This window comes from Hwanghaeella sp. 1Z406, from assembly GCF_048892425.1.
Taxonomy (GTDB): Bacteria; Pseudomonadota; Alphaproteobacteria; order UBA8366; family Aestuariispiraceae; genus Pacificispira.
Genome location: NZ_JBLZHU010000001.1, coordinates 518,046 through 572,643, shown reverse-complemented (window position 1 = coordinate 572,643; position 54,598 = coordinate 518,046). Strand labels below are relative to the sequence as shown.

The window sequence follows — 54,598 nt, the reverse complement described above, 5'->3', positions numbered from 1 at the left end:
CCGTAAAAGCCGTAATCTGCCACAACAGCGGTCGCACTGTAGGGCTGAGCAGGAACAGGCCTACGACAAAAAGGATATGGTCCAGTCCCTTAGGCAGGATATGGGTATACCCAACCGCGAAAAAATCCCAGGCGGCCTGCCAGAATGTGCGCACCGGCGGGCCTTCTACCGGAATGACCGCGCTTTCCTGACCATTCTGCAGCCAGGCCGCATAGATATCTTTGGAGTCGGATGGCGCGCGAATAACACTGGACCCGAAGTCAGCGCTCCACTGCCAGGTCATGCCTGTGGCCCCGGCTGGAATTTTACCAGACAGGACGATGATGCTTTCGCGAGGAAGGTCCAGATCCCCAACAGGGGGAATATTCAGGAACACTGTTTCGGGCCGTGTCACAACACCGTCAAACCGTAACACCGCGTTGCCAAGGAAGCGTTCCTTGAAGGGTTGAAAGGCCGCTTCCAAAGCTTCAGGCGCCAGGGTTCTTAAATGATCGTACTGATCTGCCTGGGGCGCATCATTTGTATTGCTGTGGGCGCTACTGACACCGGCGATCAATACTTCCAGATTGGTGATGACAACGACGCGATATGTACCATCCTGATCCAGCGTCACCGTCGCCAGGCTGGGCTTTATCTCATGGGCATGCACGGACAGAGGGCAGAGCAGACATAACAGAACGAACAGCACCGCATTGCCTTTCCCCCAGGCACCTATCAAGGTGCCTGTTAAGCGAAACAATGTGCGTTGTGAGGACATAATAGTGCCTATCCGTTGGAACCCCAGAATTCTGCTGTCGATCCTAAGCGCAGTGTTGCTTCTGGCAAGCCCCGCCCATAGCCATGAATTCTGGATCGAAGCCGACGCCTATCGCGTCGACCCAGATCAGGCGATCATCGGGCACACCAAAACCGGCATGAATTTCAAGGGCATTCGGGATTACTACCTGCCCCATCTGTTCGACAGGTTTGAAATGATTGATGCGGATGGCATGCGCCCTGTACAGGGCCTGCCGGGTGACATTCCACCGCTGAACATGACGCCCCGTCGGGCCGGTCTGCATCGCGTGATCTATCAATCCAAAACCAAGACGGTTCATTTCGAAGAATGGCAGAAATTTGCCGACTATCTGATCGATATGGGTCTGAATCCTCCCTTGTCCCGTCATCAGGAAATGGGATTCGCGCCGAATGATGTGACCGAATCCTATATTCGGTGCGCAAAGGCCCTGATCGCTGTGGGGGACGGGGTGGGCCAGGATGCACCCAGCGGCATGCCCTTCGAACTGGTCGCCCTGACAAACCCCTATACGACCCCCGAAGAACAAGGCATCAGGGTGCGATTGCTGTGGAACGGGGACCCTGCGCCCAACACGCAGATCACAATGTTCTATGGTCAGAATGAGACACTGCAAATCGTTAAGGTTCACACGGATTCAACGGGACAGGTCCAACTGCCCTATCTGGGGACGGGTCGCTATCTGGCGAATGCCGTACATTTCATGGAAGCGCCAGCGACTTATGAAACACCCTGGCTGAGCCATTGGGCATCCTTGACCTATGCCCATCCTTGACCAGACCAGCCTCAACAAACATACGTCTTAAGAAATTTGCGGCCCCCCGATTACCACCTTGGCCTTGCCGGATTTCGGCAGGGGCGTGGTTGCCTTCAAATCATTCATCACCCGGAAATATGCCTGACTGTAGGTTCCCTCTGGATAGCCACTGGCAAGCGATGCGATCGTATCCTGGGGGGTGATGGGTACAACAATCATGCGATAGGGATCAATCCGCGCGGCCTCCTGCGCTGACAAGAAGCGGAAGGAATAGGTCGTCTCCCGAAAGACTGTATTCAGGGACGCCGTGACAGATGGGTCCGATATAAACCGGAACCGGTAAATCTGGTTGCCGTCGCCCTGAATGGCGATGATGCGATAATCCTGTCCCTGCAGGCGCAGGGCCCCCGTGGCGGCTGGATTTCCGTTAATGTCGATGCGGGCCAAGTCCCCGATATTGGCCCCCTTGCCCCATTCCTGGGTCAGGTAGCTGTAGACATCCCCAGTCTTGCGTTTGGCCCCATCGAATACAATTGCGGCCTTCACATTCGGTTTTTCTGCGATAACGGCGTCGGATGTGTTGGTAATGTTAAACCCATCGGGCACCCGGAACCGAACTCTGAGCGTCGGGTGCAGGAATTCAGTCCCACGCACCAATCCCTGTTCCGGGTCGTCGCCATACAATATGCCATTGACCTGATCCAAATAAGCATCGCGGTTGGCGACCTGTCCGGGTTGGGCATATTGGCCGGCCAGTGCTTCCGCTTTCTGCACGCGCTCAATCGTTCGGGGATGGGTCGCATTGATATTTGATTCATCGACCGTGCTGGCTGGAAGGCCCTTCTGTTCCGCCTGAACAATTGAATGGTCGCGCAAGGTATCCAGGAACCCGACCATTGCCTCAGGATCATAGCCGCTTGCTGACATATAGCGGATGCCCAAGGAATCCGCTTCCAGCTCTTGTTCTCGCGAGAAGCTCTTCAGGACTGAATTTGCGACCTGCCCACCGACATCGCCGATGGCGCTTTGGCCCGTCAGCAAGACAGCGCCCAGCAACAGACCCTGTGCAAGTTGCGATTGCGCGATGCGTTGGGCGGTATGGCGCGCATTCACATGGCCGATTTCATGCGCCATGACGCCTGCCAGTTCCGCCTCGCTGGACGCCAGGGCCACCAGACCTCTTGAGACATAGCAATACCCGCCGGGAAGAGCGAAGGCATTGATAATCCATGAATTTACGATGGTAAACCGATAGGTGAATTCCTGATATTCAGCATGCTGAGCCAGGCGTTCCCCGAGATTCTGGACATAGGCATTCAAGGGCGGGTCGATATATTCACCGCCAAAGGATTTCACCAGCTCTGGATGCTGTTGCGCGCCAATCTTCTCATCATCTTCCAGCGAACTGAACCCGGTCAATGTGCTCTGCCCGGTCGCGCGATTGGTCGAACACCCCGCCAATCCAGCCGCTGCCGCGCCTGACAATCCCAGCCGTAAAACCCCGCGGCGCGTGGCCGCCAACCCGGACTCCGCCTTGGCTGAAGAATGATGTGCGCATCCAAAGCCACACATCCCCCCTGCGGCGGCACCATGCGATCTGAATCGATGCCCATCAATCCGACTTGTTTGATTGAATGTTTTCACCAGCGCGCTCCCTAATCAGCCATCCATCACCCAGGTCACCCTAGAGCATCATATAGGGATTGAGATGAAAATCCCCCAATGAAGAAAATGGGCCGGGTAAGATTTTGCAATTTCAAAAATAATTCGCAATTTGCAACGCATTTCGAGAACAACAAAAGCGACCGCTTCTCATTACCAGTCAGAACACATTTTCGTGATCAGAAAACATCTTTTTTATAGTTATTTATCAATTGTTTAGGCCGTTCTTCAAAAACCCTGATCACGGTAGCGAGAGTGGCACGCATCTTGGAATAACTTTGGTAACTTAACGTGGGTCAGTCACCTGATCGCAAATCAAGCCCCGTTAGGTTCTTTGCTTGGTTTCGACCAATCAAATGGAATTACCAGGTCCCCTGCCGACCCTCCCCACCCTCAGGCAGGGGACTTGGTTTTTCATCGCCAGTCACCGCAAATCCCGAACACGCAGACCCCGAACACGCAAACCCTGGGGCAGTCGCATTAGCGTTTTGCGGCAAAGAATGTCCGCAATAAAGTGGCCGCACGGGATTCCTGCACGCCCCCGACAATCTCACACTGATGATGACAGGTTTCCCGCTGAAATATGCGCGCACCATGTTCGATGCCACCGCCCTTGGGATCATAGGCCCCAAAGATAATGCGCCGCAGCCGCGCATGGGCAGCCGCCGTCGCACACATCGCACAAGGTTCCAGCGTCACATACAAATCACAATCCGGCAGCCGGGCGTCCCCCCGGACCTGACAGGCCGCCCGTATCGCCAGAATTTCCGCATGACCTGACGGGTCCTTATCCATCTCAACCCGATTGCCCGCGCGGGCCAGAATGCGGCCGGACTGCGCCTCGACCACAACGGCCCCGACTGGCACCTCGCCCCGGGCGGCGGCGGCCTCTGCCTCTTCAAAGGCAAGGGACATTGGATCGTCTTGGACTTCCGGGGTCATTTTGTGCATCCTATCTGAAGGCCAGCAAACGGCGCGGCTTGCCGCAACCCGCTGTGGGGGGTATGGCTGGGCCACAATCCTGATTAGTCTGTAACACGGGCAGCAAGCGCAACGCTATGAGCGATCCACACAATCCCCTTGAAAATGAAATGCCCGATCTCGCCGCAGATCAGGTGGGTGGCGAAACCCAGCGTCTGGCCAAACGAATTGCCCGGGCCGGCCTGTGTTCCAGGCGAGACGCAGAGCGCTGGATCGAAGACGGGCGCGTCTCCGTCAATGGCACGCAAATAGACAGCCCTGCGCTGAATGTCGGGCCTGACGACATCGTAGTCGTCGATGGAAAACCCCTGCCCGAGGCTCAGGCTGCGCGCCTGTGGCGCTATAACAAGCCGCCCGGCCTGGTCGTCACCGCCAAGGATGAGAAAGGCCGCGCCAATATCTTTGAACGGCTGCCCCCGGAAATGCCGCGCGTTGTCAGCATCGGACGGTTGGATTTGAATTCAGAAGGCCTGCTGCTGCTGACCAATGATGGCGACCTCGCACGTCGGCTGGAATTGCCCGCGACAGGGTGGATCCGTCGCTATCGTGTGCGGGTCCATGGCTATGTCAGTCAGGAAAAGCTGGACACTGTGGCCAATGGCGTCACGGTTGAAGGCATCCGCTATGGCGAAATCCGGGCGGAACTGGAAAGCCAGAAAGGTGCGAATGCCTGGGTTTCCGTATCCCTGACCGAAGGCAAGAACCGCGAAATCCGCAAGGTCATGGAATATCTGGATTACCCGGTCAATCGTCTGATCCGCGTCGCCTATGGTCCCTTCCAGTTAAGCACCCTGGCGCGCGGCGGCGTGGAAGAAGTCTCTGCCAAGATGCTGCGCGATACCGTCGGTGGCGAAAGCCGCAAGGGCCAGGCCAAATGGGCAAAGGCCAAAGCCAAACCAAAGCCGCATAAGAAACCGCTGCACAAATCCCGAAATCGTCGCGCGGAGATTCCAGCGGATACTGATGCGAAAGCCGTGGCTGATACGCCAAAGCCATCAAACAAGGCCGTCAGACCGGCCAAACCGACAGGCACCCGCATTACCCGATACGCCAAACCAGAAGGGAATGCGAAACAAGGCCCAAATCGCGGCGCCAGCCCAAAACCGTCTGGCATCAAACCAGCAGCCACAAAATCAATAGATCAAAGACATTCTGCAGATACTGTCGGTGAGGGAAAGAAACCTGGTGCCCGCATAGGCCCGAAACGAGGGAAGCCGAATGCGGATCGTCGCCGGTAGCCGCCGTGGATTGAACCTGAATGCACCAGAAGGCACAACAACCCGTCCCACATCGGAACGGGCGCGGGAATCCTTGTTCAACATCCTTGCCACACCCAAACACGCCAAAAAGTGGCACGATCGTCCCGTGGCTGATTTCTTTGCGGGGACCGGGGCTTTGGGCCTGGAAGCGTTAAGCCGCGGGGCGCGCCACTGCAGTTTTCTGGAAAACGATCCGGCAGCGTCAAAAGTTCTAAGCGCCAACATCAATAAGGCCCGCTTCCGCGACGTCACCACCATCCTGAATAAGGACGCCACCAAGCCCCCCACGGCCAAGGTGCCTTGTGGCCTGATCTTCTTCGACCCGCCCTATCGAGATCTGGTGGCAGAAAACAGTCTGGTCGCCGCCCAACGGCACGGTTGGCTGGCCAAGGACGGATTGGCCGTGTTGCAACTGCATCCCAAGGCCCCATTTGAGTGTCCGCCCGGGTTTGATGTCATTGATGACCGTCGCTATGGCGCGACGCGGTTTCTCTTTCTGGAACCTGCACAGGGATGACCATGCCGAGTTTCGACGCCGAGTTTCGCACAAAATTGCAGGAACTTTTCACCTGGCGGCGGGATGTGCGGCATTTCAAAACCGACCCGCTGCCTCCCGATGCGCTGGATAGATTACTGGCGATTGCCGACCAGGCGCCCTCTGTCGGACTCAGCCAGCCCTGGCGGTTCGTGTTGGTTGAAAAAGACGCGCCCCGTGCGGCGATCCGGTCTTCATTTGAGGTCCATAACAAGGCGGCGCTGGACGGGCTGGATGGGGACCGCGCGGAACTTTATGCGACATTAAAGCTGGCCGGGCTGGATCAGGCGCCAGTCCATCTGGCAGTTTTCTGCGATCCCGATCCAGATCAGGGCGGCGGCCTGGGCCGACAGACCATGCCAGAAACACTGGATTTTTCCGCCGTCGGTGCGATCCAAACTCTATGGCTGGCAGCACGGGCGGAAGGGATCGGATTGGGGTGGCTGTCGATCCTGAATCCCGATGACGTTTCAGACGCCCTGGATGTCCCAAAAGACTGGCGCTTTATCGCCTATCTGTGCATCGGTTATCCGCAGCAGGAAACCGACACGCCGGAATTGGAACGTGCGGGCTGGGAGCACCGCTCGCCCCTGTCACAGCGCATTTTTCGTCGCTGACCGCGCATGTCGGACCTTGTCGCCTATTCCGGTCTGTTCCTGTCCGCCCTGATCGCCGCAACAATCCTTCCCCTGCAATCCGAAGCCGTGCTGACCGCCTTGCTGGTGGCAGGCAATCAATCGGCATTCCTGCTGTTGGCCGTCGCCAGTGTCGGAAATGTGCTGGGGGCCGTGATCAATTGGGCGATCGGGCGCAGCCTGGACAAATTGCGCGGGCGATTCTGGACCAAACAGGACCCAAAAGCCCTGATCCGCGCCACGGAATGGTACCATCGCTGGGGCAAGTGGTCGCTGCTGCTCAGCTGGGCCCCCTTTATCGGCGACCCGTTGACCGTCGTCGCAGGCGTCCTGCGCGAACCCATTCTGCCCTTTCTGATCATCGTAACGATCGCAAAGACGGGACGCTATATTGCGCTGTATCTGTTGCTTCTGGGCCTGATCTGACACTCTGTACAGTTATGTCTAGACTCTGAAAAGGAAGCTGCTAAGGTTTTTTGAAACAATCTTTGGCACAAAGGGAGTCGTCAGATGAAATCGCAGTATCGGGTCGTGGTCATTGGCGGGGGCGTCGTTGGGGCGTCGGTTCTGTATCATCTGGCGAAATTCGGCTGGACCGATGTGGCGCTGGTCGAACGCTCAATCCTGACGGCAGGATCCTCCTGGCACGCAGCGGGGGGCATTCACGCGCTGAACGCCGATCCGAACATGGCGGCCTTGCAGGCCTATACCATCGACCTGCTGGCAGAGATTGAAAAGGAAAGCGGTCAGGATATCGGGCTGCATATGACAGGCGGTATCACCGTCGCCTCCGCCCCCGCGCGCTGGGAATGGCTGCAATCGGCCTATCGCATTTTCCAGACCATTGGCATCGAAGATTGCCACCTGATGACCCCTGAAGAGATCAAGGCCCGTTGCCCCATCATGGATGTGACAGGGGTCATCGGGGGCCTATGGGCGGACCGGGAAGGTTACATCGACACGACCGGCACAGTGCATGCCTATGCCAAGGCGGCAAAGATGCGCGGGGCGGAAGTGATCGAAAACAATAAGGTCGAGGAATTGATCCAGCGCCCCGATGGCAGTTGGGATGTTGTGACCCAGAAGGGCACAATCCATGCCGAGCATGTTGTGAATGCCGGTGGCCTGTGGGCCAAACAGGTGGGCCGGATGGTTGGCCTGGACCTGCCCCTGTCCCCGTTGGAACATCACTATCTGGTCACCGATTCCGTCCCGGAAATTGAAGCCCTGGATTTCGAAGTTCCCATGACCGTTGACCTGGAAGGCTTCACCTATCTGCGCCAGGATCAGAAGGGGGTGCTGTTGGGAATCTACGAAGTTGAACACAAACATTGGAACATGGACGGCGCACCCTGGGACTATGGGTTCGAGCTGATCCAGGAAGACTTCGACCGGATTGAAAACGAACTGACGCTGGGATTCAAACGTTATCCATGCCTTCAAGAAGTCGGTGTAAAACGTTGGGTTAATGGTGCTTTTACATTTTCTCCAGACGGAAACCCACTCGTAGGCCCCGTCCCCGGCAAGCGGAATTACTGGCTGGCCTGTGGTGTCATGGCAGGCTTCCTGCAGGGCGGCGGTGTTGGCAAATCACTGGCCGAATGGATGATCCATGGAGAGCCTGAGGCCGATGCCTGGCCGATGGATATTGCACGCTATGGGGCCTTTGCGTCGAACCGCGAATACATCAAACAGACAACCGGACAGTTCTATTCCCGGCGCTTCGTCATGACCTATCCAAATGAGCAACTGCCCGCCGGTCGTCCGCTGAAGAAGGCCCCTGCCTATGACGCCATGACTGCCGCCGGGGCGAAATGGGGATGCAGCTGGGGGTTGGAAGTCCCCTTGATGTTTGGCCCACCAGGATTTGAAGAAACACCGACCCTGAAACGCTCAAACGCCTTCGATGTGGTTGCCGAAGAATGCAAGGCTGTGCGGGAAACAGTGGGGCTGTTGGATATATCCGGCTTCTCCCGTTTTGAGGTGTCCGGCCCTGAGGCTGAGACCTGGTTGAACACCATCATGGCAAGCCGCCTGCCCAAACCGGGCCGCGCCAAGCTGGCCCCGATGCTGTCCCCGGAAGGCCGCCTGAAAGGCGACCTGACCGTCTTTAATTGGGGAGATGGGACCTGGTGGATCATGGGGTCCTATTATCTGCGGGCCTGGCATATGCGGTGGTTCCAGGACCATCGGTCCGGCGACGTTACCGTGCGGGATATTTCCGATGCCATGGTTGGCTTCTCTCTGGCTGGTCCGAACTCCCGCAAAGTACTGGAAGGTCTGACCCATCAGGATATCAGCCATGCTGCCCTGCCCTTTATGGGCTGTATGGAACTGGATATCGGTCTGATCCGGGCCAAGGTTGCACGCCTGTCCGTTTGCGGCGAATTAGGGTACGAGATCAATGTCCCCGCCGTTGAACATATTGCGCTCCGCGAGATGCTGCTGAAGGCTGGTGCTGATCATGGCATGCGGGAATATGGCTTCTATGCGATGAATTCATTGCGCCTGGAAAAGAGTTTTGGCATCTGGTCGCGCGAATTCACCCAGGGCTATACGCCAGGCCAGACCGGCATGGATCGTTGGATCGACTGGCAGAAGCCGGACTTCATCGGACGCAAGGCCGCACTGGCGGAGCGGGATGCAGGCGGGGCGGCGACCTGTCTGGTAACGCTTGCCATCGACAGCCCGGATGCAGAGGTCAGCGGATATGAACCAGTCTGGCAGGATGGTGTTCGGGTTGGCTTTATTACATCGGGCGGCTATGGGCATACCATCGGGACCAGCCTTGCAATGGCCCTGGTTGAGCGCCCCTTCACACAGCCGGGCACAGAATTAACCGTCCATGTCGTCGGGGTAGAGCGTAAGGCAAAGGTGATTGCGCCGTCCCCTTATGATCCAGACGGCGCGCGGATGCGGCTGTGAGCCCGGAAGGACAAGCGCCCGCCGCCCATACAAAGGCAACGCGGCAGGATTGGATCGACCTGGCCCTGAAGACGCTGATTTCCGATGGCGTTGAACAGGTCAAAATCCTGCCGTTGAGCCAATCCCTGAAGGTGTCCCGCTCCAGCTTCTATTGGTATTTTCAAAGCCGGGAAGATCTTCTGGCGGCACTGCTGGAGATTTGGGCGGGCACCAACACCCCCGCCATTGTATCGCGCGCACAACGGCCCTGCCCCAACATAACAGACGCTGTTCTGGCAGTTTTTGAGTGCTTTTTGGATTCCACTTTGTTTGATCCAAAACTGGATTTTGCGGTCCGGGAATGGTCCAGGCGAGATCCTGAAATCCGCCGCATTGTCGATCAATCCGACGATACCCGCATGCAGGCCCTGACGAAGATGTTTGCGCGCCATGGCTTTGCGCCCAATGAATCCTTCATTCGCGCCCGCATCCTGTACTATATGCAGATCGGCTATTACGCGCTGGATATTGCCGAAACGCTGGACGAACGATTAGCCCACAGCCGCGACTACCTTATCGGCTTTACCGGCGAAATTCCCAGTCAGGAAACCCTGGACAGATTTATTTCCTTTGCAAAATCTAATACCCACCCCACCTCGTAAAGACTTTCGAGGAGGAGATAATTGATGATCACGTTATTTTATGCCTGCCTGCTTGCCCTGCTTATGGCCGCTCTGGGCTTGCGCATTCCAGGACAGCGCGGTCGCACGCGGGTCAGCCTGGGCGATGGCGGAGATCCTGAATTAACCGCGCGTATCCGCACCTTCGGCAATTTTGTCGAATGGGTGCCGATGATCCTGATTTTGATGCTGATGATCGAAACCCTTTCCGGATCAATCTATTTTCTGCATCTTGCGGGCATCGTTTTGGTCCTGGCGCGAATACTCCATTCCCAATCGCTGCGCGTTACGGGCACGACCAAGCTACAAATGCGGATGCGGGTTGTCTCAACAGTCATGACCGTCGCCACCCTGATCCTCAGCGCCGTGTATGGCCTGATCCTGACAATACCAGCGTTGCTGATTTAAGGGTGCCAGCGCCGCAACAGCAGGGAACTGGTGACAACGCTGACAGAACTCATGGCCATGGCGGCACCTGCAATCTCGGGACTCAGATAGCCCAAAGCCGCCAAGGGCAGGCCCACGACATTGTAGAAAAACGCCCAGAACAGATTGTGATGGATTTTTCTGACAGTACGGCGACAGATATCCAGGGCCGCCGGAACCAGATTTAAATCTGCCCGCATCAAGGTTACAGGGGCCGCATCCAGGGCGATATCCGTCCCCGTCCCCATTGCCAGCCCAAGATCGGCCTGAACCAGGGCTGGCGCATCATTGATACCATCGCCCACCATGGCAACCTGTTGTCCCGACACCTGCAAGGCCTTCACAGCCTTCACCTTGCGATCAGGCTTCACCCCGGCGGTAACATCGGAAATGCCAACCATGGCCGCGATGCGCTGGGCTACCGCCTGGCTGTCGCCTGACAACAGGCCAACGCGGATGCCCTGGGCCGTCAATTTTGCGATGGCATCCTTCGCCTCCGGCCGCGGGGCATCGATCAGGCCAAACCACGCGATCAACTTGCCATCCTTCGCCAGGAAGGCAACGGTCTCCCCCTCTTCCTCCATTGCGGCGGCACTGATTTCTATCGCTTGTGTGATTGCAATATCGGAGCGTGCCATTGCCGCCCGGTTACCCAGAACCAGGGCATGACCGTCCAGTCTTCCAGAAACCCCCTCACCCGGATGATTGCGGAACTTTTCTGGGGACTTCAGGCGGGACGCCTGCCCGTCATAGGCTGCCCGGAAGGCGTCTGCCAGGGGATGGTCACTGCCACGTTGCAAGGCAACGGCAAGCGCCAGAACTGCGCTCTCTTCGCCTTCATCCCCGTCTTCCGCCAATTGTGTTTGGATCAGACGCGGCTGCCCCACGGTCACGGTACCGGTCTTATCAAACAGGACGGTATCGATATGGGCGGCACGCTCCATCGCCTCGACATCTTTGATCAGGATACCGGCTTTTGCCGCAGCCCCAGTCCCGGCCACAATTGCCGTTGGCGTTGCAAGCCCCAGGGCACACGGGCACGCGATGACCAGAACCGAAACCGCCGCAATCAGGGCGGTTTCAAACCTGCCGCCAGCGACCATCCAACCGATAAAGGTGACAGCAGCAATCCCCAGAACGATCGGCACAAAGATCGCGCTGACACGATCGACCAGCCGTTGCATTGGGGCCTTGCCGCTTTGCGCGCGCTCTACCAGCCGCACAATTTTCGACAGGGTCGTGTCCTTGCCAACCGCCGTCGCCTCTATCCTCAGCAGGCCATCGCCATTGATCGCGCCGCCGACAACAGGGTCGCCTTGCGATTTCGCAACGGCAACACTTTCCCCGGTGATCAGCGATTCATCGATGCTGGTTGTACCGTCCAGAATGCGGCCATCCACGGGAATGCGCTCCCCTGGGCGCACCCGCAGGACATCACCAACCGCAATATCGCTCAGCGCCACGATTTCTTCATCGCCAGACTGTGTGATGCGACAGACTTCATCAGGGGTCAGCGCCATCAGGCCCCGGATCGCCTCGCTGGTGCTCTGCTTTGCGCGGGATTCCAGGCGCTTGCCAAACAGAACGAGCGTCACGATCACGGCGGCAGCCTCAAAATAAAGGTGACCCTGTGCCGCGATCCCCTGGCTGAAAACCAGCCACAGGCTGAAAAAGAACGCAGCCCCCGTCCCCATGGCGACCAGCAGATCCATCGTGCCCGTGCGGGTCAGAATCGCATGCCACGCCCCCTTATAGAATGTCCAACCTGCCCCGAACACTACCGGCGCGGCCAGGACGGGTTCCAGCCAATAGGGCAGCATCCAATGCTGGCCTGCGGCCATACCGATCATTTGAATCAGAAAAGGGAGGGTCAGAACGACCGCAACGACCAGCCACAGCCAGGCCTGACGCTCTGTTGCGCGCTGCGAGGCTTCCCTGACGTCTGGATCGACATCGTTCAGGTACCAGGCGGTATAGCCCGCCCGTTCCACCGCCTTAATCAGCGCCGTCGGAGTGGCGCTTCCTTCAACCGAGGCCTTTTCCAGCGCCAGATTAACCTGTGCAGTCGAAACACCGTCCACAGATTTCAGCGCCTTTTCTACCCGTCCGGCACAGCCAGCACAGGTCATCCCATCAATATCCAGACTGATCGCAGTCATCATTCATCTCCTTTGGCCTGCACCAAATGTGGGGGTTCCAGTAACAGGAAGGTCAAGGGGTCATTTATGATCTTGAATGCTTGACCTTCCAGTCAGGGGAACCTTTATAGGAGTGATTGGAACAGGAGCCACACAGATGAATATCTCAGACGCCGCCCAACAAACCGGCCTGCCCGCCAAGACGCTGCGCTATTATGAAGAGATTGCTCTGCTGGTGCCGGATCGGGCTGATAATGGCTATCGTGATTTTAGCAATGATCACATCGCGACCTTACAATTCCTGAAGCGGGCGAGGGATTTGGGCTTTTCAATTGAGGAATGCCGAACCCTGCTGAGCCTGTATTCCGATGCCAATCGCACCAGTGCAGAGGTAAAGGCTATCGCCAGCAAACATCTCGATGAAATCGATGAAAAAATTAATGTTCTGAAAGACATGCGCGAAACTCTTGCGCATTTGATTCACTGTTGTGATGGCGATCATCGCCCGTCCTGTCCTATTCTCAATTCTCTCGCTGGAGATTCTCTATGAAATCAGCCCTGCCCTTGATTGTCTTAATAATGACTGCCGCCAACTTCGCCCGCGCTGAGACAATCCTTCTGCCCGACGATCCAACCTTTGTGAAGCTGGGGAAGGTGATCTATGATTCGGAATGTGCAGCCTGTCACGGTCCAAACTTGGAAGGACAACCGAATTGGAATGTGCGCAAAGCTGATGGAAAATTGCCCGCCCCGCCCCAAGATGAGACAGGGCATACCTGGCATCATTCCGAAACACAGATTTTTGAGATGACCAAATACGGGATTCAAAAATTCGCCGGGCCCGATTACAAAACAGATATGCCTGCCTTTGAGAAAAAACTTACAGACGCTGAAATCATTGCCGTGCTGTCCTATATAAAAAGCAGATGGCCGTCTGACGTTCGCGCCCGTAATACAAAAATGTCTGGCGGCTAACCTCCCTCGCCTTTAAGGAACTTATATGAAAGCCGCTGAACTGTTTGTAAAATGCCTGGAAGAAGAAGGCGTCGAACGTATTTATGGTGTGCCTGGCGAAGAAAACGCCGATCTGATGATCGCCCTGATGGATTCGAAGATCGATTTTATTCTGTGCCGACATGAACAGGCGGCGGCCTTTATGGCCGACAGTTATGGGCGCCTGACGGGCAAGGCCGGGGTCTGCCTGTCCACGCTGGGTCCGGGTGCGACCAATCTGGTGACCGGTCTGGCGGATGCCAATATGGATCGCGCCCCCGTCGTCGCGATCATTGGTCAGGGATCCACCAAGCGTCTGCACAAGGAAAGCCATCAGAATATGGATTCCGTGGCGATGATGCGTCCCATTTCCAAATGGGCGCAATCCATCACGTCTGCTGGCAATATTACGGAAGTGGTGCGCAAGGCCTTCAAAGTGGCGGAAACCGAAAAGCCGGGCGTCTGCGTCATCGAATTACCGGAAGATATTGCAAAGCAGGAGGTTGACGATTCCCCCATGCCCGCCCGCAAGGTCCGTCGCCCCGGCGCAGACTATAAGGCAATTGCAGAGGCCGCGCGCCTGATCGGCGAAGCGAAGAACCCGATCATTCTGGCGGGCAATGGCGCGATCCGAAAGCGGGCCGCGAAGCAACTTTTCCGGCTTGCAACGAAAACCGGGATTGGCGTTGTGAACACCTTCATGGGCAAGGGCGCGGTCCCCATGGATGATCCCCATTGCCTGTTCACCATGGGCCTGGGATCGGGGGATTATAACAATCTGGCCTTCGATGATGCGGATCTGGTGATTTCCTGTGGCTATGACCTGGTTGAATATGCGCCCTCCGCCTGGAATCGCAGCAACAAGGATACCAAGAAAATAATTCATATCGACTTCAGCCCTGCCGAGGTCGACCGCGACTATCAGGCAACGGTGGAGGTTGTGGGCGATCTGGCCGATGCCCTGTGGCAGTTGAACGAGGCTGTGAACGATATGTATGCGGACCGCATGCCCTTGTTCAACATCGCCGACCGTCAGGCCTTGCGCAACATCATGTCCGAAGAATTCGCCGCCCAGAAGGACGACACGGCCGTTCCGGTCAAACCACAGAAGATCCTGTGGGATGTGCGCGACTTCATGGGGCCGGAGGATATCCTGCTGTCTGATGTCGGTGCTCATAAAATGTGGATTGCGCGCCATTATCAATGCATGGAACCCAATACCTGCTTGATTTCCAACGGGTTCTGCACGATGGGCTTTGCCATGCCAGGCTCCATCGGGGCGAAAATGGCCTTTCCGGATAAAAAGGTCCTTTCGATTTCTGGTGATGCTGGCTTTATGATGAATGTGCAGGAACTGGAGACCGCCGTTCGCCTGAAGCTGAATGTTGTCGCCATGATCTGGTGCGACGGGGAATATGGCCTGATCAAATGGAAGCAACAGACGGGCTTCCAGGGACGGCATTCTCCATTGGCCTTTAACAATCCAGATTTCGTACAACTGGCCTACAGCTTTGGCATGTGGGGTAAGGAGATCACGGCGACCGATCAGATCATCCCGACGCTGAAGGAAGCCTTTGCCCAGGAAGGCCCGGCATTGATTGCCATTCCCGTCGACTATTCCGAAAATATGAAATTGTCCGAACGCTTGGGCAATGTCAGCGTCGCACTGTAACGAAGGAAGGACGTATTTTACGTATGTTTGGAGTCCGAATGGACCGCACCGTACCGTTTTTGCTGGCGATCAGCATGGCTTTTCTGTGCCTGCCCCGTACAGACGTCAGGGCACAGGAGACGACACCGTTTTTTACCGAAAGCTGCGAAGCCCTGTTCCAACAGGAAGAACCGGCCTTTCGGCGCCCCATGACCGAAATGCCAATGGTGGTTACCTTTATGCTGGGGTTCTATACCGCTAAGGGTGAGGACAACGGTCTAAAATTGCTGGAAATCGCCAATCGTTCCGACATTATCCCAGGATTGATTGAGCATTGTCGCAATACTCCAACAGACAGCTATTTGACCGCCCTGGGCAAGACGGTTCCAACCCCGTTGGAAACGCCACTGGAAAACCCGACACCAATGCTGTTTGACGCTGCCTGTTCAGTGGTATTCGGCCCGCCTCCTAAGACCTTCCTGCGCTCGCCCCTGGAATTCTCCCTAATTCAGCATTTTGCAATGGGCTACTACACCGCCGCAGATGAAGAGTTAGACCCCACAGTCATGGCAAAACGCAGGGATCTGATGGTCGTTCTGTATGATCAGTGCATGGAAGATCTGGACCAACCGCTGATCAAAGCCATTGCAGAAACCGTCCCGGAATCCTGAAACGGCCGATAAAAACTCCTGAACTGGCCTGACTCTTGCTTGTCTGACCTTGATGAAATTCGAATGGTTCGGGGCAGTCAATGACATCAATTTCAACAGGTCAGTACATCCACAGAAACGATACGGGCTTGTTTGCGCCCGCTATGGACTCGTCCACGTCGCCCTCAGACAAGACGGGCACTGCCACACCATTTGGTGCCAGCAATCAGGGCTTATCTGCGGAAAATGTGGCCACACCCGTCTCCGCAAACCCCAGTGGCTTGCTGTCATCGGACACACAATCCACCTTGCTGGCCGCTCAGGAAAGCAGCACCAGCCAACCGAAACAGCAACCCACAGACCCCAATGCGTATCAACCCACCGATACGGAAAAAGCATTTCTGGAATATATGGAAAAGACACCCGCGGAGCGCATTCGCGATGCCATCCTAAAGGAAATGGGAATAACGGAAGAGGACCTGGCCCAGATGACACCTGAACGGCGCCAGGGAATAGAAGAAGAAATTGCCCAGCGCATGCAAGATAAGGCGATCAAGACTGCAGAGGATCGCGAAAACCGCAACGCTTAGGCTTTATGCCTTAACTACCTTTGGGTCATCATCCATGGAAATCGCGCGCTCTGTTGGTGCACGCGCCATTGTTGCCAGCCCCGTCCCCTTGCGGAAATCATCCAGCAACGCATCAAAATCATCCGCAGCAATACGCCCCCCAATGCGGCTACCCGAAAAGTAACGCCAATAGCTGACGCAATGCTTCGTTGACCCGATAACCGTTCCCAGGACGTCAAAAATCTCGCTGGCATTTGTTAATGTCTGCTTCAGGGCCTGCGGATTTTGTTTGCCAACGAATTCTTCAATGTAGTTTTTTTCGTAACTGGCCAGATGCTTGTGGCACAGCTTCCAATCTTCGGTAAAGGATGCGCGGATCGCGCGGATGGTTTTTTGCGTCTCCCCCTTCTGTTCGATAGAGGAATAGCCGTAAATGCGAGCGGATTCTATCTCTTTGAGCATCTTAACCAGATCAGCATGGGAATCCTGTGCCTGATACTTGTAATACAACAACCCCTTCCAGGAGAAGATGATCTCACTGGCTTTTTCCTGCGGGATATCCAGCGTCTTCAAAATCGGTTTCAGCAATTGGGTTTGCTTGGGGTCCCAGATTTTATCAGCAAGAGAGCGCGCCGCATCATTCTTTCCCTTCTCGCCAAAGGCCATCTGAGCCAAGGGCACGAAGTCAGAAATAATACGCTCTTTAATCCGGCTCCATTCCATCTCATCGATCTGAAAATAGGACTTATCGACCGTAACCCCCAATTCCGACATTTTCTCGCGCAACAGAAACGGATCCAGTGACGGGATGCGATCCAGCTCTTTCAGGATCGCCATGTCCCGATCGTTATTCTCATTATCCTCTGGCTGAAACCCAAAATACTCCTGCAGGGCCTTCATGAGGTTTGGCTGTCCAATGAACGCAAACAAGCCTCCTTGGGCAAGATCATTGCGGTCAAAGGGCTTAAACAATTTGGTCGCATTATCCTGGGTGATGCTGAAAGCGATTTTGTCTGGAGGCTGAACAATTGATTTTAAGATCAATGTGTTATTCAGTGATTTATTTCTAAAGAAAGTCTCGTGCTCACCTTCTGTTTTCAACAACCTTTGAGTCAAAAGATTCAAATTCAAAACACGGGACGTCGATGTGATATTCGACAAATTTCCCATATTGCGAAACTCTTTACTCGTCTTTTTCATAGGACGCCTACTTTTCACTCTAAAGTTTTTGACTGCGACACCATCTAGCTCTTTAAGGCACTTACAGAAAACTGTATTCGAAACCTTAGATTCACTCAATCCTTATGATGTGCATTAACCATACTTTCGATGTCTAGCGCCATCCATCCGCAACAATACGACAATTATCGGCCCATAAGTTTTATTTATTCCCGCCGTGTGAACATTCAACGGTACAGACCTGTATCTAATATTACTAGCAATTCCATTCAAATTAATGTCACCGCCTCCCGGAAAGAAACAAATCCCCACGCCTATGCGCAGGGACTTGTTCCATACTCAAATCAACGCTGTCAGTCCGACCCAATGGCGCTGCTGGGGCCTGATTACGCCTTTTCGCCAGTCTTGCCCTTTTTCTTGGACTTTGGCTTCTTCGCCTTACCCGCATCGGGAAACGCGAAACGCAGCTTGTCTTCGGCCTTGTCGACATCGACCAGAACGGTCCCGCCATTGGCCAGCTTGCCGAATAACAGTTCTTCTGCCAGCGGCCGCTTGATGCTTTCCTGAATGACGCGGGCCAGCGGACGGGCCCCGTATTTGTCGCTGTAGCCTTTCTCGCCCAACCACAAACGCGCCTCGTCGGTCAAATCGATGGTGACGTCGCGGTCGGCCAATTGCGCTTCCAACTGGATGACAAACTTGTCCACCACGCGCCCAATGACGTCTTTAGGCAGGGAAGCAAACGGGATGATCGCATCCAGACGATTGCGGAATTCCGGTGTGAACATCCGCTCAATGGCGGCGGTATCCTCGCCTTCCCGCACGCTGCGCCCAAAGCCAATCGCAGGCTTGGCCATATCAGCAGCCCCGGCATTGGTGGTCATGATCAGCACGACATTGCGGAAATCAACGGTCTTACCATTATTGTCGGTCAATTTGCCGTAATCCATGACCTGCAACAGCACGTTGAACAGATCCGGGTGTGCCTTTTCGATTTCATCCAGCAACAGGACGCAATGGGGTGTCTGGTCAATGGCATCAGTCAACAGGCCACCCTGATCGAACCCGACATACCCCGGAGGTGCACCAATCAACCGGGAGATTGAGTGACGTTCCATATATTCCGACATGTCGAAGCGTTTGAGCTCCACACCCAGCGTACGGGCCAATTGTTTGGCAACCTCGGTCTTCCCGACACCGGTCGGACCAGAGAAGAGATAGCTGCCAATCGGCTTATCCTGTTCGCGCAACCCTGCACGGGACAGCTTGATTGCAGACGACAAGGCCTCAATCGCGGCATCCTGACCATAAACCATGGTGCGCAGATCACTGTCCAGCGTCGACAGGGCATCGCGGTCGTCGCGGCTGACCTGTTTCGGGGGGATACGGGCGATCTTGGCCACGACGGCTTCAACATCCCTTGTGCCGATCTGCTTCTTGCGGCGGCTTTCCGACAACAGCATCTGGGCCGCGCCAACTTCATCAATCACATCAATCGCCTTATCCGGCAGTTTGCGGTCATTGATATAGCGTGACGACAGTTCCACTGCTGTCTTGATCGCATCCAGCGTATATTTCACGCCGTGATGTTCCTCATAATAGGGTTTCAGCCCCATCAGGATCTTAATCGCATCTTCAACTGTCGGTTCGGCCACATCAATTTTCTGGAAGCGACGCGCCAGTGCCCGGTCCTTCTCAAAATGACCGCGATATTCCTTATAGGTGGTCGACCCGATGCACCGCAGCGACCCATTCTGCAAGGCGGGCTTCAACAGGTTGGAGGCATCCATCGCCCCGCCTGTGGTTGCGCCGGCCCCGATCACCGTGTGAATCTCGTCAATGAACAGGATGGCACCGGGGGTCGCCTCGATTTCTTTCATAACCGCTTTCAGGCGTTCTTCGAAATCACCGCGATAGCGGGTTCCCGCCAACAGCGCACCCATATCCAGCGAAAAGATCGTACAGGTCGCCAGGACGTCCGGCACATCCAGATCGACAATGCGCTTGGCCAGTCCTTCTGCAATCGCGGTCTTGCCCACACCAGGATCCCCGACCAACAGCGGGTTATTCTTCGTGCGGCGGCATAGCACCTGGATAACCCGCTCAACCTCCTGAACACGCCCAATCAAAGGATCGATCTTGCCCAGACCCGCTTTCTTATTCAGGTCAACGCAATAGGTGTCCAGCGCTTCATGGCCGCTTTTATTGACTTCTTCAGCCTTGGCATCCTCGTCAGTACCAGACGGGCCAGGCTTCGCCGTCGAATCTGTTTCCTGGCCTGGCACTTTCGCAATACCGTGAGAGATGTAATTCACTGCGTCAAAGCGCGTCATATCCTGCAACTGCAGAAAATAAACGGCATGGCTTTCCCGCTCTGAGAAGATCGCAACCAGCACATTGGCGCCCGTCACTTCTTCACGGCCAGAGGATTGCACGTGAATGGCGGCGCGTTGCAGGACACGTTGAAAACCAGCCGTCGGTTTAGGGTCTTCGCTGAGCAGCGTGACCAGATTGCTGAGGTCGTTATCAATGTAATCCGCCAGATTGCCGACCAGTTTTTCGACATCAACACCACAGGCGCGCATGACGGCCAGGCCGTCTTGATCTTCCGTCAGGGCGAGCAGCAGATGTTCCAGTGTCGCGTATTCGTGGCTGCGCTCCCCCGCCATTGAAAGAGCCCGGTGCAACGTTTGTTCCAGTGATTTTGACAACATGCGATGCGGTCTCCTTCCAACCAGGGTATATTTCCCAAACAGGGTACATTTCGGCGGCAAATAAACAGATATTCACCGATACTGACTTTAAACTGAGTCGGCTTAACAGAACTTTAAAGATGCCGACCTATTCTTTTTTTGACCAAGTCTTTTGCTAGACGCCCTCTTGATCCGCCTTTCCAAACTTTTGCTTATTCTTTCTCCCCTATTCTTTCTCCAGGGTGCATTGCAGCGGATGCCCTTCCTTGCGGGCTGCATCCATCACCTGCGTCGCCTTGGTTTCCGCGACTTCATAGGTGAATACCCCGCATATCCCGACGCCACGGTTATGGACGTGCAACATAACCTGTGTCGCCTCTTCGCGCGATTTACCGAAGAACCGCTCCAGCACATAGATTACAAATTCCATGGGCGTATAATCATCGTTCAGCATCAGGACTTTGTACATGGACGGCTTTTTGGTTTTTGCGCGGGTCTTGGTAACAACACCGGTCCCCGGCCCACCCATGCCGCCATCGTCATTGTCCTGATCGTCTTCGCCTGGACCGGATCGCACCGGCCATACTTGCGCCAGTTCTGATCGCATTTGAAATGCCACGTTTTCCCTGTCCCAAACCGTCATGATAGTCCCGTTGCGGGTCGCTCCATCGTCATCGTGAGAAGATAAAGACTGTCGTCTCATTCACACTCTCCACTGCACATGATTATATTGTTCGTTTCAAGTGCATTCAAAGGGGTTTAAAAGGATTTCCGCCGAGAACCCCAAGATTTTCTTTAGGTCCAAAGTCCGAAAAGCGAGGAACCGAAATGACCTTTTCGCCAAAAAATCCGCCCCGCAGGTTTCATGTAGGCCAGGATGGGGAGATCGAACTGCAGGATTGCGGCTCGGTTCATCTGACCCCGAACCAGCAGGTTACCTTCCGGACCGAGGGTCAGAACCAAACAGCCTTCGACGTGACGCGAAAAGATTTCGGCTATTATGCCAGCAATTCGCTGAATGGCACCCTGCCTCGCCAGGGTCTGCGCCCGGCGTTGTGCAAGAACAAAAATCACGCCCTGCTGTATCTGCTGTTGGTAGAGACCGGCAAAGAAGCAGAGTTCCTGCACTATCTGGCGCAGACCGGAATGGTGCTGATTGCCTGGATGGACAACCTGAGCGATGAGGCCCTGGCCGCCCTGTCCAGAAATCAAGCTTAGCTTGCGCTGGTGACCTGCGCCCGGGCGACAGACAACAGGGCGGTCATTTGTTCCCGCACCAGATGTTCGGTCGTTTCCACGCCCTTGGCCTGCAAATCACCAAAGACCTTGCGCAGAACATCGTCGTCGCCGACTTCTTCAAAATCAGCGATTACGACTTCCTGAGCGTAAGCCTGTGCGGCATCGCCTTCCAAGCCCATCAGTTCCGCAGCCCACAGGCCCAGCAACTTGTTGCGGCGGGCCATTGCCTTAAAATCCAATTCCTTGTCGTGGCTGGCCTTGTTCTCAAAGGCCTTTTCGCGGTCATTAAACTGGCTCATGGGTCTGTTTCCCTAAATCTCTGGTCAAAATCCTTTAAGCGGGGTCGACCCCCTGCACATTGTTCATCGTTTATGTAATCGTTTCGCGCCCCAGGTTCAACGACAGATGCCATGCCCAAAGCAGACCAGCGCTATTTTATTTTTTCTGACTTTGAATCGTCACAGACACCAGACATGCCAAAACGGCGATTGTGAAAGTCGGGGTCGGTTGCTATACGCAGCAGAGAGACATTCCCCAGGCGGTAAGAGGCGGGTCCATAGTCATGGCGCGACGCAGACAAATCTACGAAGGCAAAGCAAAGGTGATTTTTGAGGGACCGGAACCCGGCACCCTGGTCGCCTATTTCAAAGATGATGCCACGGCATTCAACAATCAGAAAAAAGGCACGATCACCGGCAAGGGCGTGCTGAACAATCGGATTTCCGAATTTCTGATGTTGCGCCTGCAGGATCTGGGCATTCCGACCCATTTCATCCGTCGCCTGAACATGCGCGAACAATTGATCCGCGAAGTTGAGATCATTCCGGTGGAAGTCGTCATCCGCAATGTCGCTGCGGGTTCTATGGCCAAGCGTCTGGGCATTCCGGAAGGGACGCCCCTGCCCCGGTCGATCGTTGAATATTGCTATAAGTCTGACGAATTGGGCGATCCGCTGATTTCCGAAGAACATATCACCGCCTTTGGCTGGGCCAGCCCCCAAGATATCGACGATTTCCTGGCGATGTCGCTGCGCGTGAATGATTTCCTGTCGGGCCTGTTTATCGGCATCGGCATCAAGCTGATCGATTTCAAGCTGGAATTCGGGCGTATCTATGACGAAAATGGCGATGTTCGCATCGTTCTGGCCGATGAATTGAGCCCGGACAACATGCGCCTGTGGGACACGCTGACCAACGAGAAGATGGACAAGGACCGCTTTCGTCGCGATCTGGGCAATGTTGAAGATGCCTATCGCGAAGTGGCACGGCGTCTGGGTGTCCTGCCGGAAAGCGGCACCGTTGAAAATATCGACGGCGAACCGACCTAATTCTGCTTTGTGGCATTAGAATCAGCGTAAAGAACCGACCAAGTCAGACGATCAGGAGTATGCTTAGATGAAAGCCAATGTCACCGTCACCCTGAAACGCGGCGTGTTGGACCCTCAGGGCAAGGCCATTGGCCACGCGCTGGAAGGACTGGGCTTTGAGGGCATTGGTGAAGTCCGCCAGGGCAAGCTGATCGAAGTTGAACTGGCTGAAACCGACCGCAAGGCCGCCCAAGCCAAGCTGGACGAAATGTGCCGCAAGCTGTTGGCCAATACCGTCATTGAAGACTACGCAATCGAGATTGTGGAGTAATCCAGACCATGAAAACCGCAATCACCGTCTTTCCCGGCACCAACCGCGAACGCGACATGGCGGCTGCGATTGAAAAGGCCAGCGGCAACAAGCCTGACCTGATCTGGCATGGGGAAAGCGATCTGGCCGGTTATGACCTGATCGTTGTGCCCGGCGGGTTTTCCTATGGTGACTATCTGCGCTGTGGCGCGATGGCGGGCAATTCCCCGATCATGCGCGCGGTGAAACAACAGGCAGAGCGCGGCGTGGCCGTTCTGGGCGTGTGCAATGGCTTTCAGGTCCTGACCGAAACCGGCATGCTGCCTGGCGTTTTGATGCGCAATGCGGGTCTGAAATTCATCTGCAAAATGACCCATATCCGCTGTGAACGCAGCCATGCCCCCTTCACCGGCAGCCTGAATCAGGGCGATGTGATCAAGGTCGCCGTTGCCCATAACGAGGGTAATTATTTCGCCGATGAAGACACGCTGGACCGTCTGGAAGGCAACGGGCGTGTCGTCTTCCGCTACAGCGATGCCGCCGGTCTGGTCGATGCGACCACCAACCTGAACGGATCCCAACGCAACATTGCCGGCATCCTGAACGAGCGCGGCAATGTCATGGGCATGATGCCCCACCCCGAAAACGCTATCGATGCATTGGCTGGCGGTGTTGAGGGCCTGAAAATGTTTGCCGCGCTGGCTGGCTGATCGGTCTTATTTTCCGACAAAAGGTCTACCGGTGCCACAAGATGCGCCGATAGACCTCTATTGTGCGGCATTAGATTCCAACTGAATGTTTAACTCAGCAGTGGATTGACGATACTGCCACCGTCGATGTTGTATTCCGCACCCGTGATGAAGCCAGCATCGTCAGAGGCAAGAAACGTTACCAGATTGGCAATTTCTTCTGGATTGCCGAACCGTTTCAACGGAATGCGGTTCTGCATCGCCGTTCCGAATTCTGTCATCGCTTCAGCCGGCAAACCAAGCTTTCCAAAAATCGGAGTACTGACCGGTCCCGGATTGACTGAATTGACGCGGATTTTCCGGGGGGCCAATTCCGTTGAGGCGGTTCGCGTCAGTGAATTCAACGCCGCCTTACTGGCCGCATAGACCACCGTATTGGGCATGCCCGTATAGGCGTTGATGGAAGACAGATTGATGACAGAGGCCCCATCTTTCAAGATCGGCAAGAACTTCTGCAGGGTGAACAAGGCGCCCTTAAAATTGATTGCCATCGTGACATCAAAATCTGCCTCTGTAACTTCATTCAAGGGCGCAAAACTAACGACGCCCGCATTGATGAACAGAGTATCCAACGCCTGATGGTCCGCCTTCACTTTTGCGACAAGACCATCAATCGCCGCTAAATCACCCTGATCCGCGACCATCCCAATGACGCCCAGTTCTTTTGCGGCTTTCGCGAGTGCATCCTTGTTGCGCCCCGTGATGATCACGGTCGCGCCTTCTCGTTTGAACGCCTGTGCAGTGGCATAGCCGATGCCGCTATTGCCGCCGGTAACAACTGCGGTCTTTCCAGTCAACTTGCCCATAGTCTTGATTTCCTTATGTTAGGTTCTAGATTAGATTTCTGTACCGATTGGTACGATACATTAAATGTACCGATCAGTACAGAATACAATAAGAAGAATGGAGAAATTTTAAAAATGTCCGCGGGACGACAACGCGCATTTGATAAAGAAGAAGCCTTAGATGCGGCGATGACGGTGTTTTGGCAAAATGGATATGCTGGCACGTCGATGGCGGCGCTTACGGGGGCAATGGGCATAAACAAACCCAGCCTTTATGCGGCTTTTGGTAATAAGGAAGACCTCTTTATAGCGGCTTTGCGCCGTTATATTGATAATCATGGAAAGCCGCATACAGACCCCTTGTTTGAGGCCGGTCGCCCCATCATGGAACGGCTGCGTAATTTCCTAAAACGGACGGCTGAAACGCAATGCAATCCGAACTTACCTGGCGGGTGCTTGATGGCGTTGAGCACCAGCGAATCAAATGCGGATGGTTTTCCACCCAATGCATTGAAAGCCATCTGTGATACCAATGCCCAAATTCTCGATACCTTAACCAATTTCTTTACGGATGAAATTAAGGCTGGAACGTTAAAGGACAGTCATGAGCCAAAAGCACTGGCCCTCTTTGTTATCGCCCTAACGCAAGGCATGGCCGTATCAGCAAAAAATGGGGCGAGTCCAGAAGACCTGCAGGCCATTATCGACCAAGCAATGGCGGCTTTTTCTTAATCCGAAATTCCTATGAACAATTGGCCACTTCGCTTCCAGCGTCCCCGGTCAAGAATTCCCCCTGTCGCGCTGAATATGTCGCGCTGAATATAAATATCCAATATTGAGTTTCAGCGTGGTGTGACACAATAGCGGCATATTTTCCTTGCCCCTCGGTCCGACGATGTTCCAGGCTGCGACAAATGCCAACCCGTTAAGGAAGCAAACCGCCATGTTAGCCAGAGACACGACCAATGCCGCCCGCAATGTCTTTGGGCAGCCCTTGATGCCCTGTTCCGTTGATCCGGTGACTGGATTTTATCGCGATGGGTGCTGTAATTCGGGGCCAGAAGATATTGGGTCCCATACGGTTTGCGTGCAGATGACCGCCGACTTTCTGGCCTTTTCGCGGGCGCGGGGCAATGATCTGTCTACGCCGGTGCCGGAATATGGCTTTGCGGGCCTGAAACCGGGCGATCAGTGGTGCCTGTGTGCGGCGCGTTGGCAGGAAGCCTATCAGGCGGGATTTGCGCCCAAGGTCGTGTTGCTGTCGACCCATGAACGGGCCCTGGAAGTCTGTGACTTCATTGCCCTTAAGGCCCACGCCATCGATCTGGTTTAAGGGGATTACGATGACTCCAGAGTTTTTAATGACAGCCTTGATCGTCGTTATGCTTCCTGGGACAGGGGTTCTCTATACGTTATCAGCCGGTCTGGGACAGGGCGCGCGGGCCAGCGTTATTGCGGCACTTGGCTGTACCTTGGGCATTGTCCCCCATATCGCGGCCAGTATCTTAGGGCTCGCGGCCCTGCTGCACACAAGCGCGGTATTGTTCGAGACAGTGCGCTATCTTGGCGTAGCGTATCTTTTCTATCTGGCTTGGCGCATCCTGCAAAAAGGGGGCACGCTTGCCGTTCCAGATAGCAAGGAACAGGAAAGTTCATTTCGGTTGGTGACAAATGCTATTCTGCTCAATGTCCTAAACCCGAAACTCTCTCTATTCTTCGTCGCCTTCCTGCCGCAATTTGTGCCAGCTGACGCTATTCACCCCAGTCTTACAATGTTGGAGTTAGCAGCCGTTTTCATGGCGATGACCTTAGTAGTTTTCATCCTGTATGGTGCCTGCGCCGCGCTCGCACGCGACTATGTTTTGTCGAGCCCCCGTGTGCTGCAATGGCTTCGACGCTCCTTTGCCGCCGCCTTTGCCATGTTGGGATTGAAGCTGGCATTGGCAGATCGGTAACTCATCGCGGTTCCGCTTTGCATTTCCGGCGGAGTCAGGCTAGGAAATCGCCGCAATTGCCCCCTCTCCGCCGCCGCCAGCCAAAGGGAAGTTCATGTCTCTTGTCGAAGTTGAAATCACCCCGGACCTAGTCGCCGAACATGGCCTGACAAAGGATGAATACCAGATCGTCCTGAACATTCTGGGCCGCGCCCCAAATATCACGGAATTGGGCATATTCTCCGTCATGTGGTCGGAACATTGCTCCTACAAATCCTCGCGCTTCTGGCTGAAGACACTGCCGACCAGCGGCCCGCAGGTGATCCAGGGTCCCGGCGAGAATGCAGGCGTGATCGATATCGGCGATGGCGATACCGCCGTATTTAAGATTGAAAGCCACAACCACCCCAGCTTCATCGAACCCTATCAGGGGGCTGCGACCGGTGTCGGCGGTATTATGCGCGATGTCTTCACCATGGGCGCGCGGCCTATTGCCAATCTGAACGCGCTGCGCTTTGGGGATCCCAGCCATGCCAAGACCCGCCATCTGGTATCGGGTGTGGTGGCAGGTATCGGCGGTTATGGCAATTGCATGGGCATCCCGACCGTGGGCGGAGAAGTGAATTTCGACAAGGCCTATAACGGCAATATTCTGGTCAATGCCATGACGGTCGGCCTGGCCCGCAGCGACAAAATTTTCTATTCAAAGGCCTCCGGGATCGGCAATCCGGTGGTCTATGTCGGTTCCAAAACCGGACGCGACGGTATCCATGGCGCGACCATGGCCTCCGCAGAATTTACTGAGGATTCCGAAGAAAAGCGCCCTACCGTCCAGGTCGGCGACCCCTTCACTGAAAAGCTGCTGCTGGAAGCCTGCCTGGAACTGATGGCGACCGACGCGATTGTATCGATCCAGGATATGGGCGCGGCGGGCCTGACTTCTTCGTCTGTTGAAATGGCAGATAAGGGCGGCGTTGGCATCGAACTGGCACTGGATAAGGTGCCGATGCGCGAAGAGGGCATGACCCCCTATGAATTAATGCTGTCGGAAAGCCAGGAACGTATGTTGATGGTCCTGAAGCCTGGGCGCGAAGCTGAGGCCAAGGCGATCTTCGACAAATGGGAACTCGATTTCGCCGTCGTTGGGCGCGTGACCGATACCGGCAACCTGACCCTGATGTGGCATGGTGAATTGGCGGGCGAAATTCCAGTAGCGCCTTTGGTTGAAGCCTCCCCCCTGTATGAACGCCCCTGGGAACCGACCCCAAAAGCGGGCGATGTAGACCCTTCAATTCCTGCCGATATGAACATGGGGGATGCCCTGAAACGCCTGATCGGATCACCGGATCTGTGCTCTCGCCGTTGGATTTGGGAACAATATGACCATCTGATCGGGGGGGAGTCTGTAAAGACCCCCGGTGCCGCGGATGCCGCTATCGTGCGCCTGCCGGGCCAGAAGAAGGCCTTGGCGGCGACCACTGACTGCACGCCACGCTATTGTTTCGCCGAACCGGAAACTGGCGGCGCCCAAGCGGTTGCCGAAGCCTGGCGCAATATCACGGCCACCGGCGCAACCCCATTGGCAATCACCAACAATATGAATTTCGGCAATCCGGAGCGGCCCCGCATCATGGGTCAGTTTGTCGGCTGTATCAAAGGCATGACGGCAGCGGCCCTGGCACTGGACTTCCCGGTCGTATCGGGAAATGTGTCGCTGTATAACGAGACAAATGGCGAGGCGATCCTGCCCACCCCCGTCATCGGCGGCGTTGGCATGATTGAGGATGCGGCAAAATCCGTGGGCCTGGCCCTTACGGAAACAGGATTGTCACTGATCCTGATTGGGGAAACAAAGGGTCATCTGGGTCAGTCAATCTTCATGCGCGACCTGATGGATCGAAGCAATGGTGCCCCGCCGCCCGTAGATCTGAATGCAGAGCGTCGTAATGGCGATTGTGTCCGCGCCCTGATCGCGGGCGGACATGTTGTCGCCTGCCACGATCTGTCCGATGGCGGTTTGGCTGTCGCAGTGGCGGATATGGCCATCGCTGGTGGGGTTGGCGTGACGATGGATGTTGCACCATCACACATTGCCCTTCACGCATGGCTGTACGGCGAAGACCAAGCGCGCTATCTTATCGCGACGAAGGACGAAGCCGCTGTCCTGGCGGCGTGCGAAAAAGCGGGCGTACCGGCACAACGAGTCGGTATATCCAGTGGAACCGCGTTGACGCTGCCAGGGGGCGATACCATATCGGTGGAAGACTTGGCCCACACCCATGATGCACCGCTGCCGAACTACATGGCAGGGGCGTCCTGGTCCGCGTGAGCCTTACAGGATCGAAAGGGAGCTTTACCATGCCCATGAGCGCCGGTGACATTGAACGCTTTATCAAAGAAGCCCTGCCGGATGCCGATGTTGTCATCAACGATTTGCGAGGCGATGGTGATCACTATTCCGCCTTCGTGAAATCCGCAGCATTTTCGGGAAAATCCCGCGTGCAGCAGCACCAGATGGTCTATGCCGCGCTGCAGGGACGTATGGGCAATGAATTGCATGCCCTGGCCCTGCAAACCGCTGTGCCCGAAGACGCCTGATCACACACGACAGCCCCCGACACGGGCAGGCCAACGCGCCGCCCCTTTGCCCAATATATTTGAAAGGATCCAATCATGGATGACCAAACCAGAAGCAAGATTTCCAGTGAAGTGAACAGCGGCGATGTTGTCCTGTTCATGAAAGGCACACCCGTATTCCCACAATGTGGCTTCTCTGCCGCCGTCGTGCAGGTGCTTAATCACCTCAACGTACCGTTCAAGGGCGTCAATGTCCTGGATGACATGGCGATCCGCGAAGGCATCAAGGAATATTCCAGCTGGCCGACCATTCCGCAGCTTTATGTCAAAGGCGAATTCGTCGGTGGCTGTGACATCATCCGCGAAATGTTTGAAACGGGCGAATTGACCGAAATGCTCAGCACCCACGGCATCGACGTACAGGTTCAGGCATAACGCCCGTTTCGACTGTAGTCAGACCGCCCCTGGATACCCGCCGTCGCGGATAACACCGTCTTCCATTCTCATCCTGAGGAGGCGCGTTAGCGCCGTCTCGAAGGATGCGCTGGAAGCACAGTGCTTACAGAAAGATCACCCTTCGAGACGCTGCGCTCCTCAGCGTGAGGACGTATTTGATAAGACTACATCGTCACCCCGGACTTGATCCGGGGTCCAGGGCGGCACGCACCATTGATACATGTGGCCCTTCATACCCACCTGCACGGGTATGACGTCTTCTTCCACTCTCATCCTGAGGAGGCGCGTTAGCGCCGTCTCGAAGGACCGGCGGCAAGAGCGGTGCTTACAGAAAGATCACCCTTCGAGACGCTGCGCTCCTCAGGGTGAGGACGTATTTGGTAAGACTACAGTGTCACCCCGGACTTGATCCGGGGTCCAGGGCGGCACGCACCATCGATACATGTGGCCCTTCATACCCACCTGCGCGGGTGACGCCTTCTTTCGTTCTCATCCTGAGGAGGCGCGTTAGTGCCGTCTCGAAGGAGGGGCTGTAAGTCCGGTGCTTGCAGAGGGCTCCCCCTTCGAGACGCTGCGCTCCTCAGTGTGAGGACGTATTTGATAAGACTACAGTGTCACCCCGGACTTGATCCGGGGTCCAGGGCGGCACGCACCATCGATACATGTGGCCCTTCATACCCACCTGCGCGGGTATGACGGACTATGGAGCGGTACCCTCACCCCAGTGCCTGATTAAGATCTGCAATCAGATCATCCGGGGATTCGATGCCAACCGATACCCGGATCAGGTTTTCCGGTGTCTCCGTCTTAATGGACCCTTCCGAGGTCTTGCGATGTTCAATCAGGCTTTCAACCCCGCCTAATGACGTGGCGGGTTTCAGCAGCTTACAGTTCAGGACGGTCTGGATCGCCTCTTTCGCGCCGCCTTTGGGTTGGAATGACAGCATGCCGCCAAATCCACCCTGCATCTGTTTTGCCGCTATCGCATGGCCAGGGTCGCTTTGCAGGCCGGGATAACGGACTGTTTCGACATTTGGGTGATGCGATAGGAACCGCGCCACGGCCATGGCGTTGTGACATTGGCGCTCAACCCGCAGGAACAGCGTGCGCATCCCCCGAACCAGCAGATACGCCTCCATCGCGCCCAGCATGGGACCGGCATATTTCCGATGCAGCAGAATACGCTCCCACAGGGGCGTGATCTCCCGCGGGGCCAACAGGCCAGCCAACACATCAGAATGTCCGCCCAGATATTTTGTCGCAGAATGACAGACCAGATCTGCGCCCAGTTCCAGCGGGCGCGTTAGCACAGGACTGGCGCAGGTGGAATCAACGCCAAGCTGCGCACCTGCGTCATGGGCAATCTCCGCCGCTGCTGCGATATCGATTACTGTCCACATCGGATTTGATGGGGTTTCGATCCAGACCAGCTTGGTTTTCCCGGGCTGAATAGCCGCCTGCAACGCCGCCAGGTCGGTATTTGGGAAAAAGGAATAGGTCAGGCCCCGGGCTTCTGCGAAATCTTCCAGCCAGGCGACGACACCATGATAGACAGTGCGCGCGCAGACAATGTGATCGCCCGGTTCCAGGGCATGAAAGGCCGCCGTACAGGCTGCCATGCCCGACCCGAAACTGGCCGCTGTCGGGGCCCCTTCCAATTCGGCCAGCACAGCCTCTGCATGGGCAGCATTAGGCGAATCAGGGCGAATATAGACAGCCTCACGCGGGCCATAATCCTCCCGGCGGGTGAATGTCGTGGACAGCTGTATCGGGGGAACCACCGCACCCGATGTCGGGTCTTCCCATCCCAAAGCCTGCGCCGCCAATGTCCGGGGATCCAATTTTGATTTCTTCATATGCTGTGCTCCTTCTTCCCTGGCAAAGCCATCCGCAAACTTGTTTACTTGCCCTCTGAACTTGATCGAAACTGAGCCTGAGCAAGTCAGAAGCGTCAAAGAAAATCTGCCCCCTGGATAAGAGGAAAGCCCCATGAAAGCCTATTTCATTGCCAATATCGCGGTTACCGATCCGGAAACCTATAAATCCTATACCGCACAGGCGCCCGCCACGATTGAAGCCCATGGCGGGCGCTATCTGGTACGCGGTGGCGCCCATGAGACAATGGAGGGAGACTGGAAACCTAACCGCATTGTGGTTCTGGAATTCCCGGATATGGCAACCGCCAAGGGCTGGTATAATTCCCCGGAATACCAGGAAATTGTTGGAATCCGTCATGCCAGCACAACGGGGTCATCCATCCTGATCGAAGGATTAGCACCGCCTGTATAAATTTCATCATCCAGTAACAGACTCATTAGCGTATAATAAGCCATGAGAGACGGAGATTCGATTTCAGGGCTCCGTCACACTGTGAGGAGAAATCATCATGGCCTATTACGCCTTTGCTAATCTGAAAGAGCAGGATCTTTCCGCGATCAAAGCACTGGAAAGCAAGTTGGGGCATCCTTTGGTCGCAATGAAGCCGGTCGACCTTAAGCCCGCCACGCTGGACGATACAGATGTCGCCGCGGTGAAAGATCTGGAACATCGCCTGGGCATCGCTCTGATCGCGATAAATCCTTAACGCATCGGCCCCTTGCCCCCGACAGACTCTGAGGTATGATTGCCGACCAGAGCGATTTTAAGGGGATGGACCATGTTTCTGAAAGAACTGTCAGGCGAACAGCGTCGCATGTTCATGGCACTGGCAAAGCGCATGGTCCTGGCTGATTGGAGACTGGAACCCCACGAACAGGCTGCAATAGACCGGGTTGAAGCGGAACTGGGCCAATCCTTGAGCGTTGAGGCAAAAGATCTGTTGTCCAATGACAATCTGGGCGTCTTAACATCACGTAAGGCCCGCCGCATTGTAATGTACGAACTTCTGGTCCTGGCCCAGGCCGACCTGACCATCGATTCGACGGAACGCTATGTCTTCGACGATCTGGCCGAAGAACTGAAGATCGAGCCACAAACCATGGCCAAACTGGAAGAACTCTCCATCACCGGCCATGCCCTGCTAACCGCTGGAAGCAATGATGATCAACATCGAGATCAGGTTAAGGCTGTTCTTGAGGCTTAGAGGGCTTAAACTGAGGCCTTCGTGGTCCAATCGCCACAATTGATCCTAAATTAATCACCTATTTCGTGAATGCGTGGCTGTCACGCGGCTGCAATTATTTCAATTTCGACCAGCCAGTTTGGATCCAAGGTTGATACCACAATCGCCGTCGTAGGCACACGTCGATCCCCTAAGGCACGCAGTCTTGCCTCTTGGTTTTTTGCAGCGAATTCCGCTTTCGTCAGATAGCTAGTGACCCGGATAATGTTACGCGCGGTCATGTGCGCAGACGCCAGAATATGCTGAATATTCTTCCAAATCAGTTCTAATTGTTCATCAACAGTATCCGGCGCAACGCCGAATGAATCCAATCCCATGGTTCCACTCAAATAAACCTGACGGCTCGCCCCCTGTACTTCCAGCGCATGAACATAATCATGTGTGGTGGAATAAATTCCATTTTTAGGATCTATAATAGTTTCTTTCATCTAAATATCCTTCTGATATTTTGTGGATAGCTTAATACTTATCAATTCTTTTTCAAAAAGTGGAAGGAACAATCAGCCTTATGACAATAGAAACAGAAAATATTCAGAACCCGACCAAGCCTGACCGACCATTAGATGGTTTTGACCGAAAGATTTTAAGCGCACTGGCGGCCAATGGACGAGAGACCTATACCAAGATCGGGGATCAAGTCGGTTTATCCGCCCCTGCAGTTTATGAAAGAGTTCGCCGGATGGCCGAGAGCGGTGTTCTTTTGGGAACAGCCGGACGGATTGATGGTCCATTATCTGGAAAACCGTTCCTAGCCTTTGTCCATGTAGATGCGAATGGATGGGGAAAGAGTCAAAGGATGATGACCTTAAGGTCATACCCCGAAATAGAGGAAATGCACTCTGTCGCTGGCGATACATGCGTCATCATGAAGGTCAGAACCGAAAATGCGCATGCCTTGGAAGAGCTATTGTCACAACTCTATGTCTTGCCCGGTGTTAAGGGGACAAAAAGCTTTGTCGTATTGTCCACATACCTAGAAAGGGGCGTTCAGGCAGAGATTACAAAGAAATGGCCACATATACCCTTACCACCGGATTGAAGCGTCTCTCGCTGAGCCGCTACTCCTCCACATGCCGCCTTGTTTCTGCGACGCGGAAGCGGCCGGCGACGAAGGCGGTGTCGACCAGGCTGGCATTCGCCGCCGGGTTGGCACCGCTGGCGTGATAGTCGCTGAAGGCGGCGGTCTGGTTGACGAAGGTGCCGCCGGTCAGATTGACGCTCATCAGCACACCCAGTTCTTCGCCCAGGGCCTCTGCGGCTTCCAGAACGGCGGGGCGGTCGGAATAGACTGAGGATGTGATCGCCCCTTTCGCCGCAACGGTTGAGCGCCACGCCTCCAAGGCGCCATCAATGCCATCACAAGCGATGATGAAAGTGATTGGGCCGAACAGTTCGGTTTCATATTTCTGACGTTCCGCCGCATCAATCGCCAGGATCAGGGGCGTATGAACGCGGGCATCGGGGAAATCGGGATGGTCGATCTTCTGACTGTCCAGCAATACCTTGCCCAGGCTGCGCGCCGTGTCGATCCTCGCGGCGGTATCCGGCGACTGGATCGCGCCCAGCACATGAACCGCGCGAGCGGGGTCGCTGTTGAATTTACCCACCGCGCCTGCAATTGCCTCTGCAACCGCCTCGAAGCTCATCTTCTCGCCCGCGACCGTTATGCCGTCCTTGGGAATGAAGATATTCTGGGGCGTTGTACACATCTGCCCGGAAAACAGCGACAGGGTGAAGGCCATATTTCGACACAGGCCCTTCAGATTGTCGAAATCATCAATCACGACGGCGTTCACACCGGCCTTTTCGGTATAGACCTGAGCCTGTTTTGCATTCTGTTCCAGCCATTCGCCAAAGGCGTTGGAGCCCGTGAAATCAATCAGCTTTACCTCGGGTCGTGTGCAAAGGTCCTGCCCTACGGGCGCCGCACGGGTGTCCGTCTGTAACAGCACCAGATTTGGGTCAAAGCCCGCGTCTTCCAATACATCGCGCATGATCCGTACAGAAATTGCCAGCGGCAGAACCGCGGTTGGGTGCGGTTTTACGATCACAGGATTTCCCGCGACCAGTGACGCCATGATACCGGGATACCCGTTCCATGTCGGGAAGGTCGAAACCCCCACGGTGACCGCGACACCCTTTGGCATGATGCGATAGCGCTTTTCCAGGATCAGGGAGGGGTTTTTGCCCTGGGGCTTCTCCCAACGGATCTGCTCCGGGATGGCCGATTGCAGCGCATAGGCCTGAGTTATTGCCTCAAGGCCACGATCCTGCGCATGGGGGCCGCCTGCCTGAAACGCCATCATGAACGCCTGACCCGTTGTATGCATCACCGCATGGGCCATTTCAAAACTGCGTTGGTTGATGCGATGCAGGATCTCCAGACACACGCCGGTTCGCATATCAGGCCCGGCATCACGCCACGCCTTCATGCCCGCTTTTGCTGCTGCCAGTGCTGTATCGGTATCCAGCGCCGGGTAAGACAGGTCCATCGCAATACCATAGGGGGACGTCTCGTCAGAGGCGATCACCCCATCGCCTGGATGTCCAGGCAGGTCGAAGGCTTTTCCCAGATATGCTTTAAAGGCAGCTTCCCCGTCCTCTGCGGCGGTTTCGCCATAGATCGACCCGCTGGCCCGTTCTGAATAGGGAGTCCAATAGTCGCGATCCCGCAGGGCCGCGAGGGCCTGGCTCAGGGTTTCGCGATGCGCATCGAAATAGTTGGTCGCCATGGGAAACTCCTCCAGTTAGGGTCATCTGGCGTAGCATTGTCCAGATGGCGGCAGTCTTTTTGTCGGCGCGACGTGATACCAAATTCCTTGCAGTCTGTCTAATCTTGTATCATTTTGAACGCAAAGACAGACATAACAAACAAATAGTCCTGGGAAGGAAGCAGACGACAATGACCTACGAAACCATTCTCTTTGAGGTTTCTGATAATATTGGGACGATCACGCTCAATCGTCCGGACAAGCTGAATTCCTTCAATAGCCAAATGCATGCTGAAATGGCCGATGTGCTGCAACGCGCCATCGCCGAAGACGGCATTCGCTGTCTTGTCCTGACCGGTGCGGGGCGGGGCTTCTGTGCGGGTCAGGACCTGTCAGACCGCCGCATGGATCCAAATAACCCCAATGCTGAACCACCGGATTTAGGTGAAACTCTGGAACATCTCTATAATCCGTTGATCCGTGCCATTTCCGGAATGGATATCCCCGTCGTCTGCGCCGTGAATGGTGTAGCCGCTGGTGCTGGCGCGAATGTCGCTCTGGCTTGCGATATCGTTGTGGCTGCGAAATCAGCCAGTTTTATTCAGGCATTCTGCAAGCTGGGTCTGGTGCCCGATGCGGGCGGGACCTGGTCCCTGACCCATCGTGTCGGGGTCGCCCGGGCGAAAGGCCTGGCGCTGCTGGGAGAGAAACTGCCCGCAGAGACCGCCGCCGATTGGGGACTGATCTGGAAATGTGTGGAAGATGATGCGTTGTTGAGCACGGCGCGGGATATCGCACTGGGACTGGCAAAAGGACCAACTTTTGGCTATGGCCTAACGAAACGCGCCATCCTTGCGGCCGCCCATAACAGCCTGGAAACACAGCTGGACATGGAACGCGACAGCCAGCGCAAAGCCGGTCGCAGCCATGATTACCGCGAGGGTGTTATGGCATTCCTGGAAAAACGCCCACCCGTCTTTACCGGAAAGTGAGGGTGTCATGACAAATGCCCTCTCCCCCCAAGAAGTCGCCGAACGCATCGCTGAAGTGATGTTTGCGAATGATACAGCCAGCCAGGCATTGGGCATGGAAATTCAAGCCGTCGCACCGGGCTATGCGAAACTCAGTATGACCGTTCGGGAAGACATGTTGAACGGCCACAAGACGTGCCATGGCGGCATGTTGTTCGCGCTAGCAGACAGTGCATTCGCATTCGGCTGCAACGCCTACAACAAGATCACTGTGGCCCAGGGATGCGAAATCACCTATCTGGCCCCGGGACGATTTGGCGATATTCTTACAGCGGAATGCCAGGAACAGGCCCTCACCGGGCGCAGCGGCGTCTATGATGTCAAAATCACCAATCAGGCAGGCGTTTCCATCGCCTTGTTTCGCGGCAAATCCCGCCGGATTTCCGGGGATGTTATCCCGGGCCTGACACCGGAAGACCCGCCCCGTCCGTAAAGCCAAGCCTGCTGACTGGTGAAAATCGAGGATCCTATGACAGATCGCATTCAAGGTTTGCATCCTATTGAAACCGCCAGCCTGGACGAAATTCAGGCCCTTCAGTTACAGCGTCTGAAAGCCACGCTGCAACACGCCTATGATCGCATCCCCCACTACAAGAAAAGTTTCGATGCGGTGGGCATTCATCCAGATGATGTAACCAACCTTTCGGATCTGGCTAAGTTTCCCTTTTTGATGAAGGACGACCTGCGCGCCAATTATCCCTTTGGCATGTTTGCCTATCCAACCGATCAATTGGCGCGCATCCATGCCTCTTCCGGCACGACGGGAAAGCCCACCGTGGTGGGCTATACCCAGAATGATGTCTCCATGTGGGCCGATGTCATGGCCCGATCGCTCTATGCCGCTGGCGCACGAAAGGGGATGAAGGTTCATGTGGCCTATGGCTATGGCCTGTTCACCGGCGGTCTGGGTGCACATTACGGGGCCGAACGGCTGGGCTGTCTGGTGATCCCGATGTCTGGTGGACAGACCGAAAAGCAGGTTCAGTTGATCGCTGACTTCCAGCCCGAAGTCATCATGGTCACGCCCTCCTATATGCTGGCCCTGGCCGATGAAATGGACCGGCAGGGCATGACCAAGGACACATGCTCCCTGCGCTATGGGATATTCGGGGCTGAGCCATGGACCAATGAGATGCGCAGTTCTATTGAAGCCCGGACCGGACTATCTGCTGTGGATATTTATGGCCTGTCAGAAGTGATAGGACCCGGCGTTTCCTGCGAATGTGTCGAAACCAAAGACGGATTGCATCTGTGGGAAGATCATTTCTATCCGGAAATCATCAATCCGGAAACGGGTGAGGTATTACCAGACGGAGAGTTCGGGGAGTTGGTCTTCACCAGCCTGACAAAAGAGGCCCTGCCCATCATTCGCTATCGTACCCGCGACCTGACGCGCCTGTTACCCGGCACTGCGCGCAGCATGCGCCGAATGGAAAAGGTTACAGGGCGCACCGACGATATGCTGATCATTCGGGGCGTAAATGTTTTCCCGACGCAGATTGAGGAACTGATCCTGAAAGATGCACGATTGGCACCCCACTATGTTCTTGAAATTACTCGCAATGGGGCGATGGACACATTGACCGTGAAGGTTGAGGGAAATCCAAAATCTGACGAAGACGCCCGAACAGGCGCAGCCAGAGACTTAACCCATAAAATCAAAACCTTCATCGGAATCACTGCCAGTGTGAATGTTCTAACGCAAGGGGCTGTGGAACGCTCGATTGGCAAGGCGAAGCGGGTCATTGATCTGCGAAAGATGTAATCCAGTGCCGACCGATGCACTGACACAATATATCGAACAGGAAAGACCCCGCGCGAAGTCTTTAATCGTCACCGTCTATGGCGATGCGCTTTTGCCCTATGGCGGCGCATGCTGGCTTGGGGAATTGATTGATCTGGTCGCCCCATTGGGCCTGAATGAACGCATGACCCGCACCGCTGTGTTCCGACTGGTGCAGGATGGAACCCTGGAGGCGGAACGAATAGGCCGCCGCAGCCGCTATACCCTGACACGCAGGGGCCGCCGGCAATTTGATTCCGCACAGGCCCGCATTTATGCGTCTGGCCCCCCGGCGCGGGATGGGCGATGGACGTTCATCATCCTGCCGGACGCCCTGGCACCCGGACAACGCGACAGCCTGGATCAACGCCTGGGCTGGCAGGGTTTCGCACGCCTGAGCCCTGGTCTGCTGGGCGCAGCGCGCGGGGATGCCACACAAATCGCTCAGGATACTCTGGATGACCTGTCCCTGACGGATGACTGTGCCGTCTTTAGCGCAGAAGCCACAGCCGCCAATGGATTGCTGTCATTGGCCGCGCGCGCCTGGCCGCTGGAAGAGATCGCCGCAGACTATTCTGCGTTCGTGAAGCATTTTCAGCCCGTCCTGCAGGATGCCGATCAATTGGTTGCAGAAAGTGCCTTCGTGGCCCGCATTCTATTGATCCATGCCTATCGGCGGACCCTGTTGCGTGATCCCGCCCTGCCCGACGATCTGCTGCCGGAAGATTGGCCGGGCACGAAAGCCCGCGCGCTGGCACGGGACTTATATCATCACCTTTCCCAGGCGACAGATCAGTATCTTAGGGCCAATCTGGAAATTGAAATGCCTGCGCAGAACAGCATCATCCGCTTTGGCTGATGATGGCGTGGCTGGTTGCGACATTCCGTCCGTGACGGGTTTGTTGCAGAAACTGGAAAAAAGACCATACTACCTGAACAAATCAACGATTCATCCACATCAATAGCATGGGATTAGTGCTAATGAGCGATCATCAAACCACCGCCTGGAAAACGCCGGATGCAGATATTGAACTGTTCGCGACGGGCCTGTATCGCGCCCGTGGGGCATCTGCAAAAGAAATGGCGATGGCCCGGGCCAGGACCTACAAGGAAGTTGGTGATCGCGAAGGCCACCGGGTCTGGCGCGCTGTCGCAGACCGTGTCGACAAAGCGCATAAACGCGCAAATTAGTCACAGTTTTCATCAGATTTTAAACACCGCTGCCGCCTAATTTTGCAGCATCACGTCTGGCTTGCTATGGTCCCGACCATGACAAAGACACAGCCGGAAATCTTCTATACCGACCCCCGTTTAGCGCAGGTTTATGATACTCTGAACCCATGGGCGGCGGATCAGCAATTCTATACGGAATTGGCGGGTCATCTACCCAAACGTATCCTTGATATGGGGTGTGGAACAGGACTGCTGGCCGTCGAACTGGCGCGGCGCGGTCATACGGTGATCGGTGCCGATCCGGCCGCCGCAATGCTGGACATCGCCCGGAACCGCCCCGATGGAGACCGTGTGACATGGTATTTGGCGGATGCATCCAGCCTGACCTTGTCAGATCCCGTTGATCTGATCGTCATGTCGGGCCATGCCTTTCAGGTCTTCCTGAATGATGTGGATGTCGAGGCCGCGCTGAACAACTATTTCAAGCTTCTGGCCCCGGATGGCACACTGGCCTTCGAAACACGCAATCCGGCCTATTCAAGTTGGCGCAAATGGACGCCCGATATCAGCTATGAAGAGATCACCGTAGACGGAATCGGGACCGTTGCGGTGCATAACGACATTGTTGAAGGGTCACGCAACCGTGTTTCTTATGAAACCCATTTTGCTTTCCCGGATGGGACAAAGCATGTGGGAAAAGGCCATTTGCGCTACTTAGAGGTTGATGAAATTACTGCGCATTTGAACAAGGCCGGATTTGCCAAAATCGCCCTTTATGGCGACTGGGATGGCAACCCTGTCGCTGATGATCGCCCGGAAATTATTGCGGTTGCCCAGAAAAGCTGACCAAGGTACGGATCATACCATCATCATTGCCGGGACAAGACTCCTGATATAGTGTCTGCATCAGAAGACGTTCCAACATCTTGCGAGTGGCAGGCAATGGTCGACATACCAATCCTGATCCTGAACGGACCAAACCTGAACATGCTGGGCAAGCGTGAACCGGCAATCTATGGGGCGACCACCCTGGCCGATCTGGAAGCCGACTGCCGCGAAGCTGGAAAACGGTTTGGCCTTGCGGTCGATTGCCGACAGTCAAATTCGGAAGGGCAGTTGATCGATTGGTGCCACCAGGCCCGCGACACCCACCGCGGCATCATCATCAATGCCGGTGGGCTGACCCATACATCTGTTGCCTTGCGGGATGCGTTAAGTGTGGCCGAACTGCCAATCATTGAAGTGCATATCTCAAACATTCATGCGCGGGAAGAATTCCGCCATCACAGTATGATCGCACCTATTGCGGTGGGTATGATTTGTGGACTGGGAACAACGGGCTATCGCCTGGCCCTGGAGGCCATGGCGGAGATCGTTGCTGACATTGAGGCGTGATCACGCCTTTTCTGAGCGCCCGAAGCCTAGTACAAGGGTGTTGGACTTACAGTAATTGATAAAGGGATGGGTTGCCCCGATGGCGAAACTCGACGTCGATATTGAACTAATCGAAAAGCTGGCGGACCTGATGGCTGACAAAGGCCTGACGGAACTGGTTGTTGAAGAAGATGATACGAAACTGCGGTTGCAGCGCGGAGGTGGCGCGCCGGTTTATGCGGCGGGCCCCGCCCCAATGCCGGCTGCAGCGCCCAGTGCTGCCGTGGCGGCACCCACAGCGGAAACCGCAGGCAATCATCCAGGTGCGATAAAGGCACCGATGGTGGGCACGGCCTATCTGTCGCCCCAGCCAGGCGCAGCAAACTTCGTTTCTGTCGGGGTCAAGGTTGCCGCGGGCGATACAGTCCTGATCATCGAGGCGATGAAGGTGATGAACCAGATTCCCGCCCCAAAGGCCGGTACTGTGACACAGATCCTGGTGGCAGATGGCGAACCGGTGGAATTCGGTGAAGCCCTGTTGGTCATCGAATGACGACCCGGAGCTGACACCACATGTTTGAAAAGGTACTCATCGCAAATCGCGGCGAAATCGCGCTTAGAATCCATCGCGCCTGTAAGGAAATGGGCATTCAGACGGTGGCGGTGCATTCTACGGCTGATACCGATGCCATGCATGTCCGACTGGCGGATGAAGCGATCTGTATCGGCCCTCCCCCTATTAAGGATAGCTATCTCAACATTCCAGCAATCCTGACCGCCGCAACGCTGACCCGGGCCGATGCAATTCATCCAGGCGTCGGTTTCCTGTCAGAAAACGCCCGTTTCGCGCAGATGGTGGAAGATCACGGCATCACCTTTATCGGCCCGACACCAGAGCATATTAGCATGATGGGCGATAAGGTTGCGGCAAAGGACGCCGCAAAGCGTCTGGGCATTCCAGTTGTTCCAGGATCTGATGGATCGGTCGATACCGAAGAAGATGCCCTGCGACTGGCTCAGGAAATTGGCTTTCCGCTGATTATCAAGGCAGCCTCTGGCGGCGGTGGACGCGGCATGAAAGTCGCCAATAAGCTGGAAGATGTGGCACAAACCTGGGCCATGTGCCGAAGTGAGGCCAAGGCCGCTTTCCTAGATGAAACGGTATACATGGAGCGGTATTTGAGCCGCCCCCGCCATATCGAAGTTCAGGTTCTGGGCGACGGCAAGGGTAACAGCATCAACCTGGGTGAGCGCGATTGCTCAATCCAGCGTCGCCACCAGAAAGTCATTGAAGAAGCCCCCTCACCGGCGCTGAATACCGCACAGCGCAAACAGATCGGCGACATCGTTAATACCGCGATTGCAAAGCTGAGCTACCGCGGCGCGGGCACAATTGAATTCCTGTATGAAGATGGTGAATTCTTTTTCATCGAGATGAACACGCGCATTCAGGTCGAACATCCGATTTCTGAAATGGTCTGTGGCATAGATTTGGTGCGTGAACAGATCAAAGTCGCTGCGGGTATGTCGCTAAGCTATACGCAAGACCAAATTAAAATCAGCGGCCATGCCATAGAATGCCGCATCACGGCAGAAAATCCCGAAACCTTTATGCCAACCCCGGGCCGAATCACCGACTACCATGCCCCCGGTGGCCTGGGCGTTCGCGTCGACAGCCAATTGTATTCCGGATATCACGTCCCCCCCTATTATGACAGCCTGGTATCCAAGCTGATTACGCATGGCGCCAACCGCAATGAATGCCTGATGCGGATGCGCCGGGCCTTGGATGAATATGTCATTGGCGGGATCAGCACGACCATTCCCTTGCATCAGAAAATTATTGCGCAGAAGCGCTTTATTGACGGAGACTATGACATCCATTGGCTGGAAAAATGGATGGGCCTGAAATAAGACGCTGGTCCAGTCCAGCGGCCTGAAAAGCGCGAAACGCGTGTCAAAGGGGCAGTATGGAACCGCTTGACCTAACGCCTGATATGCTGTTGCGCGCCTATGCCATTGGGGTGTTTCCCATGGCCGAAGACAGGGATGATCCAGACCTTTTCTGGATTGATCCCCGCATCCGGGGTGTCATCCCTCTGGATGGATTTCACGTCCCCAAGCGCCTTGCAAAGACCCTGCGTTCAAATCGATATCGCGTAACCTTTGATCGAGATTTCGAAGGAGTCATGGATGGTTGTGCAGAAGCGTCGGACCGTCGCCCGCGCACCTGGATCAATGACAAGATTTTAACCCTGTATACCGCGCTGCATCGCATGGATCATGCCCATTCCGTTGAGGTCTGGGATGGCGATCGATTGATTGGTGGATTGTACGGTGTCACCCTGGGCAGCGCCTATTTTGGCGAAAGCATGTTTTCCCGCGAACGCGATGCCAGCAAAATTGCCCTATGCCATCTGGTCGCCCGCCTGACCTTTGCCGGGTTCCGCCTGTTGGACACACAGTTTGTGACAAAGCATCTGGAACGGTTTGGGGCGAAAGAAGTCCCCCGAAGCGATTATCGCACCCTACTATCCGAAGCCTTAAATTACGACGCCGGGTTCTTCGCGCATTACGAAGAGGGTGAAATTTCTAGGTATCTACTGCAGGCCTAAATGATCGGCCACGCCTGCCATGTCCTGGGCCAGATCTGATGCCCCGGCGGCGCGCAATTCATCGGGATCCGTATCGCGGCAAAACCCGATCACCCGCATCCCGGCTGCGACTGCGGCCCGAACGCCGGTTGTTGAATCTTCGATCACAGTGACCTTTTCGACCGGCCACCCCATTGTTGCTGCCGCATGCAGGAACAAATCTGGAAAGGGCTTTGGTCTTTCGACCATATCAGCGGAAAAAATGCGCCCCTCAAACCGATCCCAAAGGCCGCTGCGGCCCATACTGATGCGCATTTTTGCGACCGAGGCCTGGCTGGCGACACAGTATTGAAGTCCCCGCGCGATCAGTTGGTCCACAACATCTGAAACACCGGGGATGGCCTCAGCCTCCTCTTCCAGGGCCGCAAATTGCCGGGTAAAAAACTGATCCAACCAGTCATCGGGTAGTTTCAGATTGAATTCAGCCTCAATCAAAGGCGGCAGGGACCGGATGCGCCCCCCTTTATACCGACGGATCGAGTCTTCTGTCGTCATCGGATACCCAGCACTGGTGATCTGTTCCGCCAGGATCCGGTTGGACAGGCGCTCCGTATCAACCAGAACGCCATCGCAATCAAAGATGATCACAGAATTTTCCGGAACGAATTGGTGATGGGATAACGGCGCTCTCGCCCAAAAGACCGCGCCGTGATCTTAACCCCCGGTGGCGCCTGGCGACGCTTATATTCTGCCAGGTCCAGCATGCGCCAGACCCGTTGCACCAATTCCGGTGCATGCCCCCGTTGGGCTATTTCCGGCACTGACATTTCCTTCTCTATCAGGCAATGCAGGATATCGTCCAACTGATCATAGGGGGGCAGCGTGTCCGCATCCTGTTGATCGGGTTTCAGTTCCGCCGAGGGGGGTTTGGTAATGATCCGCTGGGGCATGACTGGGCCCCTTGGGCCTTTTAGAAGCGTATCATTCCCGCTGGACAGCCCCTTGTTACGCCATTCGCACAGGGCGAATACATCGGTTTTATAGATATCCTTCAGCACCGAAAAGCCACCGCACATATCCCCATACAGCGTTGCGTATCCTGTCGACATTTCTGACTTGTTGCCGGTTGTCAGCACCATTGCGCCCAGCTTGTTGGATATCGCCATCAGGGTCACACCCCGGGATCGGGATTGGATATTCTCCTCTGTCACGCCACTTTCCGTGTTTCCGAAAAGCGGGGTCAGCATCTGCTGAAAGGCATCCATCGCAGGCCCGATATTGACCTGATCCAGACGGGTTCCCAGCAGGGCACAGGCCGCCGCCGCATCATCCAGACTGTCCTGACTGGTATAGGGGGATGGCATCATCACACAATGAACCGCATCGGGACCCAGCGCATCAACGGCAACCGCGGCAGACAAGGCACTGTCGATTCCACCGGACATGCCCAGGACAACGCCAGGAAAACCATTCTTCTGAACATAATCGCGCAGCCCCAGAACCATGGCGCGATAGATCGATTCCAACCGTTCCGGCGGGGCGGTTTGATCCCCTGGCAAACATTTCCAGCCAGTATCCGACCGTTCGAAGGTCGCAATCGACATGCAACTTTCGTAAGCTGGCATCTGAATTGCCAGGCTGAAATCTGCATTCACGACAAAGGACGCCCCGTCATAGACCAGTTCGTCCTGTCCCCCGACCTGATTCAGATAGGCCAGCGGCAAGCCACTTTCCGTGACCCGTTCCATCACCAATTGCAGACGTACATCTTCCTTGGCGTCATCATAGGGGCTGCCATTGGGGACCAGCAGTATTTCTGCACCGGATTCCTCCAGACATTCAATAACATCGGGTGTCCAGATATCCTCACAGATCGGCACGCCAATGCGCACGCCTCTAATATTCATCGGCCCCGGCAAAGAGCCGGACTGAAACACACGCTTTTCATCGAAAACGCCATAATTTGGCAGGTCATATTTATAGCGTTCTGTCACGATGCGACCGCCAGATAACAATAGGACCGCGTTATACGCCAGTTTACCAGGCGCTTCCCCCCGCCAGGGAGTCGTCAACAGGACATCCGGGCCACCGCCTGCCGTTTCAGCAGCCAAGGCAGCGGTGGCTTCTTCCAGCTTGTCCAGAAAGAATGGCTTCAATACCAGGTCTTCCGGCTGATAACCCGACAGGAATAATTCCGGCAGCAATAATAGATCCGCACCGGCCTGCGCCGCCTGGGCCCGGGCGTCGCGCACCATTTGCGCATTGCCCGCAATATCCCCGACCGTCGGGTTCAATTGCGCCAGGGCGACAACAAAACGATCCGTCATTGAATTCTTTCCTTATATTGGGGGGCTGTTTCACCCACATTCAAGGTGACTATCTTGCTCGCACCGCTTGAAATCAACCCCCAGCAAGGCGATACCTATACCGTGACGCAACAAAGGATCTGACATGGCCAAGGACGACCAGACAAAAGGGACCGCCCCACACAGCGCATCCCACAGTGCGGGGGCTGAGAAACTGGGAGAATTTGCCCAGACCATCAGTCAGTTGCTGGCCGATCGCTTGGCTGCACAGGCGACCAAGGGGGACGGTAAACTGGCGTCCCGTGACATCAATGCCGTCCTGAATTCCTACACATACGACAATGACAGTATCTTACGCGGGCTGTGCGATTCGACCTGGATCGGTCTGCAGCATCACTTTGAAGACGCGTTCTATGCCCAAATGCGAAAGTTCCCGCTGGAACGGTTGATTGTTGCGCGCTTCGTGCATTTGCTACCCGAACGCGGCGAAGCGCCTGTGCCAGGCCGAACACTATCGCGACGCATGATCCCCGCCTTTATTCAGGCCCTGCATCAAATGGTCGGCCCTGAACTGTTTGAAGAATATGAAGAACGCGCCCGTACTATGGTTGAAACCCTGCGCGCACAAGAAGGCCAATCGCTGGATTGGGACAGCCTGCACGAACGCCCGATGGCCAAGATATTGGTCAATGACATCCTGATCTATATCACGCGCTATTTTATGGATATCAGCAAACGCCGAACCTGGATGGTCAGTTATTTTGATCGGGTAATGCCGCCGGGCAAGAGTAACGAGGAGCGGGCCTGGAGTTTCGGCGATCTGGAATTCCACAAGCTGATGGCCGCCCTGTATAGGGAACTGGCCGAAACCCTGTTCGACAAAAAGGGGCGACAACATCTGGAAGAGCGCTATGACGCCGCCAGCCTGTCGCAACTGGAACAGGTTCTGGCCGGGCTGGCGCAGGATCAGAAGCGCGTCCTGCAGGCACATTGAACAAGGTTGACCGGTTATTGCGCCATGAAAGCGTGAAACATTTTCTCAACCGGATCTTTATTCAAATCCCGTGCGATGATCACCAGACGCGATGATGGCGTCTCTCCCTCTGCCCAGCCCGCCAGCAGGGCCGGTGGATGAAAAACATGCTGAACGCCATGGACCGCAACGGGCCCATCGACCTCCGCCACATATAAAATCCCCTTCATGCGCAACAGGTTTGCGCCATGGGTGGCAATCAGCGCCTCAATCCAGTTAACGAAGGCATCCCAGGCAATGGGGGCATCATATCGGATGACGAAGGATCGGATACGGTCGTCATGACGGTTCCTGTCATGATCATGATGATGGCCATGAGTGTGATCGTGGGGATGGCCGTGCTGCGATGCCTGGTCATAGGCTTCTTCCGCCAGCCATTGGGCGACATCGGGTGTCTTGGTACCCGGATCATAAAGGCCCGTGCCAAACAGCGCATCGGGCGCAATATCCCCCTGGATCACCGACAAGACGGGGGCCGCCGGATTGATAACCCGCAGCCTTTCCATCAGATCGGATTCCTGTTCCATCAAATCCGTCTTGGTCAGCAGGATACGATCGGCGACGGCGGCCTGTTTCACGGCTTCCGGCTGCGCATCCAGGGTCGCAGACCCATTCACGGCGTCCACCGTGGTAATGACCCCATCCAGCCGATACCGGGTTGAAATGACCGGATCAGTCATCAGCGTATGCAGGATGGGTGCTGGATCAGCCAGACCCGTGGTTTCAATCACGACCCGATTAAAGGCAGGAATTTCGTTGTTCCAGCGCCGCTTGATCAGGCCCCGCAATGTCTCAATCAGATCCCCCCGAATGGTACAGCACAGACAGCCGGACTCCATCACCACCATGTCTTCGCTGGCAGTTTCAACCAGCAGGTTGTCGATCCCGACCTCCCCGAATTCATTAATGATCACAGCCGTCTGGCCCATGTCCGGATGCTTCAACAGGGCGTTTAGAACCGTGGTCTTACCCGACCCCAGAAACCCTGTCAGCACACTGACCGGCAGGCGTTCTGGCCCGGCAGAAGAATCTGGTGAATTGGCCGTATCATTCTGCATCACACTCTCCAAGGAAGCGGGCTGGATTTACGCTGGAGTTACCGTGTAGGGTCTCCGCATCACAATTTCAATCGAAAGCCCATATCATGACCGACCTGATCCATCTGACCGCCTGCGCCGCCGTTGACATGCTGAAGGCGGGAGACGTCACGCCACAGGAAATGGTGGACGCAGCCTATGACCGGATAGAGGCGGTGGATGGTGCCGTGAATGCGACGCCCATCCTGTGCAGAGAGCGGGCGGAACAGCAGGCGAAGACCGCATCCCGCAATACTTTGCTGGCGGGTCTGCCCGTTGGGATCAAGGACCTCAGTGAGGTGGAAGGCGTTCGCTGTACCTATGGCTCCCCCATCTTCAAGGATTACATCCCCAATTTCTCAGACATTCCCGTCGTTAATTTGGAACGGCATGGCGCCGTCCTGATTGGGAAAACAAACACGCCGGAATTCGGTGCTGGGGCAAACACTTTCAATGCCGTCTTTGGCATCACGCGAAACCCCTGGGATATCTCTAAGAGCTGCGCCGGGTCATCGGGCGGATCTGCTGTTGCCCTGGCGACAGGGCAATGCTGGCTGGCCAGCGGGTCCGACCTGGGGGGCAGCCTGCGCACGCCTGCCAGCTTTTGTGGCATCGTTGGGCTGCGTCCCAGTCCGGGCCGCGTGCCCCGCCTTAATCCGGGTGACCCGTTTGGCACCATGAGCGTTGAGGGACCCATGGGGCGCACCGTGGAAGACACCGCGCTGATGCTGGACGCCATGGCGGGTCAGGACCCCCGCGATCCGATCAGTCAGCCGCTGCCTCATACCAGCTTTCGCCAAACCTGTCGCACAGGCGCCCCGCCCCGCCGGATCGCCTACAGTCTGGATCTGGGCGGGATCATTCCCGTCGATCCAGCCGTGGAACAAGTCTTCAACAACGCGCTGAAACAATTGGAAGATATGGGTGTAGAACTGGTCGAAACCTGCCCGGATTTCAGCAATGCGATTGAGGCGTTCAAGATATTGCGCGGCCTGGGATTCGTGAACGGACAGCGTGAAAATTACGAAAAGCACCGCAATCTATTGAAAGACGATGTGATCTGGAATTATGAATACGGGCGCAGCCTGACCGCCGAAGACATTGCCCAGGCACAGCGCTGGCGTGGGGCCATTCATGCCGATGCGGTGCGTCTGTTCACCCAACAGGATTTCGACGCCTTCCTGTGCCCGACAGCCATCGTGCCCCCCTACCCGGCAGAGCAGTTATGGGTCGATCAGGTGAATGGCCAGACATTCGATAACTATATCCATTGGCTGGCCATGGTCTCTGCCATCACCCTGACTGGCTTGCCTGCGATCTCCGTTCCTGCGGGATTTACAGAAGACGGCCTGCCCGTTGGCGTGCAACTGGTTGGTGCCCCCTTCAGTGAGGGACGCTTGCTGGCCCATGCACGGCATTTCGAATCAGCAACCGGTCTAGCAACCGCTGTTCCCATTGATCCAAAGGGAGTCCTTGCTGTCACGTCTTCCTGACTTGCCGCGTTGCACAACAACGTTTAGGTTTGCGATGCAATAAAGCCGCTTTGTGAAGACTTTCAGTGACGCCCAGACCCTATTTTGAGGAGCTTTCCATGGACAGCCCGCGTTTGCACACCGATCTGAATGGTTTCTTTATCGAAGACCTTTACGTTGGCATGACGGCGATCTTTGCCAAGACGATCACAGAAGCGGACATTGTGCTGTTTTCCGGGGTGACGGGTGATATGAACCCCGTCCATGTGAATGAGGAATTCGCCGCCGACACAATGTTCAAGGGCCGCATCGCCCATGGGATGCTAACTGCCAGCCTGATCTCCACCGTTCTGGGTATGAAAATGCCAGGGCCGGGCTGTATCTATCTGAGCCAGGACCTGAAATTCCTGGCCCCTGTGCGCGCTGGCGATACCGTGACGGCAAAGGCGGTAATCCTGGAAATCATCCCGGAAAAAAAGCGGATCGTGTGCAAGACCACCGCCTCCGTCGGGGAGAAGCTGGTTTGCGACGGACAAGCCAAGATGATGGTGCGCAGCCGCGTCGAGGAAGAGGCTAAGGCCGCAAAAGCCTAAGACATCATGTGCAGGCGCATGATGACCTAATTTGCCTGACGCGCTTCTATCGTTGGCACTGCGAAATCCAGAATGACTTTTGTCGGGACTTTCCAGGCATCCGGTTTGTTATAGTTCCCAGCATAAATGACAACCACCATATCCCTGTCAGGATTGACCGTCAGGCGCTGCCCGCCATTGCCAAAGCCAGCGAACCAATCCGGTGGCGTGCCATCGTCAGCCAACCACCACAGGAAACCGTATCGCAAATTCAACGACGTCTCGATGCTGGGGGTCAGCGATTGCTCAATCCATTCCGCCTGAACGATCTGGTTTCCCTGCCAGATCCCCTTATCAATCATCAGGCGCCCGATCTTTGCCAGATCATGGGTCGTCAGACGCAGCCCGGACGAGGCCCCCGTTTTTCCGTTCGACAGTTTCTGCCACTCAAAATCGGTAATGCCTAAAGGATCAAACAGCTTCTGTTTTGCGTAAACATCCAACGGCACTCCCGTCCCTCTGACGATTAAGGCACCGACAAGGGAAGCCGCCCCGCCGCTATATGTCCAATGTGTACCAGGGGAATACAGAACTGGCTGTTCCAGGGCATAGCGTTCGCGGTCCGGCGCATAAGCCATTGCAATTTCACTATTCCGCGTACTGGTATAGGGCGCTGTTTCATCCCATTCCAATCCCATCGTCATGGTCAGGGCATGGCGCACCAGAATGTCCTTTCGGGCGGGATCTGCGATCAAATCCGGATAGTCCGGGAATTGCGCCATCAATGGCTCATCCAATCCCGGCACCAGACCTTCCGACAGGGCGATGCCATACAGCAAACCGGTAACGCTTTTTGTAATGCTGCGCACATCATGCAGGCTGGTTTGGCTATGATCGACACGGCCAATATCCAACCCTTGTCGCTGGTCAAAACCGGTAAAGTAAACTTCCGCAAGGGTCTCACCCCGATGCAAAATCAGGACGCTATGCAGCCCCTTTAACGTGCCTTGAGCAAACGAGTCTCTTATTTTCTGTGCCAGGTCGTTGTCTTGCGCAAGGGCCGCAGAAATGTTCAACGCTCCAAAACTGACTGCCACTGCCAGAAACTGCCGAACTCGCCCCATTTCATACTCCCATTCACAAAATAAAGCGCCGCTACCACACGCAGGAAGGTTTCACGCCTGCGCTTCAACCGCTATCTTCTGAGAATACTATAGCAGTCAGGAACGGTTTGCCTTCATGCAGATTTTTAGAGAACCCAAAGATTATCCATCAGAGCGTTTCGGCGCCGTGATTGTTCTGGGAAATTTTGATGGGGTGCATCGCGGCCATCAGTCCGTCATTGGCCAAGCCGCTGAATTCGCAGAGGCGCAGGGCCGTGACCTTGCTGTTCTAACTTTCGAGCCACATCCGCGTGAATTCTTTCGACCTGACGATCCTCCATTCCGGCTGACCCCGTTCTGGAACAAGGCGCATCTGCTGCAAGCCATTGGGATCGATTCGCTGATCTGCCTGAATTTCGACACGCCGCTGGCCAATCTGGATGCACAGGCCTTTATTGACGAAATTCTGGTGAAGGCCTTGGGAACCGGTGTTCTGGTGGTGGGCTATGATTTCAAATTCGGGAAGGGCCGCACCGGCGATACCGACACCTTGCGTGCCGACACACGCTTTGAAACCCGTATCATTGACCCTGCGGCGGCGGCAACGGGGGAAGTCTATTCTTCAACCCGCATTCGCGATTATCTGAAAAGTGGCGAACCGGGCCAGGCCGCTGCCTTGCTGGGTCGCCCTTTCGAGGTCGAGGGCGAGGTGCTGCACGGCGCTCAGATTGGCCGCACGATTGGTTTTCCAACCGCCAATTTGGATATGAGTGACTATATCCGCCCCGCCTATGGCGTCTATGCGGTTCGGGTCGGGGTAGAGACCGGGCGGGTTGGAGAGACCGTCTGGTGCGATGGTGTCGCCAATTTGGGCATGCGTCCCACTGTTGATGGCCTGAGTGAGAAATTCGAAGTGCACTTGTTTGATTTCGACCGCGATCTTTATGGCACGCATATGCGGGTAGCCCTGATTGAATTCATCCGGGGGGAACGTAAGTTCGACGGCCTGGATGCCTTAAAGGCGCAGATTACAAAAGACTGTCACGCGGCCAAAATCATCCTGGACAACCGCGCCGCGGGCGCGTGATAGTTTGGTTTTTTTTACGCTTACGCGGGCGCGTGATAGTTTGGTTTTTTTACGCTCACGCGGGCGCGTGATGCTGTGTTTATCTATGCTCACGCGTGCGCGTGATGCATTAGATCTCCCAGATCAGTTCTGACGGGCCAGACACAACATTCTGGCGATTCTGAGCCTTCACCCGGTTCGTCACCATACGCGTATGAAGCCCGGATATGATCCGACTGCCCGTCCTCTCAAAGGCAAAGGGCAACACCGCATGCACCAGGCAGCAAAGACCTGCCAGCAGCAAAGGGCCCGCAAAACTGAGCGCGGTTCCCATATGCTCTGTATATGTCTCCCCAACAGAGGATGGGTGCTGTGTGAAAGCGGTGCGGATCATCTTTTATCTCCTGTTCTGGCAGAACGATTTGTTTATTCAGAATAGTATCTACGATAATCGCTGGAATTTGTTTCTAAATATACTATTAAAAATGACTTTCTGTTAAATTTTATGCTATTATTTTAATATATAATGTAAAAATTCACCTAGGATGTATATCATGGATGCAATCGATCACCGAATTTTGGCCGCTTTGCAGGAAGATTCTGCGCTTTCTACCGCAGATCTGGCTGACAGGGTCGGCCTGTCCCCGACTCCCTGTTGGCGGCGGGTTCGACAATTGGAAACAGCGGGATACATTCGAAAGCGCGTCGCGCTGCTGGACCGTGACCTGCTGGGGGTTGGCACGACGGTCTTCGTGTCGATCCGCACCAAAACCCATGCGGCGGACTGGTTGACGAAATTTGCTAAAGTCGTTCAATCCATGCCCGAAGTCATTGAGTTCCACCGGATGAGCGGTGACATTGACTATCTGATGAAAGTCGTCGTGCCGGATATCCCCGCCTATGACGCCTTTTACAAGCGCCTGATTTCGGCCATTGATCTGTCAGATGTCTCCTCAAGCTTTGCAATGGAGGAAATCAAGGCAACGACAACGCTGCCCCTGACCTATTTAAAACAAGCCTGATGACCCTATATATAAGTGCAGATAACACAGCGATTAGGGAGAAAGACCATGGGTGATTTAATCAGCTTTACCTGTCCGGACGGGACGGAAGCCAAAGGCTATCTGGCGACAGCAACTGAGCCAAAAGGCAGCGTTGTCGTGCTGCAGGAATGGTGGGGCCTGAACGACCAAATCAAAGGTGTCGCAGATCGTTTCGCCGCAGCGGGCTATACCGCCCTGGCCCCCGACCTGTACGAAGGCCGGGTAACCCAGGATGCGGATGAGGCCAGCCATATGATGACCGGCCTGGACTGGGTTGGGGCGTCCGAACAGGATACCCGTGGCGCGGTTCAGTATTTGAAAGCCAAAACTGGCACAAAAACGGCTGTTATGGGGTTTTGCATGGGCGGTGCCCTGACCATCATCGCGGGCGTAAAGGTTCCTGAATGTGATGCCTGTGTATGCTTCTATGGCATCCCACCGAAAGAAGCCGCCGACCCCGCCAAAATCTCCGTGCCTTTCCAGGCCCATTTCGCCACCAAGGATGATTGGTGCACCCCACAAGCGGTTGAACAATTGCGCAAGGATATGGCCGGCGTGAAAAGCCCGGTTGATATTCACGAATACGACGGTGAACATGGATTTTTCAATCAAACCCGCGAGGTGTTCAATCGCAATGCAGCCGATGTAAGCTGGGAACGCACAATCAGTTTTCTAAACAAGGTTCTGTGACGCACCACAAACGGTATCAGGTGACAGCACCCCACCCGCCTCCGCGGGTATGAGGAGTGGGCAAAGGTTAACCGCAGAGGGCGTAGAGGAACTGGTGCCCTATAACTTTCCACGTCTGACCTTCAACACCACCCTCCCCCTTCGAGACGCTACGCTCCTCTGGGTGAGGGTGCCTTTGGCGTCAACATCGTCACCCCGGACAACGATCCGGGGTCCAGGGCGGCTGGCGCGATTGGTGCCTGTGGCTCTGGATATCAGCAGGGAACTGACAATCCCACCAATCGTCTCATTCTCATCCTGAGGAGGCGCGGCAGCGCCGTCTCGAAGGAGGGGCTGTAAGTTCGGTGCTTACAGAGGGCTCCCCCTTCGAGACGCTACGCTCCTCAGGGTGAGGGTGCCTTTGGCGTCAACATCGTCACCCCGGACACCGATCCGGGGTCCAGGGCGGCTGGCGCGATTGGTGCCTGTGGCTCTGGATATCAGCAGGGAACTGACAATCCCACCAATCGTCTCATTCTCATCCTGAGGAGGCGCGGCAGCGCCGTCTCGAAGGAGGGGCTGTAAGTTCGGTGCTTACAGAGGGCTC

General features: G+C 55.5%; 60 protein-coding genes (1 of these 60 running past the window's edge). 43 read left to right on the top strand and 17 right to left on the bottom strand.

All coding sequences use genetic code 11. The features are described 5' to 3' along the window. Positions 1 to 757, bottom strand: partial view of a HupE/UreJ family protein gene (locus tag ACOSDR_RS02620; RefSeq protein ID WP_420730306.1) — the 5' portion only. Its footprint begins 416 nt before the window's first position; only the first 757 of its 1,173 coding nucleotides appear in the window; the start codon lies at positions 755 to 757; the stop codon falls past the left edge of the window. A 4-nt stretch (positions 758 to 761) separates the two neighbouring features. On the opposite strand from ACOSDR_RS02620, the gene ACOSDR_RS02615 reads away from it, so the two are divergent. Beyond that, entirely contained in the window at positions 762 to 1,571 is an 810-nt protein-coding gene (locus ACOSDR_RS02615) for a DUF4198 domain-containing protein (RefSeq protein WP_420730305.1), read from the top strand. 27 nt (positions 1,572 to 1,598) lie between these two features. Here the strand turns inward: ACOSDR_RS02615 and ACOSDR_RS02610 are convergent, their stop codons facing one another. Both ACOSDR_RS02610 and ACOSDR_RS02605 read right to left on the bottom strand, forming a co-directional pair. After that, positions 1,599 to 3,074: a M48 family metalloprotease gene (locus ACOSDR_RS02610; RefSeq protein ID WP_420730304.1), complete on the bottom strand. Its 1,476-nt coding sequence runs from the start codon at positions 3,072 to 3,074 to the stop codon at positions 1,599 to 1,601. A gap of 621 nt (positions 3,075 to 3,695) precedes the next feature. Continuing rightward, on the bottom strand, positions 3,696 to 4,157 hold the full coding sequence (locus ACOSDR_RS02605) for a nucleoside deaminase (RefSeq protein ID WP_420724442.1): 462 nt from the start codon (positions 4,155 to 4,157) through the stop codon (positions 3,696 to 3,698). Positions 4,158 to 4,273: 116 nt separating this feature from the next. On the opposite strand from ACOSDR_RS02605, the gene ACOSDR_RS02600 reads away from it, so the two are divergent. The 7 genes from ACOSDR_RS02600 to ACOSDR_RS02570 all read left to right on the top strand — a co-directional run bounded on the left by ACOSDR_RS02600 (position 4,274) and on the right by ACOSDR_RS02570 (position 10,617). After that, complete coding sequence (locus tag ACOSDR_RS02600) at positions 4,274 to 5,434, top strand: pseudouridine synthase (RefSeq protein ID WP_420730303.1); 1,161 nt, start codon at positions 4,274 to 4,276, stop codon at positions 5,432 to 5,434. Beyond that, positions 5,415 to 5,972: a 16S rRNA (guanine(966)-N(2))-methyltransferase RsmD gene (rsmD, locus tag ACOSDR_RS02595; protein ID WP_420730302.1), complete on the top strand. Its 558-nt coding sequence runs from the start codon at positions 5,415 to 5,417 to the stop codon at positions 5,970 to 5,972. The genes ACOSDR_RS02600 and rsmD overlap by 20 nt, the downstream gene beginning before the upstream one ends. A gap of 2 nt (positions 5,973 to 5,974) precedes the next feature. After that, positions 5,975 to 6,607, top strand: a complete 633-nt coding sequence (gene bluB / locus ACOSDR_RS02590; protein WP_420730301.1) for a 5,6-dimethylbenzimidazole synthase — start codon at positions 5,975 to 5,977, stop codon at positions 6,605 to 6,607. Between the two features lie 6 nt (positions 6,608 to 6,613). Continuing rightward, positions 6,614 to 7,051 carry a YqaA family protein gene (locus tag ACOSDR_RS02585; RefSeq protein WP_420730300.1) on the top strand — a complete coding sequence of 146 codons (438 nt, stop codon included), beginning with the start codon at positions 6,614 to 6,616 and terminating at the stop codon, positions 7,049 to 7,051. A gap of 84 nt (positions 7,052 to 7,135) precedes the next feature. Continuing rightward, positions 7,136 to 9,550 (top strand): GcvT family protein, encoded by a 2,415-nt coding sequence (locus tag ACOSDR_RS02580; protein ID WP_420730299.1) that lies wholly within the window; start codon positions 7,136 to 7,138, stop codon positions 9,548 to 9,550. After that, the gene (locus ACOSDR_RS02575; protein WP_420724448.1) at positions 9,547 to 10,191 is read left to right on the top strand and encodes a TetR/AcrR family transcriptional regulator; all 645 of its coding nucleotides are present in this window, start codon (positions 9,547 to 9,549) and stop codon (positions 10,189 to 10,191) included. Before ACOSDR_RS02580 ends, ACOSDR_RS02575 begins: the two co-directional genes overlap by 4 nt. A 24-nt stretch (positions 10,192 to 10,215) precedes the next feature. Next, the gene (locus ACOSDR_RS02570; protein ID WP_420724449.1) at positions 10,216 to 10,617 is read left to right on the top strand and encodes an MAPEG family protein; all 402 of its coding nucleotides are present in this window, start codon (positions 10,216 to 10,218) and stop codon (positions 10,615 to 10,617) included. Here ACOSDR_RS02570 and ACOSDR_RS02565 read toward each other — a convergent pair. Beyond that, complete coding sequence (locus ACOSDR_RS02565; RefSeq protein WP_420730298.1) at positions 10,614 to 12,797, bottom strand: heavy metal translocating P-type ATPase; 2,184 nt, start codon at positions 12,795 to 12,797, stop codon at positions 10,614 to 10,616. The two genes, ACOSDR_RS02570 and ACOSDR_RS02565, sit on opposite strands and share 4 nt — an antisense overlap. Positions 12,798 to 12,930: 133 nt before the next feature. Here ACOSDR_RS02565 and cueR point away from each other — a divergent pair, with 133 nt between their 5' ends. From cueR to ACOSDR_RS02540, 5 genes are all read left to right on the top strand, one after another. Next, complete coding sequence (gene cueR, locus ACOSDR_RS02560) at positions 12,931 to 13,323, top strand: Cu(I)-responsive transcriptional regulator (protein WP_420724451.1); 393 nt, start codon at positions 12,931 to 12,933, stop codon at positions 13,321 to 13,323. After that, a complete protein-coding gene (locus ACOSDR_RS02555; protein WP_420724452.1) occupies positions 13,320 to 13,748 on the top strand; it encodes a c-type cytochrome in 429 nt (142 codons plus the stop codon). The genes cueR and ACOSDR_RS02555 overlap by 4 nt, the downstream gene beginning before the upstream one ends. A gap of 25 nt (positions 13,749 to 13,773) precedes the next feature. Then, positions 13,774 to 15,438 carry an acetolactate synthase large subunit gene (locus tag ACOSDR_RS02550; protein ID WP_420724453.1) on the top strand — a complete coding sequence of 555 codons (1,665 nt, stop codon included), beginning with the start codon at positions 13,774 to 13,776 and terminating at the stop codon, positions 15,436 to 15,438. A gap of 38 nt (positions 15,439 to 15,476) precedes the next feature. Further along, the gene (locus ACOSDR_RS02545) at positions 15,477 to 16,088 is read left to right on the top strand and encodes a hypothetical protein (protein WP_420730297.1); all 612 of its coding nucleotides are present in this window, start codon (positions 15,477 to 15,479) and stop codon (positions 16,086 to 16,088) included. Between the two features lie 80 nt (positions 16,089 to 16,168). After that, positions 16,169 to 16,657 (top strand): hypothetical protein, encoded by a 489-nt coding sequence (locus tag ACOSDR_RS02540; RefSeq protein ID WP_420724455.1) that lies wholly within the window; start codon positions 16,169 to 16,171, stop codon positions 16,655 to 16,657. 3 nt (positions 16,658 to 16,660) lie between these two features. On the opposite strand, the gene ACOSDR_RS02535 is transcribed toward ACOSDR_RS02540, so the two are convergent. The 3 genes from ACOSDR_RS02535 to clpS all read right to left on the bottom strand — a co-directional run bounded on the left by ACOSDR_RS02535 (position 16,661) and on the right by clpS (position 21,037). Then, positions 16,661 to 17,536 (bottom strand): hypothetical protein, encoded by an 876-nt coding sequence (locus ACOSDR_RS02535; RefSeq protein WP_420724456.1) that lies wholly within the window; start codon positions 17,534 to 17,536, stop codon positions 16,661 to 16,663. Between the two features lie 665 nt (positions 17,537 to 18,201). Beyond that, positions 18,202 to 20,529, bottom strand: coding sequence for an ATP-dependent Clp protease ATP-binding subunit ClpA (clpA, locus tag ACOSDR_RS02530; protein ID WP_420724457.1), 2,328 nt, complete (start codon positions 20,527 to 20,529; stop codon positions 18,202 to 18,204). A 205-nt stretch (positions 20,530 to 20,734) separates the two neighbouring features. Next, the gene (gene clpS / locus ACOSDR_RS02525; protein WP_420724609.1) at positions 20,735 to 21,037 is read right to left on the bottom strand and encodes an ATP-dependent Clp protease adapter ClpS; all 303 of its coding nucleotides are present in this window, start codon (positions 21,035 to 21,037) and stop codon (positions 20,735 to 20,737) included. 299 nt (positions 21,038 to 21,336) lie between these two features. Here clpS and ACOSDR_RS02520 point away from each other — a divergent pair, with 299 nt between their 5' ends. Further along, positions 21,337 to 21,726, top strand: coding sequence for a hypothetical protein (locus ACOSDR_RS02520; protein WP_420730296.1), 390 nt, complete (start codon positions 21,337 to 21,339; stop codon positions 21,724 to 21,726). Here the strand turns inward: ACOSDR_RS02520 and ACOSDR_RS02515 are convergent. Then, positions 21,723 to 22,046, bottom strand: coding sequence for a DUF1476 domain-containing protein (locus ACOSDR_RS02515; protein WP_420724459.1), 324 nt, complete (start codon positions 22,044 to 22,046; stop codon positions 21,723 to 21,725). The two genes, ACOSDR_RS02520 and ACOSDR_RS02515, sit on opposite strands and share 4 nt — an antisense overlap. A gap of 263 nt (positions 22,047 to 22,309) precedes the next feature. On the opposite strand from ACOSDR_RS02515, the gene purC reads away from it, so the two are divergent. The 3 genes from purC (at position 22,310) to purQ (ending at position 24,073) form a co-directional block, all read left to right on the top strand. Then, positions 22,310 to 23,074 (top strand): phosphoribosylaminoimidazolesuccinocarboxamide synthase, encoded by a 765-nt coding sequence (gene purC / locus ACOSDR_RS02510; protein WP_420724460.1) that lies wholly within the window; start codon positions 22,310 to 22,312, stop codon positions 23,072 to 23,074. Positions 23,075 to 23,141: 67 nt separating this feature from the next. Further along, a complete protein-coding gene (gene purS, locus ACOSDR_RS02505; protein WP_420730295.1) occupies positions 23,142 to 23,384 on the top strand; it encodes a phosphoribosylformylglycinamidine synthase subunit PurS in 243 nt (80 codons plus the stop codon). An 8-nt stretch (positions 23,385 to 23,392) separates the two neighbouring features. After that, complete coding sequence (purQ, locus tag ACOSDR_RS02500; RefSeq protein ID WP_420730294.1) at positions 23,393 to 24,073, top strand: phosphoribosylformylglycinamidine synthase subunit PurQ; 681 nt, start codon at positions 23,393 to 23,395, stop codon at positions 24,071 to 24,073. Between the two features lie 89 nt (positions 24,074 to 24,162). Here purQ and ACOSDR_RS02495 read toward each other — a convergent pair whose 3' ends face one another. Further along, a complete protein-coding gene (locus ACOSDR_RS02495) occupies positions 24,163 to 24,918 on the bottom strand; it encodes an SDR family oxidoreductase (RefSeq protein WP_420724463.1) in 756 nt (251 codons plus the stop codon). A 15-nt stretch (positions 24,919 to 24,933) separates the two neighbouring features. Here ACOSDR_RS02495 and ACOSDR_RS02490 point away from each other — a divergent pair, with 15 nt between their 5' ends. The 6 genes from ACOSDR_RS02490 (at position 24,934) to grxD (ending at position 29,843) form a co-directional block, all read left to right on the top strand. Continuing rightward, complete coding sequence (locus ACOSDR_RS02490; RefSeq protein ID WP_420730293.1) at positions 24,934 to 25,629, top strand: TetR/AcrR family transcriptional regulator; 696 nt, start codon at positions 24,934 to 24,936, stop codon at positions 25,627 to 25,629. A 211-nt stretch (positions 25,630 to 25,840) separates the two neighbouring features. Continuing rightward, positions 25,841 to 26,230 carry a DUF2237 family protein gene (locus ACOSDR_RS02485; RefSeq protein WP_420730292.1) on the top strand — a complete coding sequence of 130 codons (390 nt, stop codon included), beginning with the start codon at positions 25,841 to 25,843 and terminating at the stop codon, positions 26,228 to 26,230. Between the two features lie 10 nt (positions 26,231 to 26,240). Continuing rightward, entirely contained in the window at positions 26,241 to 26,852 is a 612-nt protein-coding gene (locus ACOSDR_RS02480; RefSeq protein WP_420724466.1) for a LysE family translocator, read from the top strand. Between the two features lie 94 nt (positions 26,853 to 26,946). After that, positions 26,947 to 29,160: a phosphoribosylformylglycinamidine synthase subunit PurL gene (purL, locus tag ACOSDR_RS02475; RefSeq protein ID WP_420730291.1), complete on the top strand. Its 2,214-nt coding sequence runs from the start codon at positions 26,947 to 26,949 to the stop codon at positions 29,158 to 29,160. Between the two features lie 29 nt (positions 29,161 to 29,189). After that, entirely contained in the window at positions 29,190 to 29,429 is a 240-nt protein-coding gene (locus ACOSDR_RS02470; protein ID WP_420724468.1) for a BolA family protein, read from the top strand. 75 nt (positions 29,430 to 29,504) lie between these two features. Beyond that, complete coding sequence (gene grxD / locus ACOSDR_RS02465; protein WP_420724469.1) at positions 29,505 to 29,843, top strand: Grx4 family monothiol glutaredoxin; 339 nt, start codon at positions 29,505 to 29,507, stop codon at positions 29,841 to 29,843. A gap of 737 nt (positions 29,844 to 30,580) precedes the next feature. Here the strand turns inward: grxD and ACOSDR_RS02460 are convergent. Then, the gene (locus tag ACOSDR_RS02460; protein WP_420724470.1) at positions 30,581 to 31,720 is read right to left on the bottom strand and encodes a trans-sulfuration enzyme family protein; all 1,140 of its coding nucleotides are present in this window, start codon (positions 31,718 to 31,720) and stop codon (positions 30,581 to 30,583) included. A 133-nt stretch (positions 31,721 to 31,853) separates the two neighbouring features. Between ACOSDR_RS02460 and ACOSDR_RS02455 the strand changes: the two genes are divergently transcribed. The 3 genes from ACOSDR_RS02455 (at position 31,854) to ACOSDR_RS02445 (ending at position 32,946) form a co-directional block, all read left to right on the top strand. Continuing rightward, positions 31,854 to 32,153, top strand: a complete 300-nt coding sequence (locus tag ACOSDR_RS02455) for a DUF1330 domain-containing protein (RefSeq protein WP_420724471.1) — start codon at positions 31,854 to 31,856, stop codon at positions 32,151 to 32,153. A gap of 97 nt (positions 32,154 to 32,250) precedes the next feature. Then, positions 32,251 to 32,448: a hypothetical protein gene (locus ACOSDR_RS02450; RefSeq protein ID WP_420724472.1), complete on the top strand. Its 198-nt coding sequence runs from the start codon at positions 32,251 to 32,253 to the stop codon at positions 32,446 to 32,448. A gap of 72 nt (positions 32,449 to 32,520) precedes the next feature. Continuing rightward, the gene (locus tag ACOSDR_RS02445; protein ID WP_420724473.1) at positions 32,521 to 32,946 is read left to right on the top strand and encodes a hypothetical protein; all 426 of its coding nucleotides are present in this window, start codon (positions 32,521 to 32,523) and stop codon (positions 32,944 to 32,946) included. A gap of 80 nt (positions 32,947 to 33,026) precedes the next feature. Here ACOSDR_RS02445 and ACOSDR_RS02440 read toward each other — a convergent pair whose 3' ends face one another. Next, positions 33,027 to 33,413, bottom strand: coding sequence for a RidA family protein (locus tag ACOSDR_RS02440; RefSeq protein WP_420724474.1), 387 nt, complete (start codon positions 33,411 to 33,413; stop codon positions 33,027 to 33,029). 80 nt (positions 33,414 to 33,493) lie between these two features. Between ACOSDR_RS02440 and ACOSDR_RS02435 the strand changes: the two genes are divergently transcribed. After that, positions 33,494 to 34,024: an Lrp/AsnC family transcriptional regulator gene (locus ACOSDR_RS02435; RefSeq protein WP_420724475.1), complete on the top strand. Its 531-nt coding sequence runs from the start codon at positions 33,494 to 33,496 to the stop codon at positions 34,022 to 34,024. Positions 34,025 to 34,043: 19 nt separating this feature from the next. Here the strand turns inward: ACOSDR_RS02435 and paaN are convergent, their stop codons facing one another. After that, positions 34,044 to 35,717: a phenylacetic acid degradation protein PaaN gene (paaN, locus tag ACOSDR_RS02430; protein WP_420730290.1), complete on the bottom strand. Its 1,674-nt coding sequence runs from the start codon at positions 35,715 to 35,717 to the stop codon at positions 34,044 to 34,046. A 170-nt stretch (positions 35,718 to 35,887) separates the two neighbouring features. Between paaN and paaG the strand changes: the two genes are divergently transcribed. The 10 genes from paaG (at position 35,888) to aat (ending at position 43,672) form a co-directional block, all read left to right on the top strand. Continuing rightward, entirely contained in the window at positions 35,888 to 36,688 is an 801-nt protein-coding gene (paaG, locus tag ACOSDR_RS02425) for a 2-(1,2-epoxy-1,2-dihydrophenyl)acetyl-CoA isomerase PaaG (protein ID WP_420724477.1), read from the top strand. 7 nt (positions 36,689 to 36,695) lie between these two features. Beyond that, positions 36,696 to 37,160: a hydroxyphenylacetyl-CoA thioesterase PaaI gene (gene paaI / locus ACOSDR_RS02420; RefSeq protein WP_420730289.1), complete on the top strand. Its 465-nt coding sequence runs from the start codon at positions 36,696 to 36,698 to the stop codon at positions 37,158 to 37,160. Positions 37,161 to 37,196: 36 nt separating this feature from the next. Continuing rightward, the gene (gene paaK / locus ACOSDR_RS02415) at positions 37,197 to 38,492 is read left to right on the top strand and encodes a phenylacetate--CoA ligase PaaK (protein WP_420730288.1); all 1,296 of its coding nucleotides are present in this window, start codon (positions 37,197 to 37,199) and stop codon (positions 38,490 to 38,492) included. Positions 38,493 to 38,496: 4 nt separating this feature from the next. Then, entirely contained in the window at positions 38,497 to 39,369 is an 873-nt protein-coding gene (locus ACOSDR_RS02410) for a PaaX family transcriptional regulator C-terminal domain-containing protein (RefSeq protein ID WP_420730287.1), read from the top strand. 122 nt (positions 39,370 to 39,491) lie between these two features. After that, positions 39,492 to 39,701 carry a hypothetical protein gene (locus ACOSDR_RS02405; protein WP_420724481.1) on the top strand — a complete coding sequence of 70 codons (210 nt, stop codon included), beginning with the start codon at positions 39,492 to 39,494 and terminating at the stop codon, positions 39,699 to 39,701. 78 nt (positions 39,702 to 39,779) lie between these two features. Further along, a complete protein-coding gene (locus ACOSDR_RS02400) occupies positions 39,780 to 40,529 on the top strand; it encodes a class I SAM-dependent methyltransferase (protein WP_420730286.1) in 750 nt (249 codons plus the stop codon). Positions 40,530 to 40,625: 96 nt separating this feature from the next. After that, on the top strand, positions 40,626 to 41,078 hold the full coding sequence (gene aroQ / locus ACOSDR_RS02395; protein ID WP_420730285.1) for a type II 3-dehydroquinate dehydratase: 453 nt from the start codon (positions 40,626 to 40,628) through the stop codon (positions 41,076 to 41,078). 79 nt (positions 41,079 to 41,157) lie between these two features. Then, positions 41,158 to 41,610: an acetyl-CoA carboxylase biotin carboxyl carrier protein gene (gene accB, locus ACOSDR_RS02390; protein WP_420730284.1), complete on the top strand. Its 453-nt coding sequence runs from the start codon at positions 41,158 to 41,160 to the stop codon at positions 41,608 to 41,610. Positions 41,611 to 41,630: 20 nt separating this feature from the next. Further along, positions 41,631 to 42,971, top strand: a complete 1,341-nt coding sequence (gene accC / locus ACOSDR_RS02385) for an acetyl-CoA carboxylase biotin carboxylase subunit (RefSeq protein ID WP_420724485.1) — start codon at positions 41,631 to 41,633, stop codon at positions 42,969 to 42,971. Between the two features lie 56 nt (positions 42,972 to 43,027). Next, the gene (aat, locus tag ACOSDR_RS02380) at positions 43,028 to 43,672 is read left to right on the top strand and encodes a leucyl/phenylalanyl-tRNA--protein transferase (RefSeq protein ID WP_420724486.1); all 645 of its coding nucleotides are present in this window, start codon (positions 43,028 to 43,030) and stop codon (positions 43,670 to 43,672) included. Here aat and ACOSDR_RS02375 read toward each other — a convergent pair. Next, positions 43,658 to 44,299, bottom strand: coding sequence for an HAD family hydrolase (locus ACOSDR_RS02375; RefSeq protein ID WP_420730283.1), 642 nt, complete (start codon positions 44,297 to 44,299; stop codon positions 43,658 to 43,660). The genes aat and ACOSDR_RS02375 overlap by 15 nt on opposite strands. Then, positions 44,296 to 45,978 (bottom strand): NAD+ synthase, encoded by a 1,683-nt coding sequence (locus ACOSDR_RS02370; RefSeq protein WP_420730282.1) that lies wholly within the window; start codon positions 45,976 to 45,978, stop codon positions 44,296 to 44,298. The genes ACOSDR_RS02375 and ACOSDR_RS02370 overlap by 4 nt, the downstream gene beginning before the upstream one ends. A 124-nt stretch (positions 45,979 to 46,102) precedes the next feature. On the opposite strand from ACOSDR_RS02370, the gene ACOSDR_RS02365 reads away from it, so the two are divergent. After that, positions 46,103 to 46,951, top strand: a complete 849-nt coding sequence (locus ACOSDR_RS02365) for a hypothetical protein (RefSeq protein WP_420730281.1) — start codon at positions 46,103 to 46,105, stop codon at positions 46,949 to 46,951. 14 nt (positions 46,952 to 46,965) lie between these two features. Here the strand turns inward: ACOSDR_RS02365 and ACOSDR_RS02360 are convergent, their stop codons facing one another. After that, positions 46,966 to 48,048 (bottom strand): CobW family GTP-binding protein, encoded by a 1,083-nt coding sequence (locus ACOSDR_RS02360; RefSeq protein ID WP_420730280.1) that lies wholly within the window; start codon positions 48,046 to 48,048, stop codon positions 46,966 to 46,968. An 86-nt stretch (positions 48,049 to 48,134) separates the two neighbouring features. On the opposite strand from ACOSDR_RS02360, the gene ACOSDR_RS02355 reads away from it, so the two are divergent. Together ACOSDR_RS02355 and ACOSDR_RS02350 are read left to right on the top strand one after the other, a co-directional pair. Next, positions 48,135 to 49,559, top strand: coding sequence for an amidase (locus ACOSDR_RS02355; protein ID WP_420730279.1), 1,425 nt, complete (start codon positions 48,135 to 48,137; stop codon positions 49,557 to 49,559). Between the two features lie 98 nt (positions 49,560 to 49,657). Further along, a complete protein-coding gene (locus ACOSDR_RS02350; RefSeq protein WP_420724492.1) occupies positions 49,658 to 50,131 on the top strand; it encodes a MaoC family dehydratase in 474 nt (157 codons plus the stop codon). Between the two features lie 26 nt (positions 50,132 to 50,157). On the opposite strand, the gene ACOSDR_RS02345 is transcribed toward ACOSDR_RS02350, so the two are convergent. Next, a complete protein-coding gene (locus ACOSDR_RS02345) occupies positions 50,158 to 51,234 on the bottom strand; it encodes a serine hydrolase domain-containing protein (RefSeq protein WP_420724493.1) in 1,077 nt (358 codons plus the stop codon). 115 nt (positions 51,235 to 51,349) lie between these two features. On the opposite strand from ACOSDR_RS02345, the gene ACOSDR_RS02340 reads away from it, so the two are divergent. Next, positions 51,350 to 52,300 (top strand): bifunctional riboflavin kinase/FAD synthetase, encoded by a 951-nt coding sequence (locus tag ACOSDR_RS02340; RefSeq protein WP_420724494.1) that lies wholly within the window; start codon positions 51,350 to 51,352, stop codon positions 52,298 to 52,300. A 109-nt stretch (positions 52,301 to 52,409) separates the two neighbouring features. On the opposite strand, the gene ACOSDR_RS02335 is transcribed toward ACOSDR_RS02340, so the two are convergent. After that, positions 52,410 to 52,673 carry a DUF6356 family protein gene (locus ACOSDR_RS02335; protein WP_420724495.1) on the bottom strand — a complete coding sequence of 88 codons (264 nt, stop codon included), beginning with the start codon at positions 52,671 to 52,673 and terminating at the stop codon, positions 52,410 to 52,412. A gap of 160 nt (positions 52,674 to 52,833) precedes the next feature. Here ACOSDR_RS02335 and ACOSDR_RS02330 point away from each other — a divergent pair, with 160 nt between their 5' ends. Beyond that, entirely contained in the window at positions 52,834 to 53,301 is a 468-nt protein-coding gene (locus ACOSDR_RS02330) for an Lrp/AsnC family transcriptional regulator (RefSeq protein WP_420724496.1), read from the top strand. 48 nt (positions 53,302 to 53,349) lie between these two features. Beyond that, the gene (locus ACOSDR_RS02325) at positions 53,350 to 54,012 is read left to right on the top strand and encodes a dienelactone hydrolase family protein (RefSeq protein ID WP_420730278.1); all 663 of its coding nucleotides are present in this window, start codon (positions 53,350 to 53,352) and stop codon (positions 54,010 to 54,012) included. The last annotated feature ends 586 nt before the right edge of the window (positions 54,013 to 54,598 follow it).

What these genes read in the sequence shown, in the direction of transcription:
- ACOSDR_RS02605 (WP_420724442.1), bottom strand. Translation starts at nt 4,157, where the DNA reads ATGACCCCGGAAGTCCAAGACGATCCAATGTCCCTTGCCTTTGAAGAG.
- ACOSDR_RS02600 (WP_420730303.1), top strand. Translation starts at nt 4,274, where the DNA reads ATGAGCGATCCACACAATCCCCTTGAAAATGAAATGCCCGATCTCGCC.
- rsmD (WP_420730302.1), top strand. Translation starts at nt 5,415, where the DNA reads ATGCGGATCGTCGCCGGTAGCCGCCGTGGATTGAACCTGAATGCACCA.
- bluB (WP_420730301.1), top strand. Translation starts at nt 5,975, where the DNA reads ATGCCGAGTTTCGACGCCGAGTTTCGCACAAAATTGCAGGAACTTTTC.
- ACOSDR_RS02585 (WP_420730300.1), top strand. Translation starts at nt 6,614, where the DNA reads ATGTCGGACCTTGTCGCCTATTCCGGTCTGTTCCTGTCCGCCCTGATC.
- ACOSDR_RS02580 (WP_420730299.1), top strand. Translation starts at nt 7,136, where the DNA reads ATGAAATCGCAGTATCGGGTCGTGGTCATTGGCGGGGGCGTCGTTGGG.
- ACOSDR_RS02570 (WP_420724449.1), top strand. Translation starts at nt 10,216, where the DNA reads ATGATCACGTTATTTTATGCCTGCCTGCTTGCCCTGCTTATGGCCGCT.
- ACOSDR_RS02565 (WP_420730298.1), bottom strand. Translation starts at nt 12,797, where the DNA reads ATGATGACTGCGATCAGTCTGGATATTGATGGGATGACCTGTGCTGGC.
- cueR (WP_420724451.1), top strand. Translation starts at nt 12,931, where the DNA reads ATGAATATCTCAGACGCCGCCCAACAAACCGGCCTGCCCGCCAAGACG.
- ACOSDR_RS02555 (WP_420724452.1), top strand. Translation starts at nt 13,320, where the DNA reads ATGAAATCAGCCCTGCCCTTGATTGTCTTAATAATGACTGCCGCCAAC.
- ACOSDR_RS02550 (WP_420724453.1), top strand. Translation starts at nt 13,774, where the DNA reads ATGAAAGCCGCTGAACTGTTTGTAAAATGCCTGGAAGAAGAAGGCGTC.
- ACOSDR_RS02545 (WP_420730297.1), top strand. Translation starts at nt 15,477, where the DNA reads ATGGACCGCACCGTACCGTTTTTGCTGGCGATCAGCATGGCTTTTCTG.
- ACOSDR_RS02540 (WP_420724455.1), top strand. Translation starts at nt 16,169, where the DNA reads ATGACATCAATTTCAACAGGTCAGTACATCCACAGAAACGATACGGGC.
- ACOSDR_RS02535 (WP_420724456.1), bottom strand. Translation starts at nt 17,536, where the DNA reads ATGAAGGCCCTGCAGGAGTATTTTGGGTTTCAGCCAGAGGATAATGAG.
- clpA (WP_420724457.1), bottom strand. Translation starts at nt 20,529, where the DNA reads ATGTTGTCAAAATCACTGGAACAAACGTTGCACCGGGCTCTTTCAATG.
- clpS (WP_420724609.1), bottom strand. Translation starts at nt 21,037, where the DNA reads ATGGGTGGGCCGGGGACCGGTGTTGTTACCAAGACCCGCGCAAAAACC.
- ACOSDR_RS02520 (WP_420730296.1), top strand. Translation starts at nt 21,337, where the DNA reads ATGACCTTTTCGCCAAAAAATCCGCCCCGCAGGTTTCATGTAGGCCAG.
- ACOSDR_RS02515 (WP_420724459.1), bottom strand. Translation starts at nt 22,046, where the DNA reads ATGAGCCAGTTTAATGACCGCGAAAAGGCCTTTGAGAACAAGGCCAGC.
- purC (WP_420724460.1), top strand. Translation starts at nt 22,310, where the DNA reads ATGGCGCGACGCAGACAAATCTACGAAGGCAAAGCAAAGGTGATTTTT.
- purS (WP_420730295.1), top strand. Translation starts at nt 23,142, where the DNA reads ATGAAAGCCAATGTCACCGTCACCCTGAAACGCGGCGTGTTGGACCCT.
- purQ (WP_420730294.1), top strand. Translation starts at nt 23,393, where the DNA reads ATGAAAACCGCAATCACCGTCTTTCCCGGCACCAACCGCGAACGCGAC.
- ACOSDR_RS02495 (WP_420724463.1), bottom strand. Translation starts at nt 24,918, where the DNA reads ATGGGCAAGTTGACTGGAAAGACCGCAGTTGTTACCGGCGGCAATAGC.
- ACOSDR_RS02490 (WP_420730293.1), top strand. Translation starts at nt 24,934, where the DNA reads ATGTTAGGTTCTAGATTAGATTTCTGTACCGATTGGTACGATACATTA.
- ACOSDR_RS02485 (WP_420730292.1), top strand. Translation starts at nt 25,841, where the DNA reads ATGTTAGCCAGAGACACGACCAATGCCGCCCGCAATGTCTTTGGGCAG.
- ACOSDR_RS02480 (WP_420724466.1), top strand. Translation starts at nt 26,241, where the DNA reads ATGACTCCAGAGTTTTTAATGACAGCCTTGATCGTCGTTATGCTTCCT.
- purL (WP_420730291.1), top strand. Translation starts at nt 26,947, where the DNA reads ATGTCTCTTGTCGAAGTTGAAATCACCCCGGACCTAGTCGCCGAACAT.
- ACOSDR_RS02470 (WP_420724468.1), top strand. Translation starts at nt 29,190, where the DNA reads ATGCCCATGAGCGCCGGTGACATTGAACGCTTTATCAAAGAAGCCCTG.
- grxD (WP_420724469.1), top strand. Translation starts at nt 29,505, where the DNA reads ATGGATGACCAAACCAGAAGCAAGATTTCCAGTGAAGTGAACAGCGGC.
- ACOSDR_RS02460 (WP_420724470.1), bottom strand. Translation starts at nt 31,720, where the DNA reads ATGAAGAAATCAAAATTGGATCCCCGGACATTGGCGGCGCAGGCTTTG.
- ACOSDR_RS02455 (WP_420724471.1), top strand. Translation starts at nt 31,854, where the DNA reads ATGAAAGCCTATTTCATTGCCAATATCGCGGTTACCGATCCGGAAACC.
- ACOSDR_RS02450 (WP_420724472.1), top strand. Translation starts at nt 32,251, where the DNA reads ATGGCCTATTACGCCTTTGCTAATCTGAAAGAGCAGGATCTTTCCGCG.
- ACOSDR_RS02445 (WP_420724473.1), top strand. Translation starts at nt 32,521, where the DNA reads ATGTTTCTGAAAGAACTGTCAGGCGAACAGCGTCGCATGTTCATGGCA.
- ACOSDR_RS02440 (WP_420724474.1), bottom strand. Translation starts at nt 33,413, where the DNA reads ATGAAAGAAACTATTATAGATCCTAAAAATGGAATTTATTCCACCACA.
- ACOSDR_RS02435 (WP_420724475.1), top strand. Translation starts at nt 33,494, where the DNA reads ATGACAATAGAAACAGAAAATATTCAGAACCCGACCAAGCCTGACCGA.
- paaN (WP_420730290.1), bottom strand. Translation starts at nt 35,717, where the DNA reads ATGGCGACCAACTATTTCGATGCGCATCGCGAAACCCTGAGCCAGGCC.
- paaG (WP_420724477.1), top strand. Translation starts at nt 35,888, where the DNA reads ATGACCTACGAAACCATTCTCTTTGAGGTTTCTGATAATATTGGGACG.
- paaI (WP_420730289.1), top strand. Translation starts at nt 36,696, where the DNA reads ATGACAAATGCCCTCTCCCCCCAAGAAGTCGCCGAACGCATCGCTGAA.
- paaK (WP_420730288.1), top strand. Translation starts at nt 37,197, where the DNA reads ATGACAGATCGCATTCAAGGTTTGCATCCTATTGAAACCGCCAGCCTG.
- ACOSDR_RS02405 (WP_420724481.1), top strand. Translation starts at nt 39,492, where the DNA reads ATGAGCGATCATCAAACCACCGCCTGGAAAACGCCGGATGCAGATATT.
- ACOSDR_RS02400 (WP_420730286.1), top strand. Translation starts at nt 39,780, where the DNA reads ATGACAAAGACACAGCCGGAAATCTTCTATACCGACCCCCGTTTAGCG.
- aroQ (WP_420730285.1), top strand. Translation starts at nt 40,626, where the DNA reads ATGGTCGACATACCAATCCTGATCCTGAACGGACCAAACCTGAACATG.
- accB (WP_420730284.1), top strand. Translation starts at nt 41,158, where the DNA reads ATGGCGAAACTCGACGTCGATATTGAACTAATCGAAAAGCTGGCGGAC.
- accC (WP_420724485.1), top strand. Translation starts at nt 41,631, where the DNA reads ATGTTTGAAAAGGTACTCATCGCAAATCGCGGCGAAATCGCGCTTAGA.
- aat (WP_420724486.1), top strand. Translation starts at nt 43,028, where the DNA reads ATGGAACCGCTTGACCTAACGCCTGATATGCTGTTGCGCGCCTATGCC.
- ACOSDR_RS02370 (WP_420730282.1), bottom strand. Translation starts at nt 45,978, where the DNA reads ATGACGGATCGTTTTGTTGTCGCCCTGGCGCAATTGAACCCGACGGTC.
- ACOSDR_RS02365 (WP_420730281.1), top strand. Translation starts at nt 46,103, where the DNA reads ATGGCCAAGGACGACCAGACAAAAGGGACCGCCCCACACAGCGCATCC.
- ACOSDR_RS02360 (WP_420730280.1), bottom strand. Translation starts at nt 48,048, where the DNA reads ATGCAGAATGATACGGCCAATTCACCAGATTCTTCTGCCGGGCCAGAA.
- ACOSDR_RS02355 (WP_420730279.1), top strand. Translation starts at nt 48,135, where the DNA reads ATGACCGACCTGATCCATCTGACCGCCTGCGCCGCCGTTGACATGCTG.
- ACOSDR_RS02350 (WP_420724492.1), top strand. Translation starts at nt 49,658, where the DNA reads ATGGACAGCCCGCGTTTGCACACCGATCTGAATGGTTTCTTTATCGAA.
- ACOSDR_RS02345 (WP_420724493.1), bottom strand. Translation starts at nt 51,234, where the DNA reads ATGGGGCGAGTTCGGCAGTTTCTGGCAGTGGCAGTCAGTTTTGGAGCG.
- ACOSDR_RS02340 (WP_420724494.1), top strand. Translation starts at nt 51,350, where the DNA reads ATGCAGATTTTTAGAGAACCCAAAGATTATCCATCAGAGCGTTTCGGC.
- ACOSDR_RS02335 (WP_420724495.1), bottom strand. Translation starts at nt 52,673, where the DNA reads ATGATCCGCACCGCTTTCACACAGCACCCATCCTCTGTTGGGGAGACA.
- ACOSDR_RS02330 (WP_420724496.1), top strand. Translation starts at nt 52,834, where the DNA reads ATGGATGCAATCGATCACCGAATTTTGGCCGCTTTGCAGGAAGATTCT.
- ACOSDR_RS02325 (WP_420730278.1), top strand. Translation starts at nt 53,350, where the DNA reads ATGGGTGATTTAATCAGCTTTACCTGTCCGGACGGGACGGAAGCCAAA.